This window comes from Arthrobacter sp. P1_B4 (assembly GCF_056406555.1).
This window is the reverse complement of sequence record NZ_JBFTZW010000001.1, coordinates 111592-169262: the sequence shown is the minus strand read 5'-3', so window position 1 is coordinate 169262 and position 57671 is coordinate 111592. Positions and strand designations below refer to the sequence as shown.

Sequence of the window (57671 nt, the reverse complement as noted above, 5' to 3'; positions counted from 1 at the left end):
CGGGGGGCCTCTGCGGGCCCTATGCAGAACTACGGGTAGCTGCGGGTGCTGTCTTGTCATTGACGAACAGCGATGTTCGCCATTCTCAGTATGCGGGCGTTTCAGTCGAGTTCGGGGCCGGAGAGGTTCGGGTCGCCAATAACAGGTTCTCTGAGAGCAACTGTGGCATTGGCGCTCCCACCGGGGCGATCACGGATAATGTCTTTGAGGGCACAATTTCGGGCTACGCCGCAGCGTTCCTCGGATCGAATAACGTGAAGTTCTACGACAACTACGTGTCCAAAGCGGTCCTCGCGAACAGCTCGCCGGGCCCAACCCGGCAGCAGTTGGACATGCGGGGGAACGCCTTGATTGGTGGGGTGTCGAATGAGCCGTCGAACCAGGACGCACAGGACCTCGCCTATAACTGGTGGGGCCATGGTGTGGATGACCCGCCGACTGGTTGCTTTAGCTTCCAAACCACGTACATCCCGGATGTGACGTATGCCTTGGTGAACGGAAGCGCCTGCTATCAGCAGGGCAATCCGTCCATAGCGGGCTACTTTACGAAGGTCACGCCAGCACTCACGGCAGCACCGCCGATTCCCTCGGCCGGGGTTACCGGGACGGGCACCTATGCCGGGTCTGTTGCTGATGAACAGATATATGGCCCGGATGGGGGTTCGGAGTTCGGGACCGCGCCGGTCGGTTCGCAGTCCGACCCGGTGAACACTGCGATTGGCGCGCTCGTGCATTCGGAGTCCGACCTTGCCCTGGCGTCAAAGACTGGGAACCTTAGCCTGAACCGCTTCTACACCTCCGCCGATGCGGCGGAAGGTCCGTTCGGCCGAGGCTGGAGCCTGGGCTACGACATCCGCCTGAGCGTGCAGGGGCCCGAGGCTGTATTGAAAGCAGGCACCGGCCAGCGGCTGAAGTTCACGAAGAACGCGGACGGCAGCTTCACGGCACCGCCAGGAGCAACCTCCGGCCTGGCCCAGAACGCGGACGGGACCTTCACCGTCACCACCCGCTCGGGGCTTGTTCATTCCTTCGATGCCGCGGGGCGGCTGACAGCACTTACTGACGGTTCGGGTCGCGGACCCGCCTACATGTATGACGGAGGCGGAAGACTGACCCAGGTCAGCGACGGCGGCAGATCGATCTCATTCACCTGGGACACCACAGCGGGCCGCATCACCGGCGCCCTGACTTCGGCGGGGCAGTCCGTGACCTATAGCTACACCGGCGGGCTGCTGACCGGGGCCACGAACGCCCTGGCCGGGACCACCACCTACACCTACGACGCCGGGCAACGTCTCTCGGAGATCAAGGCACCTTCGGGCCGCACGATCGTCAAGACCGTGTATGACAACAGCACCGGGCGGGTGGCTGAGCAGTGGGACGGGCTCGGCAACCGCAACGTCTTCACCTGGGACCCGGCGGCCTCGACGGCGACCATGACGGATTCCCGCGGCGGGCTCTGGAAGGACGTCTACCTCGGTAATGTGCTGCAGCGCCGGATTGACCCGGTCGGGAACGCCACGGAGTACGAGTACGATAGCCAGCTGCGGCTGATCGCCACGTATGGGCCGGACGGCATCCGCAACGGGTTGTCCTACACCCCCGGTGGCGACGTGAAGTCCTTCCAGGGCACCACACCGATAGTCCGGTCAGAGTACAACACCCAGCACATGCCCACGACCACGGTCAACGCCCGTGGGAACAGCAGCACCCGCGGCTACGACGCGGCCAACAACCTCACCCAACTGGCCCGTCCCAATCCCGCCGGCGGGACCCAGACCAGCTCGATGGCCTATGACCCGATGGGTAACATCACCTCCGCAACGGACCCGAGCGGCAACACCAGCACCTTCGAATACAGCTCCGACGGGGACCCCATCAAGACCACATCCCCGCTGGGCTCCGTGACGTCCATGGGCTACGACAACGCCGGACGGGTCGCCAGCATGGTCTCCCCCCGAGGGAACGCCGCCGGCGCGGACCCGGCCCAGTACACCTGGCGGTACGAGTACGACGCCCTTGGCCGAATGGTGAAGGCGACCAACCCGGCCGGGCAGTTCGAGACACTTGATTACGACATGGATGGCCAGATCATCAAGGCCACGGACACCTCCGGCCGTTCCACCACCTACCAGTACGACGCGGCCGGGCACGTCACCAGCGTGCAGGGGCCGGACGTGAGTGTCCCGGCTACCACTACGGCCTACGACTCCAACGGCAAGATCACAGCCCTGACTGATTCAATGGGCCGGACAACGGCATTCCAATACGACGCTGCCAACCGGGCCACTACGGTGACCAACCCGCTGGGAACCTATACCCTCACCTACACCAGGCGGAACCAGATTGCGACCGTGACGGACCCRCAGAACGCGGTCACCTCGTACACGTATGACCCGGCAGGCAGGCTGACACGGGCCGATCTACCGGGCACGGACAGCGACGTCACCTATACCTACGATGCGAACGGCAACCGCGTCTCCATGGCGGATCCCAACGGCACCACCTCCTACACCTACGATTCTCTGGACCGGCTCACCACAGTCACTCGAGGCGGGCGGACCTTCACTCTCGCCTACGACGCCGGGTCCCGGCTGACCGGCCTTACGAGTCCCGATGGGGCAGTCACCGGCTACACATACGATGCGGACGGCCGGGTCACGCAAGTCAAGAACGGCACCAGCGTCGTTGCGGACTACACCCACGACCTGGACGGCAATACCCTCACGATCGCGCGGGCCGACGGCTCAACAGCCACCCGCACCTACGACAACCTCGGGCGGCTCACCCGAATCACCGACGCCACCACCGTCGCGATACTCCTGGACGAGACGTACGCCTACGACACCGCGAGCAACCCCCTGACCATCACTCGCCCGGACGGTACAACCGACACGTTCAGCTACGACTCCCGGGACCGGCTTACAAAGGCCTGTTACACCACCGCCTGCGCCGCCAGCAGCGAAGTCCTGGAATGGACCTACGACCACGCCGGCAACGTCCTCACCGAAGTCCGCAACGGAGCAACCACAACCCACACTTACAACACCAAAGGCCAGCGCACCCAAACCACCGCCCCCGGCGGCACCACAACCTACACCTACGATCCGAAGGGTCAGGCCCTCACCGCCGGCGGCACATCCTTCACCTACACCACTGGTGGCCGCACCGCCACGGCCACCACCCCGGCAGGCGCCCCCACCTACCAGTACGACGGTGACGGCCGCCGCCTCAGCGCCACCCTTGGGACCGCGAAAACCAGCTTCGAATGGGACCCCTTCTACCAGCTGACCAACGAACTGGACACCAACGGCGCCCTTATCCGCCACTACACCAACGGCGACCAGCCCCTCACCGCCCACGACGCCGCCGGGACGGCTGCCTACTTCCACACTGACCGGCTCGGATCCATCCGCGCTCTCACCGACGCCACAGGGACCGTCACCTCAGTAGGGGCCTGGGAACCCTACGGCCGGCCCCGGGTCACCGGCCCGAACAACCCCAACGCCCCGCCCCTGGGCTGGCTCGGCCAATACCGAGACCCCACTGGCCTTACACACCTCCGCGCCCGCCAATACAACCCAAACGCCGGCATCTTCCTCACTACAGACCCCGCCGCAGCCACCACCACCTCCGGCACCTATACGTACGGATCTTCCAACCCCCTTCGATACATCGACATCACCGGCCTCTTCTCATGGAATGAGGCCCTCGGCAACATCCAACAAGTCAGTGGAATCGTGTCCGATGTCGCCGGAGTTATAGCCATCGCAGCAGCCGTAACCGGCGTTGGTGCACCGATAGCCGCCATGGCTGGCGGCATAGCCCTCGCCGCCGGTGCAATACACGCCGGAACCAAAGCCATCCAGGCGTACAACACCTGTAACAGCGGCAAAGGATCCTGCGGCGACGCAGTCGCCGACGTACTCCTTTCAACCGCAGCCGTAGTCCCAGGAGGGAGACTCATCAAGGGCGCGGCTTCCGGAGCGAAGGCCATGTCCAGGGTGGCAAGAGCCGGAGATGAATTAGTCGATGTCTGGCGCGTAGTAGGGTCAGATGAGGCAGCCCAAATTGCAAGGTCAGGTACCTACCGAGTCCAGCCCGGAGGAATGGGCAAATACTTCTTCCCGACCCAGGGGCAAGCCGAAAACTTGGGACAGGGGTACATAAAAATAGGCCAGGGACAACAAACGCTCACGCACGGACAAGCGCCTCGATCGGTCATTGACCGGGCTGAACCTGTTCACGCCGCAAGCGAAGGCCCCGCCTGGTTCGTTCGCACAGCAGATATTCCATCCATTTGCAACGTCATCTGCATAGGACCGATCGGCCCATGAGCCCACATACAGTCTCGGCACAGTTCTGCTTCTACGCGGCAGAAAGCGGTGGTCTAGCGGCGGAAATGACAAGCCCAACGCCGTCCTTGATCATGATCTTCCCTCCCCTGACTGAGGCTGAGGAAGAGCCAGTTCAATTCGGTGCCATCCTTGATTTGGCCGGCGAGAATGTTCGACCCGACTCGATGCCGGAAGGAAAGCTCATCTTCTGGTCAGATTTATCAAGGTTGTATGCCTCCAAAGGTGTTGCTTTCCAAATCTGGTACGACGGACGATTTGTAGGAGAGGGAAGAGTCAACGACATCGTGGAAGATGCCTGAGTTCGGGTAGCACTTCATGATTCCAGCTATTGTCTCGTAAACGTACAGCTTTTCAAGACACAGTCCCCGGGCCTCGGGAGGGGCAACGGCCGTCGCGCGAGCAGACGGAATAGCCGCGTACTCGGCGTCTCGTAAAGGCGTCTCGCCGTAAATCGTCTCGCTGCGGGCGCGTCGGCGACTTTTCGAGTCAGAATTGCTTCATGAGGCAACTGGGTTACACCCGGGTCAGTACTTCCAGCCAGGACGCCCAGCTCCAGCTGGACGCAATTGTTGCAGCTGGTGTGCAGGAACGTGATGTCTTTGCCGACGTGACCTCCGGAAGCAAGACGGCGACCGAGCGCCCCGGAATGAAGAGGCTCCTCGAGTACGCCGTCGAGGGTGACACGGTCGTTGTGTGGCGGGTGGACCGGCTGGGCCGATCATTGATAGACGTGCTCAACACTGTGGCCTTGCTGCGCGGCCGCGGTGTCCAGGTCCGGTCCATCTCCGATGGCATCGACCCGGCAACCTCGACCGGACGGCTGATGCTGAACATGCTCGCAACCCTTGCCGAGTATGAGCGCGAGCTCATCGTCGAGCGGGTCAATGCCGGCATCGCTGCCGCTCGGCAAAGCGGCACACGTTTCGGGCGGCTGCTTTCCGACCCCGCAGTCATTGCCGACAAACTCGCGATCGCCCAGGACGCTCGCGCCAAAGGCCGCACCGCCGAGGACGCCGCCCGTCTCGTTGGCTGGAGCCGCGCAACGCTCTACCGCCACCAGCAAGCCGGTGCCGCGAGCGAGAGCACCACAATCTAGCCCGAAAACCACGCGCTGCATGAAGACTCCGGTTTCCGACCTCCTTAGCCAGCGACCAGGTCTACTGCACGGACCTCGCTTCGCTCGGGCTGTAGAAGCCTTTTTCTGTTTATTGCTGCTGTCCTTATGGTGTTGTCGGGTGGTTCCGTGGCCGTTGTAGGGTCGTGGCTACCCAGGGGAGGCGGGTATGGCTTTGTTGCTGTGGCCGGACGATTCACGTCGTGACGGCTCCGTAGGATTGGCCGCCCGCCACCCCGCGATGACCCGACCGCTGATTGAGAGACGCGACATGATCGCCGGATAAGGACACGACGGCGCGGTTATCTGCCGGGTTCCACCCATCCGACAGACTGGAGGCTGTTTTGGCGAAATTGTGGGCCGGCATCGATGCCGGCAAAGCCCATCATCACTGCGTCGTGATCGACGCCGACGGAAACCGTCTGTTCTCGCAGAAAATCCCCAACGACGAACCGGCCCTGCTCGAGCTCATCGCCGCCGTTCTGAAGCTCGGGGACGGGGACGAGGTCATCTGGGCGACGGATCTGAACCACGGCGGCCCGGCGTTGCTGATCGCCCTGCTCGTCGCCCATGGCCAGAGCATCCTCTATATCCCGGGCCGGATCGTCCACCACGCCTCCAAGCTCTACCGCGGCGAGGGCAAAACGGACGCCAAAGACGCCGCCGTGATCGCGGACCAGGCCAGGATGCGCCGCGATCTGCAGCCGCTGCGGGCCGGGGATGAGATCAGCACCGGGCTGAGGATCCTGACCGCCCGCCGGGCGGACAAATCCGCGGACCGGGTCCGCGCGATCAACCGCCTGCAGGCCCAGCTGCTCGAATACTTCCCCGCTTTGGAGCGGGCCTTTGACTACAGCCGCTCCAAGGCAGCGCTGCTGCTGCTGACCAAACACCGGACCCCGGACGGGATTCGCCGTACCGGCCAGGCCAGGCTCCATGCCTGGTTGAAGAAACACGGCACCCGTTCGTCCGCCGCGGTCGCCCAGGCCGCGGTGGATGCTGCGAAATCCCAGCACACCACCGTCCCGGCCCAGCACATGGGGGAGCTGATCGTCGCCGCCCTCGCACGGGAGATCATCACCCTGAACGAGGAACTGGCAGAGCTCGATGCGCTGATCAGCGTGAAGGTCACCGAACACCGGCACACCCGGACCCTGCTCAGCGTGCCCGGCTTCGGCCCCGTCCTGGCCGCGGAGTTCCTGGGCGCTACCGGCGGGGACCTCACCGTCTTTCAGACCGCGGACCGGTTCGCCGGCGTCGCCGGACTCGCCCCCGCACCCCGGGACTCCGGCCGGATTACGGGCAACCACCACCGCCCCCGCCGCTACGACCGCCGGCTGCTGCGGGTCTTCTACCTCTCCGGGCTATCGGCGCTGAAATCCTGCCCGGCCTCCCGGGCCTACTACGACCGCAAACGCGGCGAAGGCAAAACCCACGTCCAGGCCATGCTCTCCCTGGCCCGCCGCCGACTGAACGTTCTCTGGGCCATGCTCCGCGACGGCACCACCTACACGCCAGTCCCGGCGGAGGCACAACCACTGGCCGCCTGACGAGTCGACACCGGGCCCGGACCGGAGCGCAACGTTCCGTTCAGCGATTTCAAGTGCTAAGAATTTTCCGAGCCAGTTCGACGAGAACCGCCATTTTTCGCTGTGATTCCTCTTTGAGAACCGGGTTTGTCTTTGCATCGAGGTACCAGCCGAGCCGGTCATAGGCATGAACAACCGCCTCAGTGCCCGTGGTCGTCTCCTTCAACGTGACGGTCATTCCTACCGGAATGCTCTTTCGACCCCACGGCAGCATCGTGCCCCATATACGGAGAGAAAAGTTCGATCCCTCACGCACGGAGACCGACTCGCCTTCGTTGCGCGGAATGTAGCCCGCAGCCCTCAATCCCGCCATCAGCACCGCAATCGATTCTGGCGCTGTCGTTTGAACGGGAATTGATTCGCTTAGCTCGTAGATGCTCTCCATCGGGATCCCCTTGTCTCGGCACAGTCACATGCACGGCTCGACACATCCCTGAACCGTGGTGGTACTGCGAATCCTAATGGGCCGTACAACGAAACATGCAGCTTCTGATCGGGCCAAAAAGCCGTCCGCTTAGGGTCCCACTGCTGGAACGAAAAGGGCCTCGCTGCGCTCGGGCAGCACAAGGTTTTTTTCCTTTTTTGCTGCTGTCCGTTGGATCTTACGTGCCCGCTCCACCGGCTCAACCGTCCTGCGGACGGCAGCCCACCGGATGCCTTGGGTCGGCGCTGCGCTGATTTCCTCCCGCAATCCATCCGCTGCTTGCCCTTCGGGTTGCCCCGGCTCCGTCGGGCACAGCTACGCGATGCTCCGCCAGCAGGCAAAAAACATGGTGGGGGAGAGGAAGCCGGTTGTTGAGGCACCCGCCCCGCCCCAAGAAACGGAGCATCACCCCATGAACACACAAACCATGACCGGCACGGTCACGGCCGACACCGCCGAACCTGTCACTGCCCCGGCCCTTCCCGCCGACGACCGGGCAGGGGACGGGTATGACTGGATGGACACCCTCGAAGGCACCGCCTGGTCCGTGCTGGCGAACTGGGGCAGCGAGGGCTGGGACGCCGGATCCTGGCCCTACATCATCGTCGCCGTCGCCCGCACCCGTGACGGGAACGGGGAACTGTTCGGCTACGGCACCTACGTCGAAGGCGACACCGCGACTTATTGGTTCCGGTCCCAGGACGCCTGCTTCGGAGCGATCACCGCCGAGGTGTTCTTCCACTGGGCCTCCGGCCAGTCCGACGGCCCGGACAACCTCCCCGCCACCGCGGCCAGGCTGCCGGAGCAGGACCGGAAGCCCTACCCGGGCTGGGCGGACTAGAAGCACCTTGGGCGTCCCGGCCGCCACCGGCCGGGACGCCGGAGCGGCACACCAATATCCGTTGACAACATCATTGAGATTCCTTCGGATCATACGTGCCCGCTCCACCGGCTCAACCGTCCTGCGGACGGCGGCGCAGCCGATGGCTTGTGTCGGCGCTTCGCTTATTTCCTCCCACAAACCATCCACTGCCTGCCCTTCGGGTTGCCCCGGCTCCGTCGGCCACAGCTACGCGCTGCTCCGCCAGCAGGCACAGAAGCGTCGGGGGGAGAGGGGAAGCTGGCCGGTCACCAAAGCCGCCCCGCTATGGTCCGCGCCAGCACCCGATTCCAGCCGCTTGACAGACATAGAAGCGTCGCGGGGTGACTTAGCGCCGGTCCGGACCTCCGGAATGGGCGCCATTTGACCCAGCGTTGCTTGATAGGGCGTTGCGTGGTGCGGGTTAGCCTGCGTAAAACGCGCTCAGCTCGGCGATCAGCTTGTCCGGCGCCTTGTTGACACCGTCGTGGCCCATGCCCGGCAGGATCGTATAGCTGGAGCCGGAGAGGACATCGTGGATCTGGGCGCAGGCCACCCCGAAATAGGCCGGACTTTTCTCGCCCACGATGATCAGCGTTTCCAGCGGCAGTTCCAGGAAGGGTTCGGCCGGCATGTCCGCGGCGATGATCGCCTTGATCTCGCGGACGCCGGTCTGCATGAGGTCGCGTAGCTGCTTGCCGATCGGGGTGCCCGCCGAGAGCTTGTTCGCCAGCGTCAGCATGGACAGCGGCATCCGGGAGAGGGCGCTGCCGGTCTCCAGGCCCTTGAGCAGGACGGCGAGGGCGCGGTCGTCGTCGCCGGCTGCGGTCGCCCGCTCGTATTCGGGCGTCCAGTCCGCCGTGACGCTGTGGTTGACGGACACGGCGGGGTCGTACACGGCCAGCCGTTCCACCGGCAGGGTGCGGGCCGCGTGCAGGGCCACTGCCCCGCCGAAGCTGTGGCCGAAGACGTCCGTGCTGGCGGTGTGCTTCATGACGGCGTCGAGGTCGTGGATGTCCACGTCGAGGGTGTAATCCTCAGGCTGCGGGGAGGACGAGCCGCGGCCGCGACGGTTGAAGGTGTGCACCGGCCGTCCCAGTGATGCGCTGAGTTTCTGCGCGAAACGGGTGTAGTCGGCGGCCGTCACCATCGAGGCCGGCACGACGACGATGCCCGAACCCGCCGAGGCGAGCTCGGCGCCCGTGCTCAAAAGCTCGATCGTTCCGCCGTTGGGGGTTCTGATGTTCTCGCGGGTCATGCTCCGAGCCTAGCCGAGGCCACGCCCCAGTGCAGTAAGCCGCGGTGCACTACGGCACCGGTCCAGCACGGCGCAGTCCACTATGACCGCAATCCACTGTGACCGCAGTTCAGTTGTGGTCCCGTCGCAGCGGCGCTGCATGATCGCCCCGCGCTAGTTGCCCAGCCGGCCGCCGGAGACCTCGAGGTAGCAGGCGCCGCAGAGCGACTCGTACCAGACGTCCTGGCCGTCGATCGCAACCTGGTTCCCGTCGAACACCACATGGTCCCCGATCCGGCGCGTGTTGAAGATGGCCTTCCGTCCGCAGCGGCAGATGGTCTTGAGCTCTTCGAGGGTGTGCGCGATCTCCAGCAGGCGCAGGGAACCGGGGAACGCGCGGGTCCGGAAATCGGTGCGGATACCGTAGGCGAGGACGGGGACGTTGTCCAGGACCGCGATGCGGAAGAGGTCGTCCACCTGCTCCGGTTCCAGGAACTGGGCCTCGTCCACCAGCAGGCAGGCCACCGGCGGGGTGTCCACGTGCTGCAGGAGGGCGTCGGGATCGTCGCCGTGGGCCTGGGCGGTGAACAGGTCGCGGGCCGACGCGCCGGCGGGGATCAGGAAGTCCACCGAACGGGTCATGCCCAGGCGGGACACGACGTCGGAGTCGCCCTTGGTGTCCACGTCCGGCTTGGCCAGCAGGACCCGCTGGCCGCGTTCCTCATAGTTGAAGGCGGCCTGCAGAAGCCCCGTAGATTTGCCGGAGTTCATGGCGCCGTAGCGGAAGTAGAGCTTGGCCAAGGGGGTCCTTTCGAAAGGGTCGCCCCCGATTCTAGCGGTCGGTCGCGTCGCAGCCCTCAGCGGCCGGGCCCACTGCGCCGCCACCGGGCCGGCACGCCCGCGGCTGCAAGGCTGCCGGCCAGGCTGACGGGCGGCGGAGTCGCAGCCCCGGGTCCGCCGTGGAGGAACCGGGCCGTGCGGAGGGCCAGCCGGCTTCCCGGCCGGATGGGGCCTTCGTGGAGCTGCCCGGGGACCACGGCGAAGCTGACCGCGGGGACGGCGTCGGCAAGCTGGTGGCTCGTGTCGGCGAAGTAGCCGGGGCTCCAGCCGCCGCTGAGCATGAGGGTGGGGGTGGTGATGGCGGCAAAATCCTCGAGTTCGGCGTCGGCATCCAGTACGGCGCGCATCTCGGCGACGGCCGTGGGCAGCAGTTGCCGCATTTCGGCGCCGAGCCTGGTCCGGGCCGAGAGGATGCTGAGCATGCGCAGTGCGCCCAGGGGCAGCATGGACACCGGGCCGGCCGTCTCCAGGCCTTGCACCAAATGCGCCCAGGCGTGGTCGAGTTCGCCGGCAGCCACGGACCTTTCCAGTTCGGGCCGCCAGCGCTGGGTGAGGTTCCCGGAGAGGCTCACGGCGGCGTCGTAAGTCACCATCCTGCGGATCGGCAGGCGCCGGGCGGCCTCGAGGGCCACGAACCCGCCATAGCTGTGGGCCACGACGTCGCTGGCGCCGGTCTCGCGGAGCACGGTTGCCAGGTCGGCCACCTCGGTGGCGGCGGAATAGTCGGCAGGCTGGTGCGAGGAACCGGCGCGTCCGCGGCGGTTGTAGCAGTGCACCGGCTGGTCCAGCAGCCGGCAAAGTTTTCGGGCAAAGGACCGGTAGAGCGCATCGGTGATCAGGGTCCCGTGCACGACGACGACGCCGGATCCTTCGCCGCGGGACGCCACGGCGGCGTCGGACGCGGCTGTTCTGCCCGGTGCGTGCCCCGCCGGGCGGATGGTGTGCAGCTCAAGGTGTCCCTTGCCGTCGTCGGTCCTCACTGTCCATGTCTCCACAACTTCGAGTCTATTCCCGCACCCCGTCCCCCTGGCCGCCGCCCGGGCAGAACCGGGCCGGGACCTTCCCGGACGCAAATCGACGGTAAACTTGGGGATTGTGACTTCCCAAAACACCCCCACCCCGAACACCGCCGCCGAGCCGCATGATGCCAGCGAACAGACCCGCATCCGCATGGAGAAGCGCGCCAAGCTGATCGAACGCGGCGTCGAGGCATATCCGGTGGGTGTCGAACGCACGCACTCGCTTACGGAAATCCGGGAGAAATACGCCTACCTGCAGGCCGATGAAACCACCGGCGATGCCGTTGGCGTGACCGGCCGCATCGTCTTCATCCGCAACACGGGCAAACTCTGCTTCGCCACCCTCCAGGAGGGCGGCCTGGACGGCAAAGCCGTGCGGCTGCAGGTCATGCTGAGCCTGGCCAACATCGGTGAGGAGGCGCTCGCGGAGTGGAAGTCCCTCGTGGACCTCGGCGATCACGTCTTCATCAAGGGCGAGGTCATTTCCTCACGCCGCGGCGAACTCTCCGTCATGGCGGATTCCTGGACCATGGCCTCGAAGGCGCTGCGCCCGCTGCCCGTGCTGCACGCCGGGCTGAACGAAGAAACGCGTGTCCGCCAGCGCTACGTGGACCTCATTGTCCGCGACGAAGCCCGCGAGATGGTGTACACCCGCGCCGCGATCACCCGCTCCATCCGCGAAACCCTGCACCGCCAGGGCTACGTTGAGGTGGAAACCCCCATGCTGCAGCTGGTTCACGGCGGCGCCACGGCCCGTCCCTTCGAGACGCACATGAACGCCTTCGACCAGAAGATGACGCTGCGCATCGCTACCGAGCTCTACCTCAAGCGCACGGTGGTCGGCGGGATCGACCGCGTCTACGACATGGGCCGGGTCTTCCGCAACGAGGGCGTGGACTCCACGCACAGCCCCGAGTTCACCACTTTGGAGTCCTACGAGGCGTGGGCGGACCAGTTCGTCATGGCGGACCGGATCAAGGAGATCATCCTGGACGCCGCCGACGCCGCCGGTGTGGGCCGCGTGCTGCAGACCGAAGCCGGGGAGATCAACCTCGACGGCGAATGGACCTGGCTGGCTGTCTACCCCGGACTGTCCGACTTCGTGGGCCAGGAAGTAACCCCCGATACCCCGGTTGCCGAGCTGCTTGAGCTGGCTGCCAAGCACGAGGTCAAGGTCGACGCCGCCTGGGAAGCCGAGAAGCTCGTCGTCGAACTCTTCGGCGAACTGGTGGAGCCGACGTTGCTCAACCCCACGTTCGTCTACGACTATCCGCCGTCCGCGCAGCCGCTGGCCCGCCAGCACCGCGAAGACGGCCGCCTGATTGAGGCCTGGGACCTCATCATCGGAGGCATGGAGCGGGGCACGGCCTTCTCCGAACTGATCGACCCGGTCATCCAGCGCGAACGCCTCACCGAACAGTCCCGCCGTTCCGCCGCGGGTGACGTGGAGGCAATGCAGCTGGACGAAGACTTCCTCCGTGCGCTCGAGTACGGCGCGCCGCCCATGGGCGGGATCGGCCTCGGCATCGACCGGCTCGTGATGCTGTTCACCGGATCCGGCATCCGCGAAACGATCCTCTTCCCCCTGTTGAAGCCCGAAGGACACTGAGCATGGACTATATCGCCGTATTGCTGCCCCCCATCGTGGTGGGCCTGCTTTTCTGGTTTGCCATGAAATCCATATTCAATGCCGACAAATCAGAGCGGCAGGCAGAAGCCCGCGCCCATGCCGAAGCCGAAACTAGGGCCAAAGGACCGGAATCCGGGACCCTGGGAAGCTAATTACCCGAAAGAAGTAATAGTTCCCTATTACCGCCTTCGGTTTTCCTTTGGACAGGGTTTTGCGCTTTGACTCCCTGCTGTAACGCGGAGGATACTTATTCCAGATACATCCTGCTTTTCTTAACGCTCGATCTTTGGAAAGAGAGTCCTTTATGGCACAGAAAGTAAAAATCATCCTCGTTGATGATCTGGATGGGGGATCCGCGGACGAAACTGTCCGGTTTGGCCTTGACGGCGTCAGCTACGAAATAGACCTGTCGTCAAGCAATGCATCAGAACTGCGCTCCGCGGTGGACCGATTTGTGACGCACGCGCGCAAAACGTCAAGCGGACGCGCCACGCGCACGAAAATTTCCAGCGGACGGAATCAGGACTCTGCCCAGATCCGCCAGTGGGCACGGGACAACGGCTATGCGGTAAACAGCCGCGGGCGCATCCAGGCTGAAATTCAGGAAGCTTACCAAAAGGCTAATTCCTAGCAGGGACCCGCGTCAGGGTGCAGTGCGGGGCCCGGCATGAGGGCGCAGTATCCAGCCGCAATCACGTTTCATGGCGTCGTAATCGACCGTCTGTCAAATGCCAATGCCCCCGTTATCTGACGGGGGCATTGCCATGCCGGCGTCGGGGCGCCCGTCCAGCAGATCGGCCCGCCCGTCCGGCGATGAACAGACTCCGCCGCCCGTGTTCCTCCCCGGCAGCATTTCCAGGCAGATGTCCCGCACGAGGTGAACCATTTTCCGAAGATGGCCGCAATGGGTCCAGGCTTAGCGGCCATCTTCGGCAATTCGGGAACCTTTGCCATGCCGTCGGCGCCCGTCCGGCATTGCAACGTCCACCCTTCCGGCGGTGCGCCCGTCCGCCCGTCCGCGCGGCCGGAACGGCCCGCTTAGCGGCCGGTTTCGCCCTTCCGGATGGGCAGAATGCGCCGGTCCGGAGGGGTTCCGGGCGGTTCTTGCCCCTGGCCGGGGGACCCGGTCCGGGCGCGGTTGCGCAACCCTCCGGTTTCCCCTGTGGCGAACAAGCCCCAAATCTGGAACCCGGCCACGTAGCATCAAAGTACGTCGTAGCTAGGAGTGTGGCGAAATGTTTGAGCGATTTACGGACCGTGCCCGTCGCGTAGTTGTGCTTGCCCAAGAAGAGGCACGCATGCTGAACCACAATTACATTGGTACCGAACACATCCTCTTGGGTCTGATCCATGAGGGTGAAGGTGTTGCCGCCAAAGCCCTTGAATCCTTGAGCATTTCGCTCGACGGTGTCCGCGAGCAGGTCCAGGAGATCATCGGCCAGGGCCAGCAGGCGCCCTCCGGCCACATCCCCTTTACCCCCCGCGCCAAGAAGGTCCTGGAGCTCTCGCTGCGCGAGGCGCTGCAGCTGGGCCATAACTACATTGGTACCGAGCACATCCTCCTCGGCCTTATCCGGGAGGGCGAAGGCGTTGCCGCCCAGGTGCTCGTTAAGCTCGGCGCAGACCTGAACCGGGTCCGGTCGCAGGTTATCCAGCTGCTCTCGGGTTACCAGGGCAAGGAAGCCACGGGCGCCGGTGTAGGCCCCGGACAGGCTGAGGGGACCCCGGCCGGGTCCGTTGTCCTTGACCAGTTCGGCCGCAACCTGACCCAGGCGGCGCGCGAGAACAAACTGGACCCTGTGATCGGCCGCGAGCAGGAAATGGAACGCGTCATGCAGGTCCTTTCCCGCCGCACCAAGAACAACCCTGTGCTGATTGGTGAGCCCGGCGTCGGCAAGACCGCCGTCGTCGAGGGCCTGGCCCAGGCGATCGTCCGCGGCGATGTCCCGGAGACCATCAAGGACAAGCAGCTGTACACCTTGGACCTCGGGTCCCTCGTGGCCGGTTCCCGCTACCGCGGCGACTTCGAAGAGCGCCTGAAGAAGGTCCTCAAGGAGATCCGCACCCGCGGCGACATCATCCTGTTCATCGATGAGATCCACACCCTGGTGGGCGCCGGTGCCGCCGAAGGTGCCATCGATGCGGCCTCGATCCTGAAGCCCATGCTGGCCCGCGGCGAGCTCCAGACCATCGGTGCCACCACGCTGGACGAGTACCGCAAGCACATCGAGAAGGATGCCGCGCTGGAGCGCCGCTTCCAGCCGATCCAGGTCAAGGAACCCTCCGTCGCGCACGCGATCGAGATCCTCAAGGGCCTCCGCGACCGGTACGAGGCACACCACCGCGTCACCATCACCGACGGCGCCCTCGCCTCGGCGGCGGCCCTTTCCGAGCGCTACATCTCGGACCGCTTCCTGCCGGACAAGGCGATCGACCTGATCGACGAGGCCGGTGCACGGCTCCGCATCCGCCGCATGACTGCCCCGCCGGAGCTCAAGATCATGGACGAGAAGATCGCCGCCATGAAGCTGGAGAAGGAATCCGCGATCGACGCGCAGGACTTCGAAGGCGCCGCTTCGCTGCGCGACAAGGAGCAGAAGCTCATTGCCGAGCGCGCCGAAAAGGAACGCCAGTGGAAGACCGGCGGCATGGACGACATCTCCGAAGTTGATGAAGACCTCATCGCCGAGGTGCTGGCGAACTCCACCGGCATCCCGGTCTTCAAGCTGACCGAGGAAGAGTCCTCGCGCCTGCTGAAGATGGAAGACGAACTCCACAAGCGCGTGGTCGGCCAGAACGAGGCCATCAAGGCCTTGTCCCAGGCGATCCGGCGCACCCGAGCAGGCCTCAAGGACCCCAAGCGTCCGGGCGGCTCGTTCATCTTCGCCGGCCCCACCGGCGTCGGCAAGACCGAACTGGCCAAGGCCCTCGCCGAGTTCCTGTTCGGCGAGGAAGACGCCCTGATCACCCTGGACATGTCCGAGTACTCGGAGAAGCACACGGTGTCGCGGCTCTTCGGTGCCCCTCCGGGCTACGTGGGCTACGAGGAAGGCGGCCAGCTGACCGAGAAGGTCCGCCGTCGTCCGTTCTCCGTGGTCCTGTTCGATGAAGTGGAGAAGGCGCACGCCGATCTCTTCAACTCGCTCCTGCAGATCCTGGAAGACGGCCGCCTGACCGACTCCCAGGGCCGCGTGGTGGACTTCAAGAACACCGTGATCATCATGACCACGAACCTCGGCACCCGGGACATCTCCAAGAGCGTTGCCACCGGCTTCCAGTCCGGCACGGACACGCAGACCGGCTACAACCGGATGCGGGCCCGGGTCACGGAAGAGCTCAAGCAGCACTTCCGCCCCGAGTTCCTGAACCGTGTTGACGATGTTGTGGTCTTCCCGCAGCTGACCCAGGACGAGATCATCGAGATCGTGGACATGTTCGTCGCCCGCCTGGAGAAGCGCCTCAAGGACAAGGACATGGGCATCGAGCTCACGTCCGCGGCCAAGGTTCTCCTGGCGACCCGCGGCTATGACCCCGCCATGGGTGCCCGGCCGCTGCGCCGCACCATCCAGCGCGAGATCGAGGACCAGCTCTCCGAGAAGATCCTCTTCGGCGAACTGCACTCCGGCGACATCGTGGTGGTGGACGTGGAAGGCGAAGGCGACGACGCGAAGTTCACCTTCGCCGGCAACGCCAAGCCGCGCATCCCGGAGATCGCTCCGAGCGTCTAAGCACCATCAACAACGGCCCCGCTGCCCCGAAAGGGACGGCGGGGCCTTTGCGTTGCCCGCCGTCGTGAAGCATTTGCCGGAGATGGCCGCTATGGGAGCTGGCTTAGTGGCCATCTTCGGCGAACGGTGGCCGTGCTGAAGTGCCAGGGCCCGTCCCGCATGATAGGGGAGCCGTGTCTGAAAGCAGTGTTTCACTCTTAGTGAACGTTTTGTGATCGATACCACATACGGTGTTGAATCGGTGCATGGCTGCTAAGGACTCAGAGACCCTGAGCGAACAACCCGAGACCCCCTTCCACGATCTGGACCACTACCTCGCGATCCCCAGAGTGAGCGGTTTGACGCTGAGCCCGGACGGCGCCCGGCTGGTGACCACCGTGGCGACCCTCGGCGCGAAGGGCACCGAATACTGCACCGCGCTGTGGGAGGTGGATCCGGGCGGGGCCAAACAGGCCCGCCGGATCACACGCAGCGCCAAAGGGGAGGCCGGTGCGGTGTTTGCCGCCAACGGCGACCTGTACTTCACCTCGGCCCGTCCCGATCCGGAGAGCCCCGAGGCAGACCCGGTGAACGCCCTCTGGATCCTGCCGTCCGACGGCGGCGAAGCCCGGGTGGCCTTGTCCCGGGCCGGCGGAATCGGCGGGGTCCACGCCGCCAAGGACGCCGACACCGTGGTGGTCGCGGCCTCGGTCCTGGCCGGCTCCACGGACGAGGACAATGACGAGGAACGCCGGAAAGCGCGCAAGGACAACAAGGTCGCGGCCATCCTGCACAGCGGCTACCCTGTCCGCTACTGGGATGCGGACCTGGGCCCGGCGCAGCCGCGGTTGTTCGCCGTCGAACCCGGAGACCCGTTGGAGGCCGGAAAGCCGGCCACCGTCGACGCCGCGCCGCCGCTGAAGCTGCGCAACCTGACGCCCGACGCCGGCATGCGGCTCAGGGACGCCGAATCGGTGCTCAGCCCGGACGGCACGACGATTTACAGCAGCTTCGCCAAGCCCCTCGCCAATGCCGATTCACGTTCCGTCCTGGTCGCCATCGACGTCGCCACCGGCACCCGCACGGTCCTTCTGGACACGAAAGGCCAGAGCTACTTCCCGGGCCCGGTCAGTCCGGACGGCCGGAGCCTGGTGGTGGTCAGCGAAAGCGACACCACGCCGATGGCGGCCCCGCGGGTCTTGCTGCACCTCCTCGACGTCGCCGGCCCGGCGGCCGGGGACGGCGCCCTGACGCCGCTCGCCCATGACTGGGACCGCTGGGCCCGCCCTGCCGCATGGCTGCCGGACGGATCGGCCCTGCTGGTCATCGCCGACGAGGACGGCGCATCGCCGGTATTCCGGATCGGTGTGGCCGGAGACCCGGGCGGGGCGGCCCAAGTGCTACGCCTGACGGCCGACGCCGCGGCGTACACCGACGTCGTTGTCGCACCGGACGGACGCAGCGCCTACGCCCTGCGCAGCTCCTACGAATTCCCCGCCGAACCTGTACGGATCGACCTCGCCTCCGGTGACGTCGTCCGCCTGCCCGCGCCCGCGGAACGCCCCCGCTTCACGGGCACGCTGGAGCGCGTGGAGACGACGGCGGCCGACGGGGCCCGTGTGCCCGCGTACCTGGCCCTGCCCGAGGGCGCGTCCGCCGCGGCCCCGGCCCCGCTGCTGCTCTGGATCCATGGCGGCCCGCTGGGATCCTGGAACGCCTGGACCTGGCGCTGGAACCCGTGGCTGCTGGTGGCGCGCGGCTACGCGGTGCTGCTCCCGGACCCCGCCCTCTCCACCGGCTACGGCCAGGACCACATCCAGCGTGGCTGGGGGGAATGGGGCAAGGCTCCGTTCACCGACCTGATGGCCATCACCGACGCCGTCGTGCAGCGCCCCGACATCGACCAGACGCGCACGGCCGCCATGGGCGGCTCGTTCGGCGGGTACATGGCCAACTGGGTGGCCGGGCAGACGGACCGCTTCAAGGCAATCGTCACGCACGCCAGCCTCTGGGCCCTGGACCAGTTCGGCCCCACCACCGACGCCGCGCAGTACTGGCTCAAGGAGATGACGGCCGAGATGGCGCTGGAGAACTCCCCGCACCTGCACGTGGAGAACATCCGCACTCCCATGCTGGTCATCCATGGCGACAAGGACTACCGCGTGCCGATCGGCGAGGGACTCCGGCTCTGGTACGAACTGCTCGCCAAGTCGCAGCTGGYGGCAGACGGAAACGGCGAAACGGACCACCGTTTCCTGTATTTCCCGGACGAGAACCACTGGATCCTGCAGCCGCAGCACGCCAAGGTCTGGTACGGCGTCGTGGAGCACTTCCTGGCTAGGAACCTGCTGGACAAGGACGTTCCCGTCCCCGACGAACTCGGTCTCTGACGGACCGGGCCCGTGCCGGCAGAGAGCCGGCCGGGCCCGGGGCACCCGTAAGATTGGGCTGTGACTGAGACCGTGACTGAGACCGCGACTGAGACGATCCGCATCCGCCCCGCCCGCACCGACGACGTTGGCGCCATCAAGACCCTCGTGGCGCCGCTGGCCGACCAGCGGATCCTCATGGCCAAGGAAACCGTGGCCTACTACGAAAGCCTGCAGGAGTTCCGGATCGCCGAATCCGAAGACGGCGGGGTGATCGGCTGCGGGGCGCTGCACGTCATGTGGGAGGACCTCGCGGAGGTCCGCACCCTCGCGGCCTCGGACGCCTGGCGCGGCAAAGGCGTGGGCCACGCGCTGGTGGAGCGCCTGCTGGAGGATGCCCGCGCACTGGGAGTCTCCCGGGTCTTCTGCCTGACGTTCGAAGTGGAGTTCTTCAAAAAGCACGGCTTTGAAGTCATGGCTGACCAGACCGCCGTCGACCCCGTGGTGTATTCCGAGCTCCTGCGCTCGCACGACGAAGGCGTGGCCGAGTTCCTGGACCTGGCGCGGGTCAAACCGAACACGCTGGGCAACACCAGGATGATCAAGGAGCTGTAGCCGCCGCCGGGTTGCGGCTGCGCGCGGCTGTTCGCCGGCCAGCGAAGGCGGCGCCCCGGCCAGCGAAAGTGGCTCCAGGCCGGCGCCGGCAGCCGCCAGGAACTCGACGTCCACGCAGGGCTTCCCTTCAGTAAATTTGGTGGATAAACTGATGCCGGCCCAGGGGGTGGGCCGCCATACTTCCGGAGGCAAAAAATTGCACAAAGCCGTGATTTTTCCCGATCTCTCCGCAATCCACAGCTCAATCGCCAGCGCTCCGGCAGGGCCGCCGGACCAGCCGCTGGAAGCGCTGCCGCCCGAACCCGCTAACCACTCCTCGCCCGGCACCGGCGCGCCCGTGACGGGGCAAACCGCCGAGACAGTATCTGCCGCGTCGGGACCGCCGGCCACGTCCCGCGCCCGCAAGGGCCGGCTCGCCGCGCCGCCGTTCTCATGGCTGGGCGTCGATGCCTGGCCGCATTCTCCGGCGTGGGCTGACCAACAGGCCTGAAGCGCGGGGGTTCGGAACGCGCGGCCACAACCCCGCCGCCCCGGGATTCGCAGCCCGCCAGGGAGCCCGGGCCGGGGGAACGGGGAGCCTACCGCCGGCCGTGCCCCGGTAGTAGGGTCTAAGCAAGCAGCCAGGACACCATCCAGGGAGCACCGCCATGAAGAAACTCATCAATGATCCCAAAGCCGTGGTCGACGAGTCAGTGGAGGGGTTCGGGCTTGCTCACGCCGACCTCGTGACCGTCTTCCCGGACCCGAAATACATCGTGCGCAAGGACGCTCCCGTCGCAGGGAAAGTCGGGCTCGTCTCCGGCGGCGGCAGCGGACACGAACCGCTGCACGGCGGGTACGTGGGCCTGGGCATGCTCGACGCCGCCGTCCCGGGCGCCGTGTTCACCTCTCCCACTCCGGACCAGATCCTGCCGGCCACGCTGGCCGTAAGCTCCGGCGCCGGCGTCGTGCACATCGTGAAGAACTACACCGGTGACGTCCTGAACTTCGAAACCGCCGCCGAACTCGCGCAGGCCGAAGGCGTCGAGATCCGCACCGTGCTCGTCAACGACGACGTCGCAGTGCAGGATTCGCTGTACACGGCCGGGCGCCGGGGCGTCGGCGGCACCGTCCTGGTCGAGAAAATCGCCGGTGCGGCCGCCGAGCGCGGTGACAACCTGGACGCCGTCGCCGCGATCGGTGACCGCGTCAACCAGAACGTGCGCAGCATGGGCGTGGCGTTGTCTGCCTGCACCGTTCCGCATGCCGGGGTGCCCAGTTTTGAGCTCGAGGAAAACGAGATCGAGATCGGCATCGGCATCCACGGCGAACCGGGACGGCACCGCATCCCGATGGAAAACGCCGACGGCATCACCGACCGGCTCCTGGATCCGGTGGTCAGCGACCTCGGCCTTGCTTCCGGGGATCAGGTGCTCCTGTTCGTCAACGGCATGGGCGGCACCCCGCAAAGCGAGCTGTACATCGTCTACCGCAGGGCCGCGCAGAAACTGGCCGAGCAGGGCGTCACCGTGGCCCGCTCCCTGGTGGGCAACTACATCACGTCCCTCGAAATGCAGGGCTGCTCCATCACTGTCCTGCGCCTCGATGACGAGATGACAACACTCTGGGACGCTCCGGTGCACACTCCGGCCCTTCGCTGGGGCGTCTGACCGTGGGCTTGGACGTCGGCTGGGCGGTGCGGTGGCTGACGCTTTCGGCGCAGGCCATGGCGGAGCACCGGGTGGAACTGATCGAGCTGGACCGGCCCATCGGGGACTCGGACCACGGCGAGAACATGGACCGCGGCTTCAAGGCCGTGATGGACAAACTTGCCGAGACGCCGCCCGAAACCCCGGCCGCGGCCCTGAAACTGACGGCCATGACGCTGATGTCCAAGGTCGGCGGGGCGGCCGGCCCGCTGTACGGCACGGCGTTCCTGCGGGCCGCCACGGCCCTGGGTGAGGCCTCCGACGTCGACGCCGCCACCCTCGCCGCCGCGCTGCAGGCCGCCCGCGACGGGATCGTCGCCCGCGGCAAGGCCGAATCCGGCGACAAGACCATGGTGGACGCCTGGACACCCGCGATCGAGGCAGCCGCCGCAGCGGCTGGCGACGGCGACGGGGATGTCAGGAAGGTGCTGCTAGCCGCGGCGGAAGCCGCCGAAGCCGGCGCCGTGTCCACGGATCCGATGCTCGCCCGCAAGGGCCGGGCCAGCTACCTGGGGGAGCGCAGCATCGGCCACCGCGACCCCGGAGCGGTCTCCAGCGCGCTGATTCTGCGCGCCGCGGCCGGAGCGGCCGAATGACAGTCCGGCTGGTGGTCGTCTCGCACAGCTCCAAGATCGCGGACGGCGCCGTCGAACTCGCCGCGCAGATGGCTCCCGACGTCCTGATCCTGCCCGCCGGCGGCACCGACGACGGCCGCATCGGCACGAGCCTGGACAAGGTCATGGCGGCCCTGGAGCAGGCTGCCGGTGACGGTGTGGTGGTGCTCGCCGACCTCGGCTCCGCGGTGATGACGGCCGAGTCCGCTGCGGAGTTTGCAGCCGACCCGGGCTCGGTGCTGATTGCTGACGCGCCCATCGTCGAAGGACTCGTCGCGGCCGCGGTGGCTGCCCAGGCAGGGGCCGAAGCGGCGGCGGTGAAGGACGCGGCCGAGGCCGTCTACCGGCCCCCGGCCCATCCCGCGGAGGCGGGGCATGTGCACCAGCAGCCGCCGGACGCCACCGGGGACTTTGAACTCGTCAACCAGACCGGCATGCATGCCCGGCCGGCAGCGAAGATCGCCGGAGGCCTGTCCGCCATGGACGCCGAGGTGACCGTGAACGGCGCCGATGGCGCCTCCATGACCGAACTCATGATGCTCGCCGCCGGCAAGGGAACCGTCCTGCACGTGGAGGCCAGCGGCCCGGACGCCGCCAAGGCGGTCGACTACCTGGAACGCCTGGTCGGCTCGGGGTTCGGTGAGCCGTAAGCGCTAGGGTGCCTGGCGGAGGCCGGCCGCGTCGAGCACGACGCTGGCGGTGATGAAGGTTCCGCACTGCTCACCAAACGGGTGCGCCGACCTGGGCGTGAACGCCGCGGTCCGGGCCGGCAGAGGGTTCCCCGCGGTGTCCGTGCCCGTGGCCGTCACCTCGATCCGGCTGGCGCTCAGCGTCTCCATCATCAGCATTCCGGTCAGGGTCCCGTCGGGTGAGGAAGTGGCCGAGCAGACGCCGTCGCCGCCGTAGGGGCCCGGCTCGCAGCCTTGGTCCACGGCCGTGCTCCCGGGAACCAGTTCGAGGTCCGCCTCCTTGCAGCGGCCGTCCTGGCAGGCGGCCAGGTGGATGGTCCGCACTGACGGGGCGTACTCCCGGTCCACCGTGAGCGACACAACGGGCGCCTGGGCGATCGCCGGGCAGGCGGCCTCCGGCCGGCACGAGACAGCCAGGACTGCGGTGAGGACCAGCACGGCCGCGGCCGCCAGCTTGCGCATGCTCCAGCGTAGATCCTCAGCCCGGGAGCCGGAAGCCGCCCTGGTGCAGTTCGGCGAGGCCGTCGCCCAGCAGCCCTGCCAGCGCCCGTTCCAGCTGCTCGGGGGCCGCGTTGAGCCGGTGCAGGGCCGCGAGCGGGATGCCGATGCCCTGCGGTTCGAAGCCCAGGTCCGCTGGAGCCTGGTGGAACAGGACCGGCGCCACGGGCTCCTCGGCTGCCCGCAGGACGGCCATCACGGCGCCGCGCACCTGCCGGTCCGTGCCGTGCCAGGCCTGTCCCTTGGGCGTGTACGTCGGCGCCGGCTCCCCGGCCGCCAGCCAGGCGCAGGACTCCCGGACAGGGCACTGGCCGCACTTGGGGGTCCGAGCAGTGCAGACCAGGGCGCCGAGTTCCATGACGGCGGCGTTCCAGCGCACCGAGGCGTCGGGGCGGTCCGGGAGCAGCGATGCCGCCAGCCGCATTTCGGCGGCGGTCAGGGCCTGCGCCGGCAGGGCAGAGCCGGTGACCAGCCGCGCGTGGACCCGGCGGATGTTCGTGTCCACCACCGTTTCGCGGCGTCCGTAGGCGAACGCGGCGACGGCCGCGGCCGTGTAGCTGCCCACGCCCGGCAGGTCCAGGAGTTCGGTATGGGTGTCGGGGACGGCCCCGCCGTGGCTGTCCCTGATGGCGACGGCGGCAGCATGCAGGCGCAGGGCGCGCCGGGGATATCCCAGCCGGCCCCAGGACCGGACGGCCTCCCCGGCGGGTTCGCCGGCCAGATCTGCAGGTTCCGGCCAGCGGCGCAGCCACTCTTCCCAGACCGGCAGGACCCGGACCACCGGCGTCTGCTGGAGCATCACTTCGCTGACCAGCACACCCCAGGGCGTGCAGTCCGCGGCCCGCCACGGCAGGTCCCTGGCGTTGGACGCGAACCAGTCATCCAGGGCCGCATGGAGGGCTGGGAGATTGCCGGCGCGGCCGGGCGCCCCGGCGGGCAGGGGTTCCGGCGGTGCCGCGGCGGATGCGGGGGGCGTGGGGGTTAGAGTTTCGATCCATTCAGCGTAATAGATCGGGGTAACGGATCGGGACGGCGTCCGGTCCCGCGGCGTGGTCGGGCGCCATAGCCCGCGCGGTTCTCTAGGCTAGAAGAATGGTCAGGCAAGGCACTTCAGGTACGGGCGGTTCGCGGCCGAAAGGTTCGGCCACGGGGCAATCCGGGCGCAAATCCGGACGGCCCCCGCTGCGCCGGGTCTACCGCCGCCGCCGGCTGTTTGCAGGGGTGGTCCTGCTGCTCGTCATCGCGGTGGCCTTCGGCGGCTTTGTGGCGGTCTCGAATGCCATGGGCGGGGGCCAGTCTGCCGGCGCCCAGCCGTCCGGGGCAGGGGCGTCGCCGGCGGCCAGCCCGGCTGGCTCCGCGTCGGGGAGCCCCACGGCGTCCGGGGAGGCTTCGGCCTCACCCACGGCCACATCGGGGGAGGGCTGCGAGCAGAATCTGATCACCGTTACGGCCGCCACCGACAAACAGGCTTACGCCGCCGGTGAGAAGCCGCTGCTGAGCCTCACGGTGACCAACAACAACAAGGTCCCGTGCGAGGTCAACATCGGGACGTCGCAGATGGAGTACATGATCACCAGCGGCTCGGACCGGATCTTCTCCTCCAAGGACTGCCAGGCGGAGAGCGCGGACCTGATGAAGACCATTGCTCCGGGCAAGAGTGAGACGGCGAACTTCCCGTGGCAGCGCAACCGCACGGTGCAGGGCTGCGAGTCCGTCGAGGCCACGCCCGGTGCCGGCGGCGCCTACTACGTCTTCACCGCCCGGCTGGCGAACAAGAACAGCCCCAAGGCCGTGTTCCAGCTCAGCTGACCCGTATAACTCCAGCTACCCCCGACGGGTTTGTGGAGGGGGTTAGAGGAAGCGGTCCAGCAGGCTGGCCTCGGCCATGCGGCTCAGGCCCTCCCTGACGGTCCTGGCACGCTGGTCACCGATCCCGTCGACGGTCATGAGGTCATCGATTGTTGCCGCCATCAGGAACTGCAGGCCACCGAAGTGGTCGACGAGCCGGTCGGCGACGGCCTTCGGCACGGCCTTGAGCCCGGAGAGCAGGCGGTAGCCGCGCGGCTGCACGACGGCGTCGAGGTTGGCCTCGCCGCCGGCGAAGCCGACGATCCCGGCGATCTTGCCCAAGTCGATCAGCTCGGTCGGGCCCAGGCTGACGAGGGCCTTGACCGCTTTGTCGATGTCCTCCGCTGTTGCGGCCGGACCGGAGTAGTCCCGGATGATGACGTCGCTGCCCGGGCCGCGGCCGACGGTGAGCTCGTCCAGCTGCAGCGAGAGCAGGCGGCCGTCCTCGCCCAGTTCCAGGACGTACTGGGAGATTTCCTCGGAGATCCTGCGCACCATTTCCTGGCGCTGCAGGGTGACCGCTACGTCACGGACCGTCACCATGGCCTCGATTTCCAGGGCGGAGAGTGAGCTGGTGACCTGGTCCAGGCGCGAGCGGTAGCGTTCCAGGGTTGCCAGGGCCTGGTTGGCGCGGGCCAGGACCTTCTCGGAGCCCTCCAGGACGTGGCGCAGCCCGTGCACGTACAGCGCGATGATCTGCATTGACTGGCTGACCGAAATGACCGGGACGCCCGTCTGGATGGCCACGCGTTCCGCGGTCCGGTGCCTGGTGCCCGATTCCTGCGTTTCGATGCTCGAGTCCGGGACGAGCTGGACGGCCGCGCGCAGGATGTTGCTGGCATCCTTGTCGCAGACGATGGCGCCGTCCATCTTCGCCAGTTCCCGCAGCCGGGTGGGGGAGAAGTCGATGCCGATCTCGAAGCCGCCCGAACAGATGGACTCGATGGTCCTGTCGATGCCCAGCACGATCAGCGCGCCGGTCCGGCCGCGGAGGATGCGTTCCAGGCCGTCGCGGAGGGCTGTGCCCGGTGCCACCCTGGCCAGGGTCGCCTTGAGCGCATCTTCAGGGCTCCGAGCCATAGATTTCCCTTCAAAGGTGCAGGGACGAGCCTGCAAGTGCGCCGGATTCCAGGGTCTCCCGGCAGGATCAAAGTACTCAGTTCCCCGATCTCCCCATGATAGGGGTAAAGCACGGCCACTTCCGCACAGGCAAGCCTTAAAGTGGTCCATTGCGGCGTGCCGCCGCGGGCCTCCTGAAGGGCTAGCGCGGGCGCCGTCCGTGAGGGCATTTTGGCGCCGCAAGGCCGCAGCTTCGTGCCCGGGCCCCGCGCAGCTTCATGCGCGGTCCGGCCGCAGCTTCGTCCGCGGTCCGCGGCCTGCGATAAACTTGGATCCTTGGGTGTACCGCGGGCTCTCCGCGCCGTGACCCGTCCACTGCCGCAGCGAAAGTAGCATCGTGTCTCAAGAAGTCCTCAGCCCCGCCCGAGTCCAGGAGATTCACAAGCAGGCGGCCCGGCGCCGGACTTTCGCGGTCATTTCGCACCCCGACGCCGGCAAATCCACCCTGACGGAGGCCCTGGCGCTGCACGCAAAGGTGATCGGCACGGCCGGCGCCTCCAGCGGAAAGGCCAACCGCAAGGAGACGGTCTCGGACTGGATGCAGATGGAAAAGGACCGCGGCATCTCCATCAGCTCTGCCGCTTTGCAGTTCGCCTACCGGGACACCGTCATTAACCTCCTGGACACCCCGGGCCACGCCGACTTTTCCGAGGACACCTACCGCGTGCTCGCGGCCGTGGACTGTGCCGTCATGCTGGTCGACGCCGCGAAGGGCCTGGAAACCCAGACCATGAAGCTCTTCGAGGTCTGCAAGCAGCGCAACCTGCCCATCATCACTGTCATCAACAAGTGGGACCGGCCCGGCCTGGACGCCCTGGCGCTGATGGACGAGATCACCGAACGCACCGGCCTGCAGCCGATGCCGCTGACCTGGGCCGTTGGCATCTCCGGCGACTTCCGCGGCGTCTGGGACCTGCGCAACGACCGCTTCGCGCAGTTCAAGCGCAACAACGCCGGCGCCAACATCGCCCTCACCGAATACTTCACCCCCGACGAGGCCGCCGCCAGCCAGGGCGACGACTGGTCCAACGCCGTGGACGAGGCCGGACTGGTCATCGAATCCAACCTGGCGTTCGACGTCGCGGCCTTCCACGCCGGCAAGGCGACGCCGATCCTCTTCAGCTCGGCCGCGCTGAACTTCGGCGTCAAGGAAATCCTCGACGCCCTCGTCGACTTCGCCCCGCCCGCTGCACCGCGGCCCGACGTCGACGGCGACCCCCGCCCCGTGGATGCCCCGTTCGCCGGGTTCGTCTTCAAGGTCCAGGCCGGCATGAACAAGGCCCACCGCGACCACGTTGCCTTCATCCGTGTTTGCTCCGGCATGTTCGAGCGCGGCATGGTGGTCACCCAGACCCGGACGGGGAAATCCTTCGCCACCAAGTACGCCCAGCAGGTCTTCGGCCGCGAACGCGAGGTGATCGACGAGGCTTTCCCGGGCGACGTGGTGGGCCTCGTAAACGCCTCCTCCCTCCGGGTGGGGGACAGCCTGTTCCTGGACCAGCCCGTAGAGTTCCCGGCGATCCCGCTGTTCGCCCCGGAGCACTTCCAGGTGGCGCGCTCCAAGGACCCGAGCCGGTTCAAGCAGTTCCGCCGCGGCATCGAACAACTCGAGCACGAGGGCGTCATCCAGGTGCTCCGCTCCGACATCCGCGGCGACCAGGCGCCCGTTCTTGCCGCCGTCGGCCCCATGCAGTTCGAAGTGGTCGAGGACCGCATGGCGCACGACTTCAGCGCCCCGATGCGGCTGGAGCGGCTCCCGTATTCCATGGCCCGGATCTCGACCGCCGACGCCATGCCGGCGCTGGCCAACGTCCCCGGCGCCGAAGTCCTGTTGCGCTCCGACGGGGAATACCTGGCCCTGTTCAACGACGTCTGGGCCCTGCGCCGGATTGAAAAGAACCACCCTGACCTCACCCTGGTGCCGATCGGGACCCACAACCCCGCAAAATAGCCTAGGCGGCGGACCGAAAGACTCCCCGGAAGTCTTCCGGAATCCGGTTTCCACGTTATGATAAGTAAGCTTGCTTATGATGCGGGTGCCGGGATTTGTCCCGGCTTTGGACTGATCCGCCCGCTTCCAGCGGCGGCCCCATTAGAGGGACCACGTAGACCTTTGACAACCATGGACCCCGGTTTCCTGCTCAGCGGGCGCTACCGGATCGAAGAACTCATTGGCCGGGGCAGCCAATCGAGCGTGTACCGTGCCACGGACGAGGTCCTGGGGCGTGAAGTGGCAGTCAAACTCTTCCGCGACGGGACAGTGGACGAAGAACGGACCCGCAGGCAAGCCGATGAAGTGCGGATCCTGGCGGGGATGGCCCACCACGCCCTCGTGACATTGTTCGACGCCGGCACGGACCTCAGTGACCCGACCCGCCGGCTCAGTTATCTGGTGATGGAACTCGTCCGCGGCCCCGACCTGCGCCGCCGCTCGGCCGAGGGCCCGCTGTCGGCGGCCCACATGGCGCTGATCGGACACGATCTCGCCGACGGTCTTGCGCACATCCACCACCACGGCATCATCCACCGGGACGTCAAGCCGGCCAACATCCTGCTCGTGGACTACAGCGTCGAGGACCGGCGCGCCCGCGCCAAACTCAGTGACTTCGGCGTGGCCATCACCATCCGCGAAGGCCACCACGGCGACCCCGATGACAGCTCCGGCACCCCGGCCTACCTCAGCCCCGAACAGGCTGCCGGCGAACCGGCGGGCCCCGCCAGCGACGTCTATTCGCTGGGGCTGGTCCTGCTGGAAGGCCTGACCGGGAAAATGGCCTATCCCGGCGCGCCGGTGCAGTCCGCCCTGGCCCGGCTGCTCCACGACCCGGACGTCCCTGAAGACATCGCGCCCATGTGGGCGGCCCTGCTGACCTCCATGCTGGACAGGGATCCGGCCGCCCGCCCGCCGGCCCGGGAAGTGTCCCTGGCCCTGCGCCAGGAAGTCATCAACGGCACAGGACGCCGCCGCCGGGACCGGGCCGCGCTGTTGACCGACGAAGAAGGGCGCATGCAGGCGGTCGAGCGGTACCGGATCCTGGACACTCCCGCGGACGGCGTCTTTGACCGGATCGCGGCGCTGGCCGCACGCATGTTCTCGGTGCCCGTGGCGATTGTCAGTGTTGTGGACCATGACCGGATCTGGTTCAAGTCCCACCACGGCACGGATGTCACGGAAATCGGCCGGGACCCCGGATTGTGCGCCTCCGCCGTCCTGCAGGGCGATGCCTGGATTGTCCAGGACGCCGTCAACGATCCCCGGACGCTGGCCAACCCCCTCGTGGCAGGCGAGTTCGGCCTGCAGTTCTATGCCGGGGTGCCGCTGCGCACTCCGGACGGCTACAACCTGGGCACCTTCTGCATCCTGGACCGTGAGCCCCGCGAGTTCAGCGATGAGGACACGGCTGCGCTGGAGGACCTGGCGGCGCTCGTGATGCACGACCTGGAGTTGCGGCTCCACAGCCGGCGGGCGCTCGCCGGGTAACCCGCGGTCCGCCTGACGGGCTGGCCTACCGCCGGCCGGCGTGAAGGGCCAGTTCGAGTTCGAAGCGCGCCGTTGGGTCCTCGAGGGCGTCGCCAAAGAGCTCGCGCAGCTGCGCTGCCCGGTAGCCCACGGTCTGCGGGTGAATCCCGAGCTCGGCGGCCACGGGCGCCCGCTGGCCCCAGTGGCGCAACCAGGAGAGCAGGGTTTCGGCGAGCCGGTCGCGCTGTGCGGGCCGGAGCCCTTCCAGCGGCGCGAGCCGGCGGTTGGCGAGTTCCGTGATCGCTGAGGGTTCTGCACCGAGAATCACCTGCGCCAGGTGCTCGTCGGCCCAGATCGGGGGATCATCCGGTCCCTCCCGCGGAGGCAGTGCTGCGGCCGCCAGCACGGCCAGCCGCAGCGAATCCGGAACCCTCTCCCAGCCCCCGGCCGGTCCCACGGAAGCGCCGCGCCCCTTCAGGGCACGGTCCAGGTCGTCCCGGGCGGAGCGCGACATCCGCGCCGGCACCAAGGCGACAACATCGGTCTCGCGCTCAATCACAAGGGTGCCCGGGCCCAGGCGCAGCCGCAGCCCGGCCGCCCGGTCCAGCGGCAGCGTCACCACCGCCATGCGCTGGGGCAGGGACCAGTCCGCCATCGCCGCCGTCTGGCGCAGGGCCGCCTCGTCGGCCTGGCCTAGCAGGAGCAGGTCCAGCAGTTCGGTGCGCCGCCGGTCCACTGCTCCGGCCCGTTCGGACTGCTCAAAGGCGTAGGCCTCGGCGCTGACCGCCGACAGCTCATCGATGTACGCGAGGATCGATTCGCCCAGGTCCACCACGACGCCCTGGCCCAGATGGTGTTCCACTGAGACTTTGGACATCTCCCGGAACGTCACGCGGGCGCCCATCCGGTAGGCGCTCAGGAGCGCGTCCATGCTCCGCCCCTGCCGGAACTCGCCGCTGCCCAGCCCGGCCACCAGTTCCCGGCTTTCCTCGGACAGCGCCGGCAGCCGGGTCCCGGGCAGTTGCAGGAAGCGGTCCAGCGCCGCGGCCACGCCCCTGCGCAGCCCCCTGCCAAAGCGCCCCTCGATCGGCCTGGCGTACGCCGGGACGAGCTGCGGGACGGCCTCGATGATGGCCTCGACAATGCCGGGCATCCGCGGCCGCAGCATGTCGCTGACCTCCCGCGGCAGGGCCAGCCAGGGAGGATCGTAGGCGGGGGTGGGGTCGGCAGGCTCCCGGGCAGGGGATGTGTTCATGGAAAGTCCGATGAGTTGTTGCGGCGGGATAGTTTTCTCAAGTCGATCGTATGCCTTGGGTGAAGAAGTATGGCGCAATCTGACATAAGCTTGATGAATGATCCGGCTCCGTAAGCTGGCGCGCGCCGCATCTCTACTGACCACCCCACTAGCTCCAGAAGACATTCTGTCGCTGTTCAATCCCGTGTTTTCCGCCCGCCAATTGCGCGGCGTGGTCACCAGGGTGGTTCCAGAAACGGCCGATTCCGCCACCATTTTCTTCCGTCCCGGCCGCGGCTGGCAAGCACATCTTGCCGGCCAGTGGGCCCGTATTGGCGTCGAGCTCGACGGTGTCCGCCACTGGCGGTCCTACTCGCTCAGCGCCCCCGCCGGACAGGACCCGGCAATCACCGTGACCGACATGGGCGCCGTGTCCGGGGCCCTCGTGCGCGGCACCAAGCCCGGCGACGTCCTGTTCCTGGCGCCCCCGCAGGGCGATTTCGTCCTTCCCGAGCATCCGCGGCCGCTGCTCATGCTCACGGCCGGCAGCGGGATCACCCCGGTGATGTCGATGATCCGCACGCTCGTTCCGCACCGCCCGGATTCGGACGTCGTCCTGATCCACACCGCCCGCACCGCCGCGGACACCATCTTCCGTGAAGAACTCGCCGAGCTCGCCGACCAGTTCCCCAACCTGCGCGTCACGCACTGGTTCACTGGTGAGAGCGGACGGCTGGACTTCACCTCGGCCGCCGACCTGGACCGGCTCTGCCCGGACTGGCGCCAGCGCGCCGCCTACGCATGCGGTCCGGAAGGGTACCTCAACGACGCCGAGGCGTTGTGGGAGGCCGAAGCGGAGGACGCCCAGCAGGCCGCGGCCAGCTCGGGCACCCTGACCATCGAACGCTTCAGCACCAGCCTCGCCGGCGGCGCAGGGCACGACGGCGGCCTGGTCACCTTCGAGGCCTCCGACCGTGAAGTCGAGGCCGATGGCGACACCCCGCTGCTCGATGTCGGCGAGGACGCCGGCATCCTCATGCCCAGCGGCTGCCGGATGGGTATCTGCCACAGCTGCCTCATCCCGCTGCGGGCCGGCCACGTCCGTGACCTGCGCACCAACGAAGTGCACGGCGAGCCCGGCCAACTAATCCAGACGTGCGTGTCGGCAGCCGCCGGCCCCGTTAACCTCGACCTCTGAGGAGTATCACCGCATGACGATTGTTTCCAACAAACCGGACCTTTCCGACGCCGACACCCCCGCCACCAGCGGTTCAGCGGACACAGCAAAGGTCGTCACGGTCGCGAAGACGCGGCCCGGAGCCCTCGCCGAAACCGGCAGCCCGCTGCTGCGCCCTCCCGCGGCCGCCCACCTCTCCGACGAGCAGGTGGCGGAGCTGGGGCGCGAACTCGACGCCATCAAGGATGACATCCTCGCCAAGCGCGGGTCCGCCGATGCCGCCTACATCCGCCGCATGATCAAGATCCAGCGCGGCCTGGAGCTCTCCGGCCGTGCCCTGCTCCTTGTCAGCAAGAAGAAGCCCGCCTGGTTCGCCGGCACCGCGCTGCTGAGCTTCGCCAAGATCCTGGAAAACATGGAACTTGGGCACAACATCCTGCACGGGCAGTGGGACTGGATGCGGGACCCGGACATCCACTCCACCACCTGGGAATGGGACTTCGTCACCCCCGCGCGCTCCTGGCAGCACACCCACAACGATCTCCACCACCGCTGGACAAATGTGGTCGGCAAGGACAACGACATCGGATACAACCTGCTGCGGATGGATCCGGACCAGAAATGGACTCCCTTCAACCTGGGCAACCCGCTGTACAACGCGCTGCTGGCACCGGTCTTCGAGTGGGGCATCGCGATCTACGACCTCGAACTGGTGGACTACAAAGAGGGCCGGAAGTCCAAGGAAGCCCTGACCAAGGACCTGAAGGCCCTCGGCCGCAAGGCACTGACGCAGTTCACCAAGGACTACGCCGCCACTCCCGCCGTCGCCATGCTGACCGGTTCCGGCAAGCAGGCCCTCTACGGCACGCTGACCGCCAACGCCGTCCGCAACGTGTGGGCGCACGCAGTGATCTTCTGCGGCCACTTCCCCGAAGGCACTGACACCTTCACCGAGGAAATGGTGGAGGGCGAGACCCGCGGTGACTGGTATGTGCGGCAGATGATCGGCTCGGCCAACATCTCCGGCTCCAAGTTCATGCACCTCATGACCGGCAACCTCTCGCACCAGATTGAGCACCACCTGTTCCCGGACCTTCCCTCGAACCGCTATGCGGAAGTGCAGCCGAAGGTGCAGGAGATCTGCAAGCGCTACGGACTGCCGTACACCACGGGCCCGCTGCTGAAGCAGGTCGGCTCCACGTGGGCGAAGATCTTCAAGCTGGCCCTGCCGCCCAAGAAGGCCTAGCAAACCCGGGCCGGCTCAGCCGGAGTGAAATCAGGAGAGGGGCGTCTGCCATCGCGCCAGGCGCCCCCTTTTCGTTGTGCCGGAACGTGCTCAGGATTTGCCCGCCACACCGAGGACGTGGGCCAGCCGCGGATTGCCGGGAAGCACCGAAAAGCCGAAGCGCTCGATGCCCTGCACGCTCAGGCCTGCCGCGGCGATCATGGCGGCGGTGTCACGGTTCGGGTGGCATCCGCCTGCCAGCCGGCCCCACAGCGGTGTGAGCAGGTCTTCGGCGGCCCCCAGCAGGCGGTGCGCTGAGCGGACGTGTTCGTAGAACAGCAGCAGGCCGCCGGGGCGCAGGACCCGGACCACCTCCGCCAGGGCGAGGGACGGGTCCGGCACGCTGCACAGCACCAAGCTGGAAACAACGACGTCGGCCGAGGCATCCGCCGCCGGCAGCGCTTCCGCCACGCCGTCCCTCACCGTGACGGGCACAGGCGCCCTGCCGGCGGCGGCGAGGGCCAGCGCACGGAGCGTGGGGTCCGGTTCGAGGGCCAGCACACCGGACACCGCGGAAGGGTAGAACGGGAAGGTGGCCCCGTAGCCCGCCCCGATTTCGATGACGAAGCCGTGCGCCGGCGCCACGAGCCGGCGGCGGTGCTCTGCTGCGCCGCGGGCGTCCATCCGCGGACCCACCCGGGCATACGATCTCCCGAATGATGACTCACGGCGGGTGGTTTCCGGCATCGGGGCCTCCAACAGGTCAGCTGACCGCGGCCGGGTTGAGCTTAAGCCTGCGCAGCAACTGGGCGTTCAGGGCAACCACAATGGTCGACGCCGACATCATCACGGCGCCCGCGGCGGGGGACAGGACAATTCCGGCGAAGGCGAGGACACCGGCAGCCAGCGGCACCGAGATGACGTTGTATCCGGTGGCCCACACGAGGTTTTGCCACATCTTCCGGTAGCTCGCCCTGGAAAGATCGAGCATTGACAGCACAGCCCGCGGATCGTTGCCGGCCAGGACCACACCGGCGGATTCCACGGCCACATCCGTGCCGCCGCCAATCGCGATCCCCACCTCCGCCCGTGCCAGCGCGGGGGAGTCGTTGACGCCGTCGCCCACCATGGCCACCTTCAGCCCGCGGCCCTGGAGCTCCGCCACTTTCTTGTCCTTGTCGGCCGGGAGTACCTCGGCGAACACTTCGTCGATGCCGAGCTCGGCGGCGACGGCGTGCGCCACCTGCCGGGCGTCGCCGGTGACCATGGCCACCTTGATGCCGCGTGCCTGCAGGGCCCGGACGGCCTGGCGGGACTCGGGCCGCACGGCATCCTCGAGGCTGACAGCACCCAGAACCCTGCCGCCGTCCACGACATGAAGCACCGCCGCGCCGCGCTCCAGCCAGGCGCCGGTCGTGGCGGCCAAATCCGACGGCTCCTGCAGACCCAGCTCCCGGAGCAGGGCCGGACCGCCCACCTGGACCGTGCGGCCGTCGACCGTGGCGCGGACTCCGCGGCCAGTCAGCGACGTGAACCCGTCCGCCGTCGGAAGCTTCAGTCCCCGTTCACGGGCCGCGGCAACGATTGAGCGGGCCAGGGGATGCTCGCTGTCAGCCTCCACGGCGGCCGCGAGTGCCAGCACCGTATCCTGCGCAGCGTCTTGGCCGGTTGTTCCCGCGTCTGCGGCGGCGACTTCCTTGAGTTCCGGTTCGCCCCTGGTCAGGGTTCCGGTCTTGTCGAACAGCACGACATCGACTGTCCGCATGCGCTCCAGCGCCATCCGGTTCTTGATCAGGACGCCCGCCCGGGCGGCGCGCTCGGTGGAAATGGCGATGACGAGCGGGATGGCAAGGCCGAGGGCGTGGGGGCAGGCGATCACAAGGACCGTCACAGTGCGGGTGACCGCGTCTCCTAGGCTGCCCATCAGGGTCCAGAAGATGAACGTCAGGACGCCGGTGCCGGCCGCGAAGTAGAAGAGGAAGGCCGCAGCCCGGTCGGCCAGGGCCTGGGCCCGGGAGGAGGAGGCCTGTGCCTCGGCCACGAGGCGCCGGATCCCGGCGAGGGCCGTGTCCTCGCCGATGGCCGACACCCGGACCCGCACGGAGTTGTCAGTGGCGATGGTGCCGGCCACCACGGGATCCCCCGGGGCCCGCAGGACGGTTTTTGATTCGCCCGTGATCATGGATTCGTCGAATTCGGCCTGCCCGCCGCTGACGGTGCCGTCGGCCGGCATCCGGCCGCCGGCGCGGACCAGGATGGTGTCCCCGGCACGGAGTTCGGCGAGGCTGACGGTCTCCGTGCCGGCGGTCGTGACGCGTTCCGCTTCGTCGGGCAGCAGCGCCGCCAGGGCATCCAGCGCACCCTGCGCCGAGCCGAGGGCGCGCATCTCGATCCAGTGGCCCAGCAGCATGATGGGGACCAGCAGCGCCAGCTCCCACCAGAAGTCGAGATCGAAACCGCCGATGCCGAGGCTGGTCACCCAGGAGGCGATAAAGGCGACGCTGATGGCCATGGCAATCAGCAGCATCATCCCCGGTTTTCGCGTCTTCAGTTCATTGAGTCCGCCCTGGAGGAACGGACGGCCGCCGTAGAGGTAGATCGCCGTGCCGAAGACCGGCGGGATCCATGCTGAGCCGGGGAAGGCGGGAGGAGCGTAGCCCAGGAGTTCCGCGAACATGGGGCTGAAGAAGACCACCGGCACGGCCAGGGCCAGTGACAGCCAGAACCTGTCCCTGAACATCGCGACGCTGTGCCCGGCATGCTGGCCGTGAGTGTGTACCGTGTGCTCGTCCGCGGCGGAGCTCACAGCATGGTTGCCGTGCGGCGTCCCGCCCGGGCGGTGGTTTCGGAGGCCCTGGTCCGCGCCGGGGCTGCTGTGCCGGTGTTCCATGGTGTGTGCTCCTGACGGATGCTCAGTCATCTGCGGCTACGCCCAACATACCCCCGGGGGGTATCTTTGGCAAGAGGGCATTTCCAGCCTCAGCGGACCTCTGGCAACTCGCATCGTCCCCAGGTCCCAGACCACCGGGGCGCCCGGCTTCCGCGGCGTCAGCTGATCAGCAGTCCCAGGGCCTCGGCCAGGTGGCCGACCTCGCGGACCGAGAAGCCCGCCGGAACCGGTCCGTGCCCGTTGGGGCTGGCCGGTACCACGGCATGGGTGAAGCCGAGCCGGTGCGCCTCCTGGATGCGCTGGTTGATGCCGGGCACCGGGCGGACTTCGCCCGCCAGGCCCACCTCGCCGAAGGCTATGAGCCGCTGGGGGAGCGGCTTCCTGGCCTTGGCCGAAGCCACCGCCAGGGCCACGGCGAGGTCCGTGGCGGGTTCGCTGAGCTTGACCCCGCCGACCGTTGCCACGTACGAGTCGTCCTTGTTCAGCAGGCAGCCGGCGCGCTGCTGCAGGACGGCCAGCAGCATCGCGACGCGCGAGCTGTCGAGCCCGCTGGTGGCGCGGCGGGGCTGGGAGCTGGCACTCTCGGCGAGCAGCGCCTGCACCTCGGCCAGCAGCGGCCGGCGGCCCTCCAGCGTGACCGTGATGCAGGTTCCCGAAACGGGCTCCTTGGTCCGGGAGACGAACAGCCCACTGGGATCGGCGAGGCCCTCGATGCCGTCCTCGTTCAGATCGAAGCAGCCGACGTCATCGGTGGGTCCGTAGCGGTTCTTGACCGCGCGCAGCAGCCGCAGCCGCGAGTGCCGTTCGCCTTCGAACTGGCAGACGACGTCCACGAGGTGTTCCAGCAGCCGGGGCCCGGCGATGGAGCCGTCCTTGGTCACGTGCCCGACCAGCAGCGTGGTCATGTTGCGGCGCTTGGCCGCGGCGATCAGGGACGCCGCCACCTCGCGCACCTGGGACACGCCGCCGGCGCTGCCCTCGACGTCGGCGCTGCTGAGGGTCTGCACGGAGTCCACCACCAGCAGGCGTGGCTCCAGCTTCTCCACCTGCCCCAGGGCCTGACCCAGGTCAGTTTCGGCAGACAGGTACAGGGATTCGGCGACGGCGTCGATCCGGTCCGCGCGGAGCTTGACCTGGGCCGCGGATTCCTCGCCGGTGATGTAGAGGACGTCCTGCGCCGTGCGGGCGAACTTGGCCGCAACGTCCAGCAGCAGCGTCGACTTGCCCACCCCGGGCTCGCCCGCCAGCAGGATCACGGCGCCTGGCACCAGCCCGCCGCCGAGCACACGGTCGAGTTCATCCACGCCGGTGGGCAGGAACGCGGCGGTAGTGGCGTCGACGTCGGCGATCCGGCGGGCCGGTTCCAGGACCGTCGTGGCCGCCGTCGTCCGGGCGACGGCGGTGCCGGTCTCCTCCACGCTGCCCCACGCCTGGCACTCGCCGCAGCGGCCCACCCACTTGGCCGTCGTCCAGCCGCATTCGGCGCATTTATAGCCGGGCGCCTTCGGCCCCCGGGAAGTCTTCGTAGCCATTGGTCCACACTATCGGGGGCCAGCGACAACAAGTGCGCCGGCGGCGGGGTCAGCAGGCCCGTGCCCCCAGCTGCAGCAGCTACAGCGGGGGCAGGATGTCCCGGGCTTCCTTGGAATCCAGCCCGGCGGCCTCGAGCAGGTCCACCATGAGCGGGCGGAACAACATGACCACCGTTTCGCCCTCCAGCCGCTGGACGTCCAGTATCCGCGGATGCAGCCGGCCTGCGATCTCCCGCAGCTCCGAGCGTGCTGTCCGCAGGTGGGCGCGGCGGGCGCCGTCGTGGACTTCCGCCAGGCCGAGCGAGAGCTCGTCGACGGCGGCGGCCGTCTCCTGCAGGACCTCGGCGATGTTCTGGGTGGCCTCGTCCGAGAGCGCCGCATGGTTGATGGCGCTGGTCAGTCGGCGCGCAAAGACCCGGCTGTTGCGCAGCGCGAGATCGATGTAGTCCAGCGACTGCTCCATCTGGTCCAGTTCGTCCCGGTGCCGCCGGTAGGCTGGGGCCAAGGTTGCCACTTCGCCGGAGGCACGCAGCGACTGGCGCATGGCGTCGACGAGCGGCTGGCAGTTCCGGCCCCGGATGAGGGCGTGCCAGGCCTGGGTGGAATCGCTGTAGCTCAGCGCCGAGGCGCATTCCCGCAGCACCTCGGCGAGCTCGTGCAGGAGCTTCTTGACGTCGCTGCGGGGTTCACGCCGCGGATCCTTGGGAACGAGGACGGTCATCAGCAGCGCGAACACTCCGCCCACCACGGCGTCGATGCTGCGGGTGAACGGGCCCCCGATCGGTGCGGGCAGGAGCACCACGAGCACCGACTGCAGGCCCAGTTGCGTCGTGAAAATCGTCCCGCTGTCCAGGAACCTGGCCAGCAGGATGGAGAAAAGGAGCACGACGGCGGCCTGCCAGATTCCGGAGCCCAGCCAGTGCAGCAGCAGGTCTCCGACCACGATTCCGAGTGTGCAGCCCAAGCCCACCTCGATGACGCGGCGCAGCCGGGGGTCGCGGGAAAAACCGAGCGCAATAAGGGATGACGTGGCCGCAAACAACGGCCCGCTGTGACCCAGGACGTATTCTGCGAAAGCGTAAGCGCCCACGGCGCAAGTGGTCATCTGGATGGCCGGGCCCAGGGAGTTCCGGCTCCGGACAAAGCCGGTGCGGACCCGGCCGCGCAGGAATCGTGCGCTTGCGGAGAGTCCAGTCGCGGAGGCCATGCCCTCCAGTCTATTTGCTGCGCCGGGACGGCCGGCACGGCAGGACACGGCACGGGCCGCGGGCACTGTGCGGCTGATACGACTGTGACGCACAGAACACAATGGCGGCCCGGCATATGTAAGCCAATAGTCCCGCGTCGTTCACCGGCCGTTCACTTTGGTCCGCAATTCTCTTCACCTGGGCCACTTACGGTCGGTAAAGGTACAAACCCGTACGCATCCCTGCGGGCCTTCTCCGGGCCCGGCACTCACAGCCCTGGAAGGGGTACAACTCAGTGAAGGCTCTCCGCTTCGGCCGCAACGCGGCTATCGCTGTAATCGCCGTCGGCGCACTTGCGCTGACCGCCTGCGGTTCGGACAACGCAACCAACACGGCCCAGACCGCCGCGCCGTCCGCCTCGGGTCCCGCGGTCACCGGCACCCTGACCGGCATCGGTTCTTCCGCCCAGGGCGCAGCCATGGATGTCTGGAAGACCAACTTCGCTACCGCGAACCAGGGCGCAACTGTGCAGTACTCCCCGGACGGTTCCGGCGCCGGACGCAAGGCGATCCTCGACGGCTCGGCCCAGTTCGCCGGCTCCGATGCCTACCTCAAGGATGACGAACTCGCCAGCTCCAAGGAAAAGTGTGGTCCCGACGGGGCCATTGACATTCCGGTCTACATTTCCCCGATCGCCGTCGCCTTCAACGTCCCTGGCATCACGGACCTGAAGCTCGACGCCGCCACCGTCGCAAAGATCTTCCGCGGCGAGGTCGCCAACTGGAATGACCCCGCCATCGCGGCCATGAACCCGGGCGTCCAGCTTCCGGACCTCAAGGTCACCCCGGTGAACCGCTCCGATGACTCGGGCACCACCACCAACTTCACCGACTACCTGTCCGCCGTAGCCCCCACCGTGTGGACCGACAAGGCAGCCGGCGTCTGGCCCGCCAGCCTGAAGGGCGAGAACGCCAAGGGCACCTCCGGCGTCGTCAAGACTGTCACCGACACCCCCGGCGCCGTGACCTACGCCGACGACTCCGCTGTCAGCGGCAAGCTCGGCACCGCGCAGATCAAGGTCGGCGACTCCTTCACGAAGATCTCCGCCGAGGCAGCTTCCAAGGCAGTCGACCAGGGCAAGCCGGTCGAGGGCCGCAACGCCAACGACCTCGCCATCAAGCTGGACCGCACCACCACGGCCGCGGGCGCCTACCCGATCGTCCTGGTGTCCTACCACATCGTCTGCACCACCTACGACACGCAGGCCACCGCTGACCTGGTCAAGGCCTTCGTCAAGTACGCCGCCTCCGACGCGGGCCAGCAGGCCGCCGCCGACGCCGCCAAGTCGGCGCCGCTGTCCAAGACCCTCCAGGACAAGGCAATGGCTGCCGTCGACTCCGTCAAGGCCAAGGCCTAGGAATACGCTGCGCCGCGAGGCGAAGTGGAAAAGGGCATAGTGGAAACACGGGCCTGATCAAGGTTCCCTGCATCATGGCGGCCGTCACCGGCGGCCGCCATGGAGCAGGGAACTGACGCGTTTGTTCCATACATCAAGATTTGCCGGGCACCGGCCGCGGAGGCCTCCGCACCCGGCGCCCGGATCCCATCCAAACCGAAGGACCGTGAAGTGACCACCACCTCCCTGACCAAGTCCCGGGGCGCAGGCCACGCCGGTGACAAAGTCTTTTCCGCAGCCACCTTGGCAGCAGGGTGTTTGATCCTCGTCGTGCTCTTCGGCGTGGCACTGTTTCTCGTGATCCAGGCGCTCCCCGCCCTCGTGGCTCCGGCGGACAAGATCCAGGGCGGCGAAGGATTCTTCACCTACATCTGGCCGCTCGTCATCGGCACCCTCATCGCCTCGGTGATCGCTCTCGTGATCGCGACGCCGATCGCGATCGGCGTCGCGCTGTTCATTTCGCACTTCGCGCCGCGCCAGCTCGCCTCCGGCCTGGGTTACGTGATTGACCTCCTCGCCGCCATCCCGTCCGTGGTCTACGGCGCCTGGGGCGTCGCGTTCCTGGCCAAGGAAATCTCGCCGTCGTACAACTGGCTGGCCGAGAACATGGGCTGGCTGCCGATCTTCCAGGGCCCCGCCTCCGCCACCGGCAAGACCATCCTGACGGCCGGAATCGTGCTCGCCGTCATGGTCCTGCCGATCATCACCTCCCTGACCCGCGAAATCTTCCTGCAGACCCCCAAGCTGCACGAAGAGGCCGCGCTGGCGCTCGGGGCCACCCGCTGGGAGATGATCCGGATGACCGTGCTGCCGTTCGGCCGGCCGGGAATCATCAGCGCCGTGATGCTGGGACTGGGCCGGGCCCTCGGCGAGACCATGGCCGTCGCGCTGGTGCTGTCCTCCGGAGCCCTGACCGCCAGCCTGATCCAGACCGGCAACCAGACCATCGCCGCCGAAATCGCCCTGAACTTCCCCGAGGCCAGCGGGATCAAGGTCAACACGCTGATCGCCGCGGGCCTGGTGCTGTTCGTCATTACCCTCGGAGTAAACATGATTGCCCGGGGAATCATCAGCCGGCACAAAGAATTCTCGGGAGCCAACTAAATGACCTCCACCCTGACTCCGGTACGCAAGCGCTCGGCGCTGACCAGGGGCCAACTGCCCAAGGCCGCGCCGTACATCGTCCTGGCCGTTGCCTTGATCCTCGGCGCGGCGATCCTCGCGCTGATCGGCTTCAATGCCTTCGGCTGGGGCATCGTCTCCGCCATCCTCTTCGCCGCCGGCCTGGTGGGCTGGAGCCTTGTTGTGGAAGGCGCCCGCAAAGCCAAGGACAAGCTGGCCACCTGCCTGGTTGTGGGGGCCTTCCTGGTTGCCCTGCTGCCCCTGTTCTCGGTGATCTGGACCGTACTGATCAATGGGCTCCCCGGGCTCCTGGATCCCGGTTTCCTCACCACCTCCATGAACGGGGTCACCGGCGCCTTCGACAACAAGACGGTGGAGGAAGGCGCCCCCCTGCTGGGCGGCATCTACCACGCGCTCATGGGCACCTTGCTGATCACGGTGCTCGCCACCCTCATCTCGGTCCCCGTGGGCCTGCTGACCGCGATCTACCTCGTGGAATACGGCGAGGACCGCGCACTGGCCCGGGCCATCACCTTCTTCGTGGACGTCATGACCGGCATTCCCTCGATTGTCGCAGGCCTGTTCGCCGCCGCCGCGTTCTTCGCGGTGGTCGGCCCGGGCACCAAGACCGGCGCCGTCGCCGCCGTCGCACTGTCGGTGCTGATGATCCCGGTGGTGGTCCGCTCCAGCGAGGAAATGCTCAAGATCGTGCCCAACGAACTCCGCGAGGCCGCCTACGCCCTCGGCGTCCGCAAGTGGCGGACCATCCTCAAGGTGGTCCTCCCGACGGCGATCTCCGGCATCGCGTCCGGCATCACCCTGGCGATCGCCCGCGTGATCGGCGAAACCGCGCCGATTCTGGTCACCGCCGGATTCGCGACCACCATCAACACCAACGTGTTCAGCGGCTGGATGGCCTCCCTGCCGACCTTCATCTACACCCAGATCCTGAACCCCACCTCGCCGTCGAACCCGGATCCGTCCTCCCAGCGGGCCTGGGGCGCGGCCCTGGTACTCATCATCCTGGTGATGCTGCTCAACCTCGGCGCCCGCCTGATTGCCCGCATCTTCGCCCCCAAGACAGGCCGCTAGGCCATCCGCGCCCGCCGCCCCTACCTCCAGCAAGTGAAGGAACACCATGTCTAAGCGCATCGACGTCAAGGACCTGAACGTCTACTACAGCAAATTCCTGGCCGTCGAAGGCGTCAACATCAACATCGACGCCAAGTCCGTCACGGCCTTCATCGGCCCCTCGGGTTGCGGCAAGTCCACCTTCCTGCGCACCCTGAACCGCATGCACGAGGTCATTCCCGGCGCGAGGGTTGAAGGCGAAGTGCTGCTGGACGGGGACAACCTGTACGGCCCCGGCGTCGACCCGGTCACCGTCCGGTCCCAGATCGGCATGGTGTTCCAGCGCCCCAACCCGTTCCCCACCATGTCCATCCGGGACAACGTGCTGGCCGGCGTGAAGCTGAACAACACGAAGATCTCCAAGGGCGAGGCCGATGTCCTGGTGGAGCGGTCCCTGCAGGGGGCCAACCTGTGGAACGAGGTCAAGGACCGCCTGGCCAAGCCCGGCTCCGGGCTGTCCGGCGGCCAGCAGCAGCGCCTGTGCATTGCGCGCGCGATTGCCGTTGAACCCCAGGTGATCCTCATGGACGAGCCCTGCTCCGCCCTGGACCCGATCTCGACGCTGGCCATTGAGGACCTCATCAACGAGCTCAAGGACCAGTACACGGTGGTGATCGTGACGCACAACATGCAGCAGGCGGCCCGCGTGTCGGACAAGACGGCCTTCTTCAACATTGCCGGCACCGGCAAGCCGGGCAAGCTGATCGAGTTCGGCGACACCCCCACGATCTTCAGCAACCCGACCGAGAAGGCCACCGAGGACTACGTCTCCGGCCGCTTCGGATAACCAGGCTGCTACAGGCCGGCCACCGTCGAGAGCGCCAACTGCAGGACGAACGCGGCGGCAGCGGTGACAACCGGGGTCGCTACCCAGAACACCAGGATGCGGATCACCAGCCGCCGGTCGGTGCCCGGGAAACACTGGTTGGCGCCGGCGCCAAGGGTTGCCGCCGTCACCGTGTGCGTCGTGGAGACGGGCCAGTGCAGCCCGATCGCGCCCACCAACAGCATCACCGCACTGTACATCTGCGCGACGAATCCGCGCAGGGGATCGACCCGGGTCAGCCGGTAGCCGATGGTGTAGGAAATCCGCCACCCGCCCGCGAGGGTTCCCGCCGACAGCAAGACGGCCGTCAGCAGGGCCACCCACACCGGCACTGAACCGCCGTCGGAGAGCCCGGCCGCCAGCAGCGCCAGGATCACCACCGCGCTGGTGCGTTGGCCGTCCTGCAGCCCGTGCCCGAAGGCGACGGCGCCCGCGGCAATGGCCTGGGCCCGCCGGGAGCGGGTGTTGACGACATTGGGCGGCGTGTACCGGGCCGCCCAGCCCGCGGGCCAGACCAGCAGGAACGACCCCGCATAGGCGATCACCGGTGAGATCAGCAGCGGGAGCACCACCTGGGACAGGAGCGAGGCGTCAACGCCCATGACGGGGTTTCCGCCGACGGCGACGCTGGCGACCCCCGCCCCGGCGAGCCCGCCGACCAGGGCATGGGTGGAGGACGAGGGGATGCCGCGCCACCACAAGTAGACGCCCCAGAGGATGGCACTCAGCAGCGCGGCCAGCAGAATCGTCAGGCCGTTTGTGCCCGGCGGCAGCGACAGCCACGCCTGGCTGACGGCCAGAGCCAGGGCGGCGCTCAGCCCGGCACCGATGAAGTTGAACAGGCTGGCCAGAATCACCGCCACTGTTGGGGTCAGCGCGCGCGTCCGCACGGCCAGCGCCACCGACGAGGACGCGTCCCTGAACCCGTTGAGGAATGCAAAGGCCCCGGCGCAGAGCAGCACCAGGGCAAGGAAGAAGAGCACCACGTCAGGATTCCTTGACGATGATGCTGCCCACCTGGGTGGCGATCCGGCGCATGTCCTTCGTGACTTCCACGAGCTGGTTCGCGACATCGCGGTTGCGCGCGTACTGCATGGCCTTCATCTCGTGGAGCATGTCCGCGACCCAGACCCGGTGCGTGCGCTCGGCACGCTTGGCCAGGCGCAGGATCTCGATCCAGTAGTCCTCGAGGTCGTCCAGATTGTTCAGCCGCCGCATCGCATCGACCGTTAGTTCGGCCTGGCGGCTGATGATCTCCAGCTGGTCGGCGGCCCGTCTGGGCAGCCGTTCGAGCTTGTAAAGGGAGACGAGCTCGGCGGCGGCGTCGAGCTTCTCCATGGCCTCGTTGAGGAACCGGGACAGCGTGTACATGTCCTCGCGCGGCAGCGGGTTCACGAAGCTGGTGCGCATGTGGGTCAGGAGGGCAAAGTGCAGCTCCGCGGATTTGGCCTCGTGGTTGTGCATGTCCTCCACCAGCCGGGCATGCTCGCTGGCCGGGGCGCCGAGGATCTCGGAGAGCGTTCCGGTCCCCAGCACGATCTGGCGCGCCATCTGGGAGAGCAGGTTCAGTCCGGCGGACTCCTGGGGGAACAGGCGCAGCTTCACGTGGTGTCACCGGTCTTCCGGGAGGGGGTTCGCGGGTGGAGTCGGCCGGCCGTGTGACTTGACGGTGACCAGTGCATACGCATCACTTTACCGTCCGCGGCGGGTCCGGCCCGGCCCGACGCGGCGTGTGACGGCGCAGGTGAAAACCGGGCGAACATCAGGGTAAGAAGGCATGAAAATGGTGCCGAACCGGATACGCCTCTCGGCGGTAGGCCGCTCTAGGCGGCTAAATGTTGAAGCCCGGGGGTTTCGCGGTTCGGCACCGCTTTTAGTTTTCTACGTAGGTTCATGCAAGTCAACATTGACAGCCTGCCCGAGCCGTGCGTGTCCTGGGTGCTGCGGGCCCGTCATCCGGCGCCTGCCGCCCGGCCCGGCTGGCCCCTCAGTCCAGTTCGCCCAGCCGCCACGCGTTGGCGGCGTGCTCGAGGTCCTCGGCCGTCTTGACGAGCAGATGCGAGTTGCGGGTGAGTTTGCTGGCGTGGTTTTCGTTGCTGTGCTCGGCGTTGTCCGCAAGCGTTGCCTGACCCAGGGCCACCACGCGGCAGAACGCTGCGGAGCGTTCCAGGGCGACGTCGAATTCGCCGTCGAACGCCCCGGAGAGGATGGCGTCCGCCATGGATTTCATCTCATCGGCGCCGGGCGGTTCGGCCGCGCCGGCGACCACATGCGAAACCTGGGCCGTGTCCTTGCCCGCCTTGAAGTAGACGGAGATCCGCTCGGGATCCTGGATGGTGGCGGCCCGCAAGGCGTACAGGCGCCACAGCGCGCCGGGGAGGGACCGGGCGGGGCTTTCGGCCCACATTTCGGCGATTGCTTCCAGGCCCTGCTCATCGGCGAGTTTGACGAGCCGTTTGGTGACCTTAGGATCGTCGCTGTCCCGGCCGCGGCGCACGAGAGCCTGCGCGGCCAGATGGGCCGCCTCCGAGACGCGGGCAGGATCGGCCCCTCCGGCGAAAGGCTCAAAGTCGATCGGTGCGAAGGGTTTCGGCTTGTGGTGCCGCGGGCCGGGGGCGCTTGATCCTGCTTGCTCGCTCATGCCCCCACGCTACTCCAGTGCCGCAAGGGAATCGAGGATCGGTGCGCGCTGCTGCCATAGACGCAGGGGGCCGACGACGCCGGTGCGGCCAACGTGAAAAAAGCTGGCCCGGGTCTGGGGTACAGTGTTAACGTCCAGAAATGGACTGGGCCGAAACGCGCTGCAGCAGCGGATTTATCCGCTGGTTCGGGGCTCTCGGCTGGGGCCTTTAGCTCAGTTGGTAGAGCATCGGACTTTTAATCCGTGGGTCGTGGGTTCGATCCCCACAGGGCCCACTCTTTTAGCGAAGAGTGGAAAAACCCCGGTTTCCTGGCAACAGGAAGCCGGGGTTTTTTTGTGCCCGCCACCGGGGTCCTGTCCTGGCGGGCCGGGGCCCCAGCCCCCAGGGCTCCGGGGCCCTGGAGCCCTGTGGCTGCAACCACCCGGATTGTACGGCTGGCTAGTTACCAGTTCCGCTAGGCTTGGCGGATGGACTCCCACGGCGCCTCCGGATACTGGTATGGCCCCGATGACAGCCTGGATCCTCCGGCGGCGATCCTGCAGGCCCTCCGCGACTATCGGATCTCGGAGGTGGCGACGAGGCGGTCCACCCGCGATTCGATGGGGATGGGTGAGACGGACCTGCTGGCTTTGCGCTACCTGCTGCGGGCCAACGCGACAGGCGAACGGGTTGGTCCGAAGGATCTCAGCCGCGTCCTGGGCATCACCACCGCTTCCACAACGTCCCTGATCGACCGGCTGGTAGCAAGCGGGCACGTCCGGCGGGAGCCGCACCCGACGGACCGTCGCTCCCTTGTGATCGTGCCGACGGTGGCGACGGACTCCGAAGTCCGCGCCACGCTTGGACACATGCACCGGCGCATGATGGAGGTGGCAGAGTCCATGAGCGCGGAGGACGCCCGCGTGGTCATCACTTTCCTCCGCCGGATGAGCGCGGCCATCGGCGCCGAGCGGCATAACTAGCTCGTTTAACTAGTTATATGTATGCTTACTACTTGTTTTTTAGATCTCAACGAGAGTAGGCGCCGTGGCTGAATCCGCAACCCTGACCGGGGACCCCGCGACAGAGCTCCCGCCCGGTGCCCCGCTGCACTGCGGCGCACCCATGCAGTGGACCTCGCCGGAGCCGGCGATGCCCTCCTACTCGTTCGGGCCCGCGGACCCGTCGCTCGATCTCCCGGCCCTGTGGCGCTGTCCGTGTGGCTTCCAGCTCGACGGCGGTATTCAGCTGGGGGACGGACTCCACTTCGCCGACGGGTTCCAGGCGGAGAGCGTGTTTCAGCCGGAGAGCGGGTACCGGTTGGGCGGGATCCAGCTGGATGGTGGCGAACAGGGCGCCGATCAGGCTGCTGTGGAGCTTGCCGCGGCCTGCTGACCCAGCCGCCCGCTTCTCACCCGGCTGCTCTTCACCGCAGCACCGCGTCAGCCGGGAACCGGCTCCTCACCCCCGGTGCACCGGCCGCGGCCGGGCCGGCACCAGCGCGGTGGGGGAGGCCACCTGCAGCCGGTCCGCAGGGATACCCGGCAACCCTGATGCCGCGTCCAGAGAAAAGGTCACGACGTCGCCGGAGCGTTCGTGGGCGACGTGCAGCAAACCGTCGCGGATCAGGTGGTGCCGGGGCCAGTTGCCGCCGCTGGGGACGTCGGCCACCGGACGCAGCGCCGCGCCCCCGGCCTCCACCTCCAGCACGCAGATCCGGTTCGAACCGCGGACGCCCACATAGGCGTACCTGCCGTCGGCCGCCAACGCGATCTCTGCCGCCGAATCATCCGGCTGCGCCCCGCCGGCGGTGGCGGGCCCGACGAAAGCGAGCCGGAAGTCCCCGGAGTCCGGCGACAACCCGGCCACAGCCACCTCGATTGAATACTCGGTCACCACAAAGACGTGGCCGCCCGGATGTTGGACCAGGTGCCGGGGGCCGCTGTCCCGAGGCAGGACCACCTCGTGGTCCAGGACCGGGCCCAGAGCCCGCTCCGGTCCGGAGCCGACGCTCCAGATCCGCAGCAGGTCGTGGCCGAGGTCGGTGGTCATCACCCTGCCGTCGGCCAGCATGAGTGCCGCGTGAGCGCGGCTCGGCCGTTTTTCCCGTTCGCCGGGGCCGCCGCCGGGAGCCTCGCCGTACGGGTCTCGCGATTCGACGCCGGCCGTCCGGTCAACGATGCCGCCGTCGGCGTCGAGCTCATAGAACAGCACCTGGCCGTCGCCCCAGCAGCAGACAACGAGGAAACGGCCGGAAGGCTCGACGGCGACATGGCAGGCCGCGTCACCGGCCGGCCACGCCGGGCCCGCGGGCTCCAGGCCAAACGCGCCGGCCCGGCGGTAGGCCCGGACGGTCCGGGCCTGCTCGGCCACGGCATAGAGCACGGGGAGAGAAGGGTGGACCGCCAGGAAGGACGGCGAGTCGGCCGGCGCCGCAACACCCAGCCACCGCATTGTGCCGTCCGCCGCCGCGGCAACCGCGCCGATCCCCGTGCCGCGGCCGCCGGAATCTGCCGTGTAGGAGCCGGTCCAGACGAGATCGTGTGCAGGCAGGGAGTCCATGCTGCCATCCTGCCAGCCGCCGCCGCCAAGGCATCCTAAGCAGGCATCCCAAGCAGGCGGCACAATCCGCCGCCGCAACCCGCCGCCGCAAAACCCCGACCAATCACAGCAGACCCAATCACAGCTGGCCGCGGGCGGCTTCGGTAGCATGGGGCAATCGAGCAACTGCAGTAAAGGAGGTGGGTCCCGTTCACGCAAGTCCAGCAAGGATGCCCGCCCAGCAGTGCCGGCCGCGGCCAGCTCACGGTGAGGGCGTCTGACACCCGACCGAAAGGCGCTCCCATGCCAGTAGTCCGCCATCTTTCCCCGCACGAGATACTCACGGCCAGGCTCCGCTCAGCCGGCTGCGTGTTTGCCGAAGACGAGGCCCGTCTGCTGATCGACGCGGCCCCGACGCCGGAGGCGCTCGAACGGATGGCCGGCCGGAGGGTCGCAGGCCTTCCCCTTGAACACATTCTCGGTTGGGCGGAATTCTGCGGACTCCGCATCGCGGTCGACACCGGAGTCTTCGTGCCCCGCCGCCGGACGGAATTCCTTGTCCGGCAGGCCGCTGCGCTGCTGGACGCAAGCCGCATGGCGCGGGGGGACGCCCCGGCGCCGGTCGTTGTCGATTTGTGCTGCGGGTCCGGCGCTGTCGGTACGGCGCTCGCGGCCCTCGCCGGCCCCGCCGAACTCCACTGCGCCGATATTGACCCCGCGGCTGTGTCCTGTGCACGCACCAACGTCCTGCCCCTGGGCGGGGAGGTCCACGAGGGTGATCTCTATGCTCCCCTCCCGCCAGGCCTCCGGGGCCGGGTCCGGCTGCTGGCCGTCAACGCCCCCTACGTTCCCTCGGCAGACATCGAAACCATGCCGCAGGAAGCGCGCGTCCACGAGCCGCGGGCCTGCCTCGACGGCGGCGCCGACGGGCTTCAGGTGCAGCGGCGGGTCGCCGCCGGCGCACGTCAGTGGCTGGCGCCCGGCGGCCACGTGCTGATAGAGACCAGCCGCCGGCAGTCCGCGCAGACGGCCGGAATCCTTCGCGGGCACGGGTTGGCGGCCCGGGTGCTGCGCTCGGAGGAACTGGGGGCCACCGTGGTGGCCGGCGAGCTGCTGCCCTCCGGCGGGCGGTAGCCGGCAGAGGCGGCGACGGTGGCCCCTCAAAGAACCCCTAGGGCAGTTTGTCCTCGTTCACGTTGGTGGCCGGGCCCGCCGGGGTGGCACCGCCCTCGTCCGACCAGTCCTGGCCGGTCTGGTCGGTGAGCGCAGGGTCGGAATGGACATCGCTGGCCGCGGGTGCCGGCGTTCCGGGCGTGGCTGCTCCCTGTTTTCCGGGCGTGGCCGTTCCGGGCGTGGCCGCGGACGTGCTTCCGTGGCCGGCATCGCGGTGGACAGCGGAGCTTATGACGGTACCGGCGCGGCGGGCGGCTTCGCCGAGATGCTCGGAGACCTCGGGGGCTTTGTCTTTGACCGTTTCTGCTGCCGCGGCCACCTTGTCCTGGACCGGCTTGCTGTGCCAGAGCTCTGCCGACCTGGCCTTGAGCTTGTCATAGGCTGCGCGGCCTGACCGCGATCCCAAGACGTACCCTGCTGCCAGTCCGGTGGCGAAAAGAAATTTGCCCTTCATGCTGTGCTCCTGCTCCCTGACGTAGGTGAAAAGTAGACGTTGTTGAACAGTTCCTGGACGGTGGGTGGCAGTGCCGGCCCATGCGGCCGGCAGGCCGCCTTGCTGTCAAAATAGTGCAAAAAACCGGCCCCGGGAATAACCCAGAGCCGGTTTCCGGTCAGCTTCCGTGTTAACGGGCTGAGCGCTTGCTGATCATGCCGTAAACGAGCAGGACGATGATCGCACCGCCGATGGCCAGCAGCCAGGTCGACAGCGAGAAGAACTCGTTGATGCCCACGCCGAACAGTGCGCTGCCAATGAATCCGCCGAGCAGGGCGCCGACGACGCCCAGGATCAGAGTGATGATGATGCCACCGCCCTGACGTCCCGGGAGGATGGCCTTAGCGATTGCGCCGGCGATGAGGCCCAGAATCAGAAATGCGAGAAAACCCATTTTTCGTTCCTTCTTCTTTCATAGAGGAGGCACCCGGATTGCCGGGTGCGCTACATCCTTCTGCCCTAATACTAATCATGCTTAGTATCAAAGAGCCACCCGACACCCGTGGGTTCGGCGGGCGGGGTGCCAAAACAGCCGACTGCGCCCTACCATGCGTAGTCTTCCGGAGCCGTCCTGTGGCCCGGGAAAATCTCGTCGAGGCGCTTGAGCGCATCGGTGTCGAGCTTCAATTTGTGCGCCCTGACGGAGGCTTCGAGCTGCTCGAGGGTACGCGGGCCGATGATCGGAGCGGTGACTGCCGGCTGGTGGAGCAGCCACGCGAGTGCCACGTCCGCGGGTTCCTGACCCAGTTCGGCGGCGAATTCCTCGTATCGCCGGATCTGTTTCTGGTGCGACTTGAGCGCATCGAGGGCCCGGCCCGCGATGCGCCGGACGCCGTCGTTCTCCTTCTTCAGCACTCCGCCGAGCAGGCCGCCGTGCAACGGCGACCATGGCAGGATCCCCAGGCCATACTGCTGGGCGGCCGGGATGACCTCCAGTTCCACGTCCCGGGTCAGCAGGTTGTAAATCGACTGCTCGCTGACCAGCCCGTTGTAGTTGCGGCGGCCGGCGGTTTCCTGGGCCCGGGCGATGTGCCAGCCGGCGAAGTTGCTGCTGCCGGAGTATAGGATCTTGCCTTGCTGGACGGCGACCTCGATAGCCTGCCAGATCTCATCCCAAGGCGTGTTCCGGTCCACGTGATGGAACTGGTACAGATCGATGTAGTCCGTCTGCAGCCGTTTCAGGCTGGCGTCCAGCGCCCGGCGGATGTGCAGTGCCGAGAGTTTGGACTCGTTGGGCCGGTCGGTCATGGTGCCGAACAACTTGGTGGCAAGCACCGTGCGCTCGCGGCGCTCGCCCCCCTGGGCGAACCAGCGGCCGACTATCTCCTCCGTCCAGCCGCGGTGGCTGGACCCGCCATACACATTGGCCGTGTCGACGAAGTTGATGCCGGCGGCCTGCGCGGTGTCCAGGATGGCGAAGGCCTGCGTCTCCTCGGTCTGCGGGCCAAAGTTCATGGTGCCCAGGCAAAGGCGCGAGACTGTCAGGCCGGAGCGGCCCAGATGCGTATAGCGCATGAAGTTTTCCTCTCCGCCCTGGCCTCCTCTGCCCTGACGGGTTGCGGGTTTCTCCGGAGCGGGGCGGTGCGTGCCGGCCCGCTCCGGAGTCTGGCGTCAACGCTCCAGGCGGAACCCCAGCTTGATGGTGACCTGCCAGTCGGCGACCTGCCCGTTTTCAAGGTGGCCGCGGATCTCCTTGACTTCGAACCAGTCAAGGTTCCGGAGGGTCTTGGCGGCCTCGGCGATGCCGTTCCGGACGGCCGCATCGACGCCCTCGCTCGAGGTTCCGACAATTTCAGAAATGCTGTAAGTGTGATTAGACAACTTCGCTCCTCGTGATCGCCATCGATGCCCGGCTGTGGGCCGTTCCTGCAGACTAGCCGACCGAACCCGGCCGGACTAGGGGTTTGTGCCCGGAGTCCGGGACCCCGGGAGGCGGTCCGGGCAGCGGGCGTTTGGCCTGCCGGGGCGGGGCGTCTGCGCGCGGCCTGATCCGGCTCACCATCCAGGGCAGCATGTAGTGCGCCATCCAAGCCAGGTCACCGGCCCGGGTCTCCCGCCAGTTGCCCGGCGGCATCGGCTTCGGCTCCAGCGGCCGCAGGCGGTGTGGCACGCTGAGCGTGTCCAGGACCATGGCCGCAATGGTGTGGTGTCCCAGCGGCGAGAAGTGCAGGCGGTCCGGATCCCACATCCGCGGATCGCTCAGTTGCCGCAGGGCCCACAAGTCGGCGATGACGACATCATGCCGGGCGGCGATGACACGGATGTTCTCGTTGAATACCGCGACCTTCCCCCGGATGTGTCCGAACACGGCGGTCTCGCCCCAGTCCGGCCCGGTGAAGAGGACCACCGTGGCCCCGGTGGCGGAGAGGGCTGCCACGGCGTCGTCCAGGGCGGCGGCCATCCGGTCCGGATCGCCGCGATGAAACACGAGATCGTTCCCGCCGGCGGAGAGCGAGACGAGGTCAGGCTTCAGGTTCAGGGCCGGTCCGAGTTGCTGGTCGAGGATTTCGCGCAGGACCAGGCCGCTGATGGCAAGGTTTGCGTACCCGAACTCGCGGCGGCCCTCGCCGAGTTCCTCGGCGATGCGGTCCGCCCACCCCCGAATGCCCCCGGGGCTCAGCGGTTCCGGGTCGCCGACGCCTGCCGTGAACGAGTCGCCCAAGGCGACATACCGGCTCCACGGCCGGGAACGCAGGTCACCGGCAGGCCCGCGTGCGGAGCTCTGATCCCCTGGATGCCACGGCCCCGCGGCGGGGAGGTTGACGCCGGTACCGCCGGCGTCCGGCTCTAGGAACCTGGCGGCGTTCACATCACCAGCAATACGCCGATATTCCATGCCTCGCTAGGTACTTATGCCCCTAGCGGGGCGGCATGAGGCCGCGGCGGCCACCCCTGGCCGTCCGCCACCCGGGAGGCGAAATACTCAGGGGGGTATAATGGGGAGCCTGACGCATCGAACCGGAGGAACCAATGGAACTCGATCCCACTGACATGAAGCCTGTTATTAACCGGCTTCGCCGCGCCCAGGGCCAGCTCGCGGCCGTCACCAGGATGATCGAGGAGGGCCGTGACTGCAAGAGCGTCGTGACCCAGCTGGCGGCCGTGTCGAGTGCCCTGGACAAGGCTGGATTCTCCATCATTGCCACGGGCCTGCAGCAGTGCATGCAGCAGGAAGACCCCAGCCTGGACCGCGCCGAACTCGAGAAGCTCTTCCTCTCACTCGCCTGAGCTCATCATCCGGGCAAAGCGCGGGACCGCGTCAGGCGGGGCCGCCGGCCAGCACGAAGGTCTTCAGGTCGTCAAGGGTCTGCTGCATGTGGGCGTCCATGGCGTCGCGGGCGCGGTGCGGGTCGCGGGAGGCCAGGGCGTCAGCGATGTTCTGATGGTGCCCGATGGCGTGCTCCTGGATCTCCGGCACCTTGGAAGTTTCCGTCCGCCGTTTTTCCAGCACGCGGTGCAAGGGTTCGAATAACACGGCGACGAAGACGTTTTCCGAGGCCTGCAGGATGAGGTCGTGGAAAGCGAGGTCTTCCTCCACGAATGCCGCGAGATCATTCCTCTCGTGGGCCAGCCGCATCCTGTCGACGTGCGCGCGGAGGGCCTCGATGTCCGTGTCCGACATCCGCCCGGCAGCCAGTTCGCAGGCGCCCGTCTCCAGCATCCGCCGGAGCTCGATGAGCTGGATGGCGGCCGAGGCGTCATTTGTGCCCTCCGAGGCTGCCCGCAGTACGGCGTCCAGGGATCCCCAGCGGTTCACCGGGTTCACGAACGTGCCCCGGCCGCGTTCCACGCTGAGGATCCGCTGGGCTTCAAGGGTCTTCATGGCCTCGCGCACGGTCATGCGGCTGACTTCGTGCCGGGAGCTGAGCTCCAGTTCGCCGGGGACGCTCGCGCCGGGCGGAAACTCGCCGCCAATAATCCGGTCCAGCAGTTCGTCGGCCACAACGCCGACCAGCGATTTCCTAGCCAATTCTCCCCGTCCAGCGACTTGTTGCGTGATGGCGTGCTCCGTGATGGCCAAGTCTACTTGCGCGTCGTTGTGCCATATGCCACACTAGCATTCATATGCAAGATGTCGGACATCTTACATTTTGTTCCTGCTGCGGCTCGCGGAGAACCGCAGTTTTCCACTGACAGATCCACACACAATGGAGTGCATAGTGCCCCTCGAAGCAGACGTGCTGGCCGCTTTCCCCGCGGAAGTACAGATCCCCGCCCGGCTGGTGGCAGACAGCGTGGCCGCCTCCTCCGAGGCATCCCCCCGTGTCCTGGTCGTACTCGACGACGACCCCACCGGCACCCAGTCCGTGGCGAACCTGCCGGTCCTCACCCGCTGGGAAGTGGCGGACTTTGCCTGGGCGTTCGCCTACGAAGTCAACGGCCAGCGCCAGCGCGCGGTCTACGTGCTGACCAACACCCGCAGCCTTGACCCTGCCGAGGCGGCTGCCCGCAACGAGGAGATCGTCCGCAACGCACTCGCGGCCGCAGCGTCCGCTGAACCCGCGCTTCGGCTCAGCTTTGTCAGCCGCAGCGACTCCACCCTCCGCGGACACTACCCGCTCGAACCGGACGTCATCGCCGCCACCGTCACCGCCGTCAACGGCGAGAAGACGGATGGCGTCGTGATCGTTCCCGCGTTCCCCGACGCCGGCCGCGTGACGGTCGGCGGCGTGCACTTCACCCGCGGCACAGGCAAGGACGCCGGGCAGCTCACCCCCGTGGCCGAGACCGAATTCGCCCGCGACGCCAGCTTCGGCTTCGCCAACTCGGAGATGGCCAAGTACGTCGAGGAGAAGTCGAACGGCCGGTTCCCCGCGGATTCGGTGATCGTGCTGGATCTGGACATCATCCGGGCGTCCGCCGATCCGATGATCTCCGCCAAGGCCATTGCCGATGCCATCGATGCCGCCACGGATTCGACTCCGATCGTGGCGGACATCGTCACCGAAAACGACTTACGGGCGCTGGCCCTGGGCCTGGAAGAAGCGGAAAGCCGCGGCAAGAAGCTGCTCTACCGCGTGGGCCCGCCGTTTGTCCGGGCACGGATCGGCCAGGAAATCCGCACCGAACTCAGCGGCGAGGAAGCCTATGCGGGCAATACCCCCTCGGAAGCCGGCGGCCTGATCGTGGTCGGCTCGCACGTCGGTGTCACCACCCGCCAGCTCAACGCCCTCACCGAGCAGCACAGCGCGGCCCGGATCGTGGAGATCGACGTCGAGAAGCTCCTCGGCGACAACGCGGGGGAGTACCTGGACGAAACCGTGGACACGGTGGTCGCTGCACTCCGCGGCGGCGACGTGATCGTGCACACGAGCCGGCTCCTGATCAAGACCTCCGACGCCGCCGAAAGCCTGCGAATCGCCCGCACCGTCTCCGCCGCCGTCGTCGCGGTGGTGAACCGCACGCTGAAGACTTTCCCGCCCCGCTTCGTGATCGCCAAGGGCGGCATCACGTCCTCGGACGTGGCCGCACACGGCCTGGAAATCCGGCACGCGATAGTCCGCGGGCCCATGCTGCCGGGCATCGTCAGCCTGTGGGAACCGGTGGACGGACCGGCCAAGGGCATCCCGTACATCGTCTTCGCCGGCAACGTGGGCGACGACCAGTCCCTCGCCGATGTCACGCGCAAGCTCAGCAACACCTTCTAATCCCCGCCGGCTCCCAGCCTTCACAACCTCAGGCAGGGCCCCCCGCCGGTATGGGCCCAGCACCACACGTCATTCGATGGAGAACACCATGACCAGCAACTACACCATCACCGTCCTTGGCCTTGGCGCCATGGGCCTGCCCATGGCCACGCGCCTGGCAAGCGAGCTCACCGTCCACGGCTTCGACATCGCCGAACCGCGCCTGAAGCTGGCTGAAGAGGCCGGCATCCGCACCTTCGCCTCCGCACGGGAAGCCTCGAAAGGCGCCGACGCGTTGCTGCTGGCAGTGCGCAACGGTGAACAGCTGGGCGATGTCCTGTTCGGCGAGAACGGCGTGGCCTCCGTGCTCAAGCCGGGCGCCGTCGTGATCCTGGGCAGCACCGTGGGCACCGAGGCCATCCCGGCCACCGTCGACCGCCTGGCCGAATACGGCGTCGAACTGGTTGATGCCCCGCTGTCCGGCGGCCCCAAGCGTGCCGGCGAGGGCGACCTCCTGATCGTGGTGGGCGCCTCGCCCGAGGCCCGGAAAAAGGCCCGCCCGGCCCTTGAGCTGCTGGCCTCCACCCTGACCGTGGTCGGCGACAAGCCCGGCGACGGCCAGGCCCTCAAGACCGTCAACCAGCTGCTCTGCGGCATCCACATCGCCGCCGCCGCCGAGGCGATGGCCCTGGCCGACGCCCTCGGCCTGGACCAGGCCAAGACCCTCGCCGCTCTCGAAGCCGGCGCAGCGGGCTCCTTCATGCTCTCCAACCGCGGACCGCGCATCCTGGAGGCCTACACCGAGGACGGCGCCGAAGTCCTCAGCCGGCTGGACATCTTCGTCAAGGACATGGGGATCGTCGGCAAGGCCACCCGCGCCGCCGGCCTCGCCGCCCCGGTGGCCGCCGCCGCCGAGCAGCTCTACCTCCTCGGCCAGGCCCAGGGCCTCGCCGCCGCCGACGACTCCGCCGTCATCAAGGTCGTCGCGCCCACCAGGCGCACCGCCTAGCCAGCCATCCCATCCCCGACGACGGCGGTCCCCCCTCCGCCGTCGCCGGGTCCCCACCCCACTGTTCCCGGCGACTGACTCGTTGGGCGACTTTCCTGTCAAAGGAGACACCACTTCATGACCCCCCTGCTCAATTCCCTGATGGTGCGCGCCGCCGACGCGCCCGTCATCAAGCCGGCCGTGGAGCTGGGAACTCCGCTGCTGCTGACAATCGCGGCGGCCGGCGTCGCCCTGCTGCTGGTGATGATCATCCGCTTCAAGATCCAGGCCTTCGTGGCCCTGCTGACCGTCAGCATCCTGGTGGCCGTGGCCGCGCAGATCCCGCTCAAGGATGTGTTCACCGTGGTGGCCGCCGGGGTGGGAGGCACCATGGGCAAGGTCGCCCTCCTGATTGCGCTCGGCGCGATCCTGGGGCGGATGATCGAGGTCTCCGGCGGCGTCCAGTCCCTCGCCGACCACTTCACCGCCAAACTCGGCGCCACCCGGGTGGCCGTGGCCCTCACCGCAGTCGGTTTCCTGGTCGCGATTCCGGTGTTCTTCGAGGTCGGCATCATTGTCCTGGTGCCGGTCGTCTACGCCTTCGCTAAAATCGCCAACGTCCACCCGGTGAAGTTCGGCCTGCCCATGGCCGGCATCATGCTGGCCATCCACGTGGCCGTGCCCCCGCACCCGGGGATTGTTGCCGGTGCCGGCGTGCTCGGCGCCGACATCGGACTGATCGCCCTGATCTCGCTGACGATCTGCGTGCCG

53 protein-coding genes and 1 tRNA gene (1 of these 54 running past the window's edge) are annotated in these 57671 nt (G+C 67.5%); 32 read left to right on the top strand and 22 right to left on the bottom strand.

Annotation, left to right across the window (positions count from 1 at the left end; translation table 11 throughout):
* Positions 1-254 precede the first annotated feature (254 nt).
* From AC1D1W_RS00805 to AC1D1W_RS00790, 4 genes are all read left to right on the top strand, one after another.
* Positions 255-4337: a DUF6531 domain-containing protein gene (locus AC1D1W_RS00805; RefSeq protein WP_476942691.1), complete on the top strand. Its 4083-nt coding sequence runs from the start codon at positions 255-257 to the stop codon at positions 4335-4337.
* Positions 4334-4657 carry a hypothetical protein gene (locus AC1D1W_RS00800; RefSeq protein WP_243178311.1) on the top strand — a complete coding sequence of 108 codons (324 nt, stop codon included), beginning with the start codon at positions 4334-4336 and terminating at the stop codon, positions 4655-4657. Before AC1D1W_RS00805 ends, AC1D1W_RS00800 begins: the two co-directional genes overlap by 4 nt.
* Positions 4658-4857: 200 nt before the next feature.
* Positions 4858-5454, top strand: coding sequence for a recombinase family protein (locus AC1D1W_RS00795; protein ID WP_243178312.1), 597 nt, complete (start codon positions 4858-4860; stop codon positions 5452-5454).
* 362 nt (positions 5455-5816) lie between these two features.
* Positions 5817-7022, top strand: a complete 1206-nt coding sequence (locus AC1D1W_RS00790; RefSeq protein WP_243178313.1) for an IS110 family RNA-guided transposase — start codon at positions 5817-5819, stop codon at positions 7020-7022.
* Between the two features lie 49 nt (positions 7023-7071).
* On the opposite strand, the gene AC1D1W_RS00785 is transcribed toward AC1D1W_RS00790, so the two are convergent.
* Entirely contained in the window at positions 7072-7446 is a 375-nt protein-coding gene (locus AC1D1W_RS00785; protein ID WP_476942690.1) for a hypothetical protein, read from the bottom strand.
* Positions 7447-7897: 451 nt separating this feature from the next.
* On the opposite strand from AC1D1W_RS00785, the gene AC1D1W_RS00780 reads away from it, so the two are divergent.
* Positions 7898-8326, top strand: a complete 429-nt coding sequence (locus AC1D1W_RS00780; RefSeq protein ID WP_476942689.1) for a hypothetical protein — start codon at positions 7898-7900, stop codon at positions 8324-8326.
* Between the two features lie 442 nt (positions 8327-8768).
* Here AC1D1W_RS00780 and AC1D1W_RS00775 read toward each other — a convergent pair whose 3' ends face one another.
* From AC1D1W_RS00775 to AC1D1W_RS00765, 3 genes are all read right to left on the bottom strand, one after another.
* Entirely contained in the window at positions 8769-9602 is an 834-nt protein-coding gene (locus AC1D1W_RS00775; RefSeq protein WP_028276921.1) for an alpha/beta fold hydrolase, read from the bottom strand.
* A 153-nt stretch (positions 9603-9755) separates the two neighbouring features.
* The gene (locus AC1D1W_RS00770) at positions 9756-10382 is read right to left on the bottom strand and encodes a thymidine kinase (protein ID WP_028276920.1); all 627 of its coding nucleotides are present in this window, start codon (positions 10380-10382) and stop codon (positions 9756-9758) included.
* Between the two features lie 56 nt (positions 10383-10438).
* Positions 10439-11416, bottom strand: coding sequence for an alpha/beta fold hydrolase (locus AC1D1W_RS00765; RefSeq protein ID WP_459383604.1), 978 nt, complete (start codon positions 11414-11416; stop codon positions 10439-10441).
* Positions 11417-11516: 100 nt separating this feature from the next.
* On the opposite strand from AC1D1W_RS00765, the gene lysS reads away from it, so the two are divergent.
* The 10 genes from lysS (at position 11517) to dhaM (ending at position 22713) form a co-directional block, all read left to right on the top strand.
* Positions 11517-13049, top strand: coding sequence for a lysine--tRNA ligase (gene lysS / locus AC1D1W_RS00760; RefSeq protein ID WP_243178317.1), 1533 nt, complete (start codon positions 11517-11519; stop codon positions 13047-13049).
* Between the two features lie 2 nt (positions 13050-13051).
* Positions 13052-13222: a hypothetical protein gene (locus AC1D1W_RS00755; RefSeq protein ID WP_223914693.1), complete on the top strand. Its 171-nt coding sequence runs from the start codon at positions 13052-13054 to the stop codon at positions 13220-13222.
* 152 nt (positions 13223-13374) lie between these two features.
* The gene (locus AC1D1W_RS00750; RefSeq protein ID WP_028276918.1) at positions 13375-13701 is read left to right on the top strand and encodes a histone-like nucleoid-structuring protein Lsr2; all 327 of its coding nucleotides are present in this window, start codon (positions 13375-13377) and stop codon (positions 13699-13701) included.
* A gap of 604 nt (positions 13702-14305) precedes the next feature.
* Entirely contained in the window at positions 14306-16798 is a 2493-nt protein-coding gene (locus AC1D1W_RS00745; protein WP_028276917.1) for an ATP-dependent Clp protease ATP-binding subunit, read from the top strand.
* 245 nt (positions 16799-17043) lie between these two features.
* The gene (locus AC1D1W_RS00740) at positions 17044-19167 is read left to right on the top strand and encodes a S9 family peptidase (RefSeq protein ID WP_476942688.1); all 2124 of its coding nucleotides are present in this window, start codon (positions 17044-17046) and stop codon (positions 19165-19167) included.
* A gap of 60 nt (positions 19168-19227) precedes the next feature.
* Complete coding sequence (locus AC1D1W_RS00735) at positions 19228-19761, top strand: amino-acid N-acetyltransferase (protein ID WP_173403079.1); 534 nt, start codon at positions 19228-19230, stop codon at positions 19759-19761.
* A 208-nt stretch (positions 19762-19969) separates the two neighbouring features.
* Positions 19970-20251 carry a hypothetical protein gene (locus AC1D1W_RS00730; protein ID WP_476942687.1) on the top strand — a complete coding sequence of 94 codons (282 nt, stop codon included), beginning with the start codon at positions 19970-19972 and terminating at the stop codon, positions 20249-20251.
* Between the two features lie 157 nt (positions 20252-20408).
* The gene (gene dhaK / locus AC1D1W_RS00725) at positions 20409-21410 is read left to right on the top strand and encodes a dihydroxyacetone kinase subunit DhaK (RefSeq protein ID WP_223914689.1); all 1002 of its coding nucleotides are present in this window, start codon (positions 20409-20411) and stop codon (positions 21408-21410) included.
* Positions 21411-21412: 2 nt separating this feature from the next.
* Positions 21413-22045, top strand: a complete 633-nt coding sequence (dhaL, locus tag AC1D1W_RS00720; RefSeq protein ID WP_243178321.1) for a dihydroxyacetone kinase subunit DhaL — start codon at positions 21413-21415, stop codon at positions 22043-22045.
* Positions 22042-22713 (top strand): dihydroxyacetone kinase phosphoryl donor subunit DhaM, encoded by a 672-nt coding sequence (dhaM, locus tag AC1D1W_RS00715; protein WP_243178322.1) that lies wholly within the window; start codon positions 22042-22044, stop codon positions 22711-22713. The genes dhaL and dhaM overlap by 4 nt, the downstream gene beginning before the upstream one ends.
* 3 nt (positions 22714-22716) lie before the next feature.
* Here the strand turns inward: dhaM and AC1D1W_RS00710 are convergent, their stop codons facing one another.
* The gene (locus AC1D1W_RS00710; RefSeq protein WP_476942686.1) at positions 22717-23214 is read right to left on the bottom strand and encodes a hypothetical protein; all 498 of its coding nucleotides are present in this window, start codon (positions 23212-23214) and stop codon (positions 22717-22719) included.
* Between the two features lie 16 nt (positions 23215-23230).
* Entirely contained in the window at positions 23231-24067 is an 837-nt protein-coding gene (locus tag AC1D1W_RS00705; RefSeq protein ID WP_308197224.1) for an HhH-GPD family protein, read from the bottom strand.
* A gap of 275 nt (positions 24068-24342) precedes the next feature.
* Between AC1D1W_RS00705 and AC1D1W_RS00700 the strand changes: the two genes are divergently transcribed.
* Positions 24343-25059 (top strand): hypothetical protein, encoded by a 717-nt coding sequence (locus AC1D1W_RS00700; protein ID WP_243178324.1) that lies wholly within the window; start codon positions 24343-24345, stop codon positions 25057-25059.
* Between the two features lie 42 nt (positions 25060-25101).
* Here the strand turns inward: AC1D1W_RS00700 and disA are convergent, their stop codons facing one another.
* Positions 25102-26178, bottom strand: coding sequence for a DNA integrity scanning diadenylate cyclase DisA (disA, locus tag AC1D1W_RS00695; RefSeq protein WP_018774911.1), 1077 nt, complete (start codon positions 26176-26178; stop codon positions 25102-25104).
* Positions 26179-26554: 376 nt separating this feature from the next.
* Between disA and AC1D1W_RS00690 the strand changes: the two genes are divergently transcribed.
* On the top strand, positions 26555-28168 hold the full coding sequence (locus AC1D1W_RS00690; RefSeq protein ID WP_028276909.1) for a peptide chain release factor 3: 1614 nt from the start codon (positions 26555-26557) through the stop codon (positions 28166-28168).
* A gap of 171 nt (positions 28169-28339) precedes the next feature.
* Positions 28340-29698, top strand: coding sequence for a protein kinase domain-containing protein (locus AC1D1W_RS00685; RefSeq protein ID WP_243178325.1), 1359 nt, complete (start codon positions 28340-28342; stop codon positions 29696-29698).
* A 25-nt stretch (positions 29699-29723) separates the two neighbouring features.
* On the opposite strand, the gene AC1D1W_RS00680 is transcribed toward AC1D1W_RS00685, so the two are convergent.
* Entirely contained in the window at positions 29724-30932 is a 1209-nt protein-coding gene (locus AC1D1W_RS00680) for a PucR family transcriptional regulator (RefSeq protein ID WP_243178326.1), read from the bottom strand.
* A gap of 97 nt (positions 30933-31029) precedes the next feature.
* On the opposite strand from AC1D1W_RS00680, the gene AC1D1W_RS00675 reads away from it, so the two are divergent.
* Both AC1D1W_RS00675 and AC1D1W_RS00670 read left to right on the top strand, forming a co-directional pair.
* Positions 31030-32109 carry a ferredoxin reductase gene (locus AC1D1W_RS00675; protein ID WP_243178327.1) on the top strand — a complete coding sequence of 360 codons (1080 nt, stop codon included), beginning with the start codon at positions 31030-31032 and terminating at the stop codon, positions 32107-32109.
* A gap of 13 nt (positions 32110-32122) precedes the next feature.
* Entirely contained in the window at positions 32123-33334 is a 1212-nt protein-coding gene (locus AC1D1W_RS00670; protein WP_243178328.1) for a fatty acid desaturase family protein, read from the top strand.
* 90 nt (positions 33335-33424) lie between these two features.
* On the opposite strand, the gene AC1D1W_RS00665 is transcribed toward AC1D1W_RS00670, so the two are convergent.
* The 4 genes from AC1D1W_RS00665 to AC1D1W_RS00650 form a co-directional block, all read right to left on the bottom strand.
* Positions 33425-34060, bottom strand: coding sequence for a class I SAM-dependent methyltransferase (locus tag AC1D1W_RS00665; protein WP_243178329.1), 636 nt, complete (start codon positions 34058-34060; stop codon positions 33425-33427).
* A gap of 16 nt (positions 34061-34076) precedes the next feature.
* On the bottom strand, positions 34077-36203 hold the full coding sequence (locus AC1D1W_RS00660) for a copper-translocating P-type ATPase (RefSeq protein WP_476942685.1): 2127 nt from the start codon (positions 36201-36203) through the stop codon (positions 34077-34079).
* 158 nt (positions 36204-36361) lie between these two features.
* The gene (radA, locus tag AC1D1W_RS00655) at positions 36362-37735 is read right to left on the bottom strand and encodes a DNA repair protein RadA (RefSeq protein WP_223914678.1); all 1374 of its coding nucleotides are present in this window, start codon (positions 37733-37735) and stop codon (positions 36362-36364) included.
* Positions 37736-37814: 79 nt separating this feature from the next.
* The gene (locus AC1D1W_RS00650) at positions 37815-38942 is read right to left on the bottom strand and encodes an FUSC family protein (RefSeq protein WP_028276614.1); all 1128 of its coding nucleotides are present in this window, start codon (positions 38940-38942) and stop codon (positions 37815-37817) included.
* Between the two features lie 275 nt (positions 38943-39217).
* Between AC1D1W_RS00650 and pstS the strand changes: the two genes are divergently transcribed.
* The 4 genes from pstS (at position 39218) to pstB (ending at position 43418) form a co-directional block, all read left to right on the top strand.
* A complete protein-coding gene (pstS, locus tag AC1D1W_RS00645) occupies positions 39218-40339 on the top strand; it encodes a phosphate ABC transporter substrate-binding protein PstS (protein WP_028276613.1) in 1122 nt (373 codons plus the stop codon).
* A 210-nt stretch (positions 40340-40549) separates the two neighbouring features.
* Positions 40550-41482: a phosphate ABC transporter permease subunit PstC gene (gene pstC / locus AC1D1W_RS00640; protein WP_243178331.1), complete on the top strand. Its 933-nt coding sequence runs from the start codon at positions 40550-40552 to the stop codon at positions 41480-41482.
* Positions 41483-42592 carry a phosphate ABC transporter permease PstA gene (pstA, locus tag AC1D1W_RS00635; protein ID WP_459383616.1) on the top strand — a complete coding sequence of 370 codons (1110 nt, stop codon included), beginning with the start codon at positions 41483-41485 and terminating at the stop codon, positions 42590-42592.
* Positions 42593-42638: 46 nt separating this feature from the next.
* Entirely contained in the window at positions 42639-43418 is a 780-nt protein-coding gene (gene pstB / locus AC1D1W_RS00630) for a phosphate ABC transporter ATP-binding protein PstB (RefSeq protein ID WP_018774898.1), read from the top strand.
* Between the two features lie 8 nt (positions 43419-43426).
* Here pstB and AC1D1W_RS00625 read toward each other — a convergent pair whose 3' ends face one another.
* The 3 genes from AC1D1W_RS00625 to AC1D1W_RS00615 form a co-directional block, all read right to left on the bottom strand.
* On the bottom strand, positions 43427-44443 hold the full coding sequence (locus AC1D1W_RS00625) for an inorganic phosphate transporter (RefSeq protein ID WP_459383617.1): 1017 nt from the start codon (positions 44441-44443) through the stop codon (positions 43427-43429).
* 1 nt (position 44444) lies between these two features.
* Complete coding sequence (locus tag AC1D1W_RS00620) at positions 44445-45062, bottom strand: DUF47 domain-containing protein (RefSeq protein ID WP_028276610.1); 618 nt, start codon at positions 45060-45062, stop codon at positions 44445-44447.
* A gap of 382 nt (positions 45063-45444) precedes the next feature.
* Positions 45445-46098 carry a hypothetical protein gene (locus AC1D1W_RS00615; protein WP_018774895.1) on the bottom strand — a complete coding sequence of 218 codons (654 nt, stop codon included), beginning with the start codon at positions 46096-46098 and terminating at the stop codon, positions 45445-45447.
* Between the two features lie 202 nt (positions 46099-46300).
* Here AC1D1W_RS00615 and AC1D1W_RS00610 point away from each other — a divergent pair.
* The 3 genes from AC1D1W_RS00610 (at position 46301) to AC1D1W_RS00600 (ending at position 47473) form a co-directional block, all read left to right on the top strand.
* Positions 46301-46373: transfer RNA gene (locus AC1D1W_RS00610), tRNA-Lys, on the top strand.
* Positions 46374-46566: 193 nt separating this feature from the next.
* Complete coding sequence (locus AC1D1W_RS00605; RefSeq protein WP_476942684.1) at positions 46567-47061, top strand: MarR family winged helix-turn-helix transcriptional regulator; 495 nt, start codon at positions 46567-46569, stop codon at positions 47059-47061.
* 64 nt (positions 47062-47125) lie between these two features.
* On the top strand, positions 47126-47473 hold the full coding sequence (locus AC1D1W_RS00600) for a hypothetical protein (protein WP_476942683.1): 348 nt from the start codon (positions 47126-47128) through the stop codon (positions 47471-47473).
* 66 nt (positions 47474-47539) lie between these two features.
* On the opposite strand, the gene AC1D1W_RS00595 is transcribed toward AC1D1W_RS00600, so the two are convergent.
* Positions 47540-48640 carry a lactonase family protein gene (locus tag AC1D1W_RS00595; RefSeq protein ID WP_476942682.1) on the bottom strand — a complete coding sequence of 367 codons (1101 nt, stop codon included), beginning with the start codon at positions 48638-48640 and terminating at the stop codon, positions 47540-47542.
* Positions 48641-48922: 282 nt separating this feature from the next.
* Here AC1D1W_RS00595 and AC1D1W_RS00590 point away from each other — a divergent pair, with 282 nt between their 5' ends.
* Positions 48923-49753 carry a putative protein N(5)-glutamine methyltransferase gene (locus AC1D1W_RS00590; protein ID WP_476942681.1) on the top strand — a complete coding sequence of 277 codons (831 nt, stop codon included), beginning with the start codon at positions 48923-48925 and terminating at the stop codon, positions 49751-49753.
* Positions 49754-49790: 37 nt separating this feature from the next.
* Here the strand turns inward: AC1D1W_RS00590 and AC1D1W_RS00585 are convergent, their stop codons facing one another.
* The 5 genes from AC1D1W_RS00585 to AC1D1W_RS00565 all read right to left on the bottom strand — a co-directional run bounded on the left by AC1D1W_RS00585 (position 49791) and on the right by AC1D1W_RS00565 (position 53121).
* Complete coding sequence (locus tag AC1D1W_RS00585) at positions 49791-50246, bottom strand: hypothetical protein (RefSeq protein WP_243178338.1); 456 nt, start codon at positions 50244-50246, stop codon at positions 49791-49793.
* Positions 50247-50415: 169 nt separating this feature from the next.
* Positions 50416-50679 (bottom strand): GlsB/YeaQ/YmgE family stress response membrane protein, encoded by a 264-nt coding sequence (locus AC1D1W_RS00580; RefSeq protein WP_018774889.1) that lies wholly within the window; start codon positions 50677-50679, stop codon positions 50416-50418.
* Positions 50680-50828: 149 nt separating this feature from the next.
* Positions 50829-51800, bottom strand: coding sequence for an aldo/keto reductase (locus AC1D1W_RS00575; protein WP_243178339.1), 972 nt, complete (start codon positions 51798-51800; stop codon positions 50829-50831).
* Positions 51801-51896: 96 nt separating this feature from the next.
* The gene (locus AC1D1W_RS00570; RefSeq protein WP_243178340.1) at positions 51897-52106 is read right to left on the bottom strand and encodes a dodecin; all 210 of its coding nucleotides are present in this window, start codon (positions 52104-52106) and stop codon (positions 51897-51899) included.
* A gap of 52 nt (positions 52107-52158) precedes the next feature.
* Positions 52159-53121 carry an SGNH/GDSL hydrolase family protein gene (locus tag AC1D1W_RS00565; RefSeq protein WP_476942680.1) on the bottom strand — a complete coding sequence of 321 codons (963 nt, stop codon included), beginning with the start codon at positions 53119-53121 and terminating at the stop codon, positions 52159-52161.
* Positions 53122-53255: 134 nt separating this feature from the next.
* On the opposite strand from AC1D1W_RS00565, the gene AC1D1W_RS00560 reads away from it, so the two are divergent.
* Positions 53256-53513, top strand: coding sequence for a metal-sensitive transcriptional regulator (locus AC1D1W_RS00560; protein ID WP_018774886.1), 258 nt, complete (start codon positions 53256-53258; stop codon positions 53511-53513).
* 31 nt (positions 53514-53544) lie between these two features.
* Here the strand turns inward: AC1D1W_RS00560 and AC1D1W_RS00555 are convergent, their stop codons facing one another.
* Positions 53545-54255 carry a FadR/GntR family transcriptional regulator gene (locus AC1D1W_RS00555; protein WP_028276604.1) on the bottom strand — a complete coding sequence of 237 codons (711 nt, stop codon included), beginning with the start codon at positions 54253-54255 and terminating at the stop codon, positions 53545-53547.
* A gap of 190 nt (positions 54256-54445) precedes the next feature.
* Between AC1D1W_RS00555 and AC1D1W_RS00550 the strand changes: the two genes are divergently transcribed.
* The 3 genes from AC1D1W_RS00550 to AC1D1W_RS00540 form a co-directional block, all read left to right on the top strand.
* Positions 54446-55933 carry a four-carbon acid sugar kinase family protein gene (locus AC1D1W_RS00550; protein ID WP_243178342.1) on the top strand — a complete coding sequence of 496 codons (1488 nt, stop codon included), beginning with the start codon at positions 54446-54448 and terminating at the stop codon, positions 55931-55933.
* Between the two features lie 88 nt (positions 55934-56021).
* Positions 56022-56921 (top strand): NAD(P)-dependent oxidoreductase, encoded by a 900-nt coding sequence (locus AC1D1W_RS00545; protein WP_476942679.1) that lies wholly within the window; start codon positions 56022-56024, stop codon positions 56919-56921.
* A gap of 117 nt (positions 56922-57038) precedes the next feature.
* Positions 57039-57671, top strand: partial view of a GntP family transporter gene (locus AC1D1W_RS00540; protein ID WP_223914661.1) — the 5' end (the start) only. 834 nt of this gene lie beyond the right edge of the window; 633 of the gene's 1467 nt are visible here — the first part of the coding sequence; it begins with the start codon at positions 57039-57041; the stop codon falls past the right edge of the window.

Bases quoted from the DNA above. Each gene is read 5' to 3' on its own strand.
- AC1D1W_RS00800 (WP_243178311.1), top strand. From the start codon at position 4,334: ATGAGCCCACATACAGTCTCGGCACAGTTCTGCTTCTACGCGGCAGAA.
- AC1D1W_RS00795 (WP_243178312.1), top strand. From the start codon at position 4,858: ATGAGGCAACTGGGTTACACCCGGGTCAGTACTTCCAGCCAGGACGCC.
- AC1D1W_RS00785 (WP_476942690.1), bottom strand. From the start codon at position 7,446: ATGGAGAGCATCTACGAGCTAAGCGAATCAATTCCCGTTCAAACGACA.
- AC1D1W_RS00780 (WP_476942689.1), top strand. From the start codon at position 7,898: ATGAACACACAAACCATGACCGGCACGGTCACGGCCGACACCGCCGAA.
- AC1D1W_RS00775 (WP_028276921.1), bottom strand. From the start codon at position 9,602: ATGACCCGCGAGAACATCAGAACCCCCAACGGCGGAACGATCGAGCTT.
- AC1D1W_RS00755 (WP_223914693.1), top strand. From the start codon at position 13,052: ATGGACTATATCGCCGTATTGCTGCCCCCCATCGTGGTGGGCCTGCTT.
- AC1D1W_RS00750 (WP_028276918.1), top strand. From the start codon at position 13,375: ATGGCACAGAAAGTAAAAATCATCCTCGTTGATGATCTGGATGGGGGA.
- AC1D1W_RS00745 (WP_028276917.1), top strand. From the start codon at position 14,306: ATGTTTGAGCGATTTACGGACCGTGCCCGTCGCGTAGTTGTGCTTGCC.
- dhaK (WP_223914689.1), top strand. From the start codon at position 20,409: ATGAAGAAACTCATCAATGATCCCAAAGCCGTGGTCGACGAGTCAGTG.
- dhaM (WP_243178322.1), top strand. From the start codon at position 22,042: ATGACAGTCCGGCTGGTGGTCGTCTCGCACAGCTCCAAGATCGCGGAC.
- AC1D1W_RS00710 (WP_476942686.1), bottom strand. From the start codon at position 23,214: ATGCGCAAGCTGGCGGCCGCGGCCGTGCTGGTCCTCACCGCAGTCCTG.
- AC1D1W_RS00700 (WP_243178324.1), top strand. From the start codon at position 24,343: ATGGTCAGGCAAGGCACTTCAGGTACGGGCGGTTCGCGGCCGAAAGGT.
- disA (WP_018774911.1), bottom strand. From the start codon at position 26,178: ATGGCTCGGAGCCCTGAAGATGCGCTCAAGGCGACCCTGGCCAGGGTG.
- AC1D1W_RS00685 (WP_243178325.1), top strand. From the start codon at position 28,340: ATGGACCCCGGTTTCCTGCTCAGCGGGCGCTACCGGATCGAAGAACTC.
- AC1D1W_RS00680 (WP_243178326.1), bottom strand. From the start codon at position 30,932: ATGAACACATCCCCTGCCCGGGAGCCTGCCGACCCCACCCCCGCCTAC.
- AC1D1W_RS00675 (WP_243178327.1), top strand. From the start codon at position 31,030: ATGATCCGGCTCCGTAAGCTGGCGCGCGCCGCATCTCTACTGACCACC.
- AC1D1W_RS00670 (WP_243178328.1), top strand. From the start codon at position 32,123: ATGACGATTGTTTCCAACAAACCGGACCTTTCCGACGCCGACACCCCC.
- AC1D1W_RS00665 (WP_243178329.1), bottom strand. From the start codon at position 34,060: ATGCCGGAAACCACCCGCCGTGAGTCATCATTCGGGAGATCGTATGCC.
- AC1D1W_RS00660 (WP_476942685.1), bottom strand. From the start codon at position 36,203: ATGGAACACCGGCACAGCAGCCCCGGCGCGGACCAGGGCCTCCGAAAC.
- radA (WP_223914678.1), bottom strand. From the start codon at position 37,735: ATGGCTACGAAGACTTCCCGGGGGCCGAAGGCGCCCGGCTATAAATGC.
- AC1D1W_RS00650 (WP_028276614.1), bottom strand. From the start codon at position 38,942: ATGGCCTCCGCGACTGGACTCTCCGCAAGCGCACGATTCCTGCGCGGC.
- pstA (WP_459383616.1), top strand. From the start codon at position 41,483: ATGACCTCCACCCTGACTCCGGTACGCAAGCGCTCGGCGCTGACCAGG.
- pstB (WP_018774898.1), top strand. From the start codon at position 42,639: ATGTCTAAGCGCATCGACGTCAAGGACCTGAACGTCTACTACAGCAAA.
- AC1D1W_RS00615 (WP_018774895.1), bottom strand. From the start codon at position 46,098: ATGAGCGAGCAAGCAGGATCAAGCGCCCCCGGCCCGCGGCACCACAAG.
- AC1D1W_RS00605 (WP_476942684.1), top strand. From the start codon at position 46,567: ATGGACTCCCACGGCGCCTCCGGATACTGGTATGGCCCCGATGACAGC.
- AC1D1W_RS00595 (WP_476942682.1), bottom strand. From the start codon at position 48,640: ATGGACTCCCTGCCTGCACACGATCTCGTCTGGACCGGCTCCTACACG.
- AC1D1W_RS00590 (WP_476942681.1), top strand. From the start codon at position 48,923: ATGCCAGTAGTCCGCCATCTTTCCCCGCACGAGATACTCACGGCCAGG.
- AC1D1W_RS00585 (WP_243178338.1), bottom strand. From the start codon at position 50,246: ATGAAGGGCAAATTTCTTTTCGCCACCGGACTGGCAGCAGGGTACGTC.
- AC1D1W_RS00580 (WP_018774889.1), bottom strand. From the start codon at position 50,679: ATGGGTTTTCTCGCATTTCTGATTCTGGGCCTCATCGCCGGCGCAATC.
- AC1D1W_RS00575 (WP_243178339.1), bottom strand. From the start codon at position 51,800: ATGCGCTATACGCATCTGGGCCGCTCCGGCCTGACAGTCTCGCGCCTT.
- AC1D1W_RS00565 (WP_476942680.1), bottom strand. From the start codon at position 53,121: ATGGAATATCGGCGTATTGCTGGTGATGTGAACGCCGCCAGGTTCCTA.
- AC1D1W_RS00560 (WP_018774886.1), top strand. From the start codon at position 53,256: ATGGAACTCGATCCCACTGACATGAAGCCTGTTATTAACCGGCTTCGC.
- AC1D1W_RS00545 (WP_476942679.1), top strand. From the start codon at position 56,022: ATGACCAGCAACTACACCATCACCGTCCTTGGCCTTGGCGCCATGGGC.